57 protein-coding genes (2 of these 57 cut by a window edge) are annotated in these 57,671 nt (G+C 37.1%); 13 read left to right on the top strand and 44 right to left on the bottom strand.

Going from position 1 to position 57,671, the window contains the following annotated elements; translation table 11 throughout:
- The 10 genes from MHH88_RS09310 to MHH88_RS09265 all read right to left on the bottom strand — a co-directional run.
- Positions 1 to 382, bottom strand: the start of a protein-coding gene (locus MHH88_RS09310) for an ATP-binding cassette domain-containing protein (protein WP_339262587.1). 566 nt of this gene lie to the left of the window's left edge; 382 of the gene's 948 nt are visible here — the first part of the coding sequence; its start codon is at positions 380 to 382; its stop codon lies beyond the left edge, outside the window.
- On the bottom strand, positions 372 to 1,427 hold the full coding sequence (locus MHH88_RS09305) for an ABC transporter ATP-binding protein (protein ID WP_339262585.1): 1,056 nt from the start codon (positions 1,425 to 1,427) through the stop codon (positions 372 to 374). The genes MHH88_RS09310 and MHH88_RS09305 overlap by 11 nt, the downstream gene beginning before the upstream one ends.
- 15 nt (positions 1,428 to 1,442) lie before the next feature.
- Complete coding sequence (locus tag MHH88_RS09300) at positions 1,443 to 2,417, bottom strand: ABC transporter permease (RefSeq protein WP_339262583.1); 975 nt, start codon at positions 2,415 to 2,417, stop codon at positions 1,443 to 1,445.
- A complete protein-coding gene (locus MHH88_RS09295; protein ID WP_339262582.1) occupies positions 2,417 to 3,361 on the bottom strand; it encodes an ABC transporter permease in 945 nt (314 codons plus the stop codon). The genes MHH88_RS09300 and MHH88_RS09295 overlap by 1 nt, the downstream gene beginning before the upstream one ends.
- 140 nt (positions 3,362 to 3,501) lie before the next feature.
- A complete protein-coding gene (locus MHH88_RS09290) occupies positions 3,502 to 5,328 on the bottom strand; it encodes a peptide ABC transporter substrate-binding protein (RefSeq protein WP_339262581.1) in 1,827 nt (608 codons plus the stop codon).
- Between the two features lie 20 nt (positions 5,329 to 5,348).
- Complete coding sequence (locus tag MHH88_RS09285; RefSeq protein WP_339262579.1) at positions 5,349 to 6,416, bottom strand: dipeptide epimerase; 1,068 nt, start codon at positions 6,414 to 6,416, stop codon at positions 5,349 to 5,351.
- A 21-nt stretch (positions 6,417 to 6,437) separates the two neighbouring features.
- Positions 6,438 to 7,232 carry a M55 family metallopeptidase gene (locus tag MHH88_RS09280; RefSeq protein WP_339262577.1) on the bottom strand — a complete coding sequence of 265 codons (795 nt, stop codon included), beginning with the start codon at positions 7,230 to 7,232 and terminating at the stop codon, positions 6,438 to 6,440.
- Entirely contained in the window at positions 7,229 to 7,963 is a 735-nt protein-coding gene (locus MHH88_RS09275; protein WP_339262575.1) for a M15 family metallopeptidase, read from the bottom strand. Before MHH88_RS09275 ends, MHH88_RS09280 begins: the two co-directional genes overlap by 4 nt.
- A gap of 311 nt (positions 7,964 to 8,274) precedes the next feature.
- A complete protein-coding gene (locus MHH88_RS09270) occupies positions 8,275 to 9,333 on the bottom strand; it encodes a P1 family peptidase (RefSeq protein WP_339262573.1) in 1,059 nt (352 codons plus the stop codon).
- Between the two features lie 24 nt (positions 9,334 to 9,357).
- The gene (locus MHH88_RS09265) at positions 9,358 to 10,050 is read right to left on the bottom strand and encodes an aspartate/glutamate racemase family protein (protein WP_339262572.1); all 693 of its coding nucleotides are present in this window, start codon (positions 10,048 to 10,050) and stop codon (positions 9,358 to 9,360) included.
- Positions 10,051 to 10,340: 290 nt separating this feature from the next.
- On the opposite strand from MHH88_RS09265, the gene MHH88_RS09260 reads away from it, so the two are divergent.
- Entirely contained in the window at positions 10,341 to 11,738 is a 1,398-nt protein-coding gene (locus tag MHH88_RS09260) for an alanine/glycine:cation symporter family protein (RefSeq protein WP_069508352.1), read from the top strand.
- Between the two features lie 82 nt (positions 11,739 to 11,820).
- Here the strand turns inward: MHH88_RS09260 and MHH88_RS09255 are convergent, their stop codons facing one another.
- From MHH88_RS09255 to MHH88_RS09190, 14 genes are all read right to left on the bottom strand, one after another.
- On the bottom strand, positions 11,821 to 12,351 hold the full coding sequence (locus MHH88_RS09255; protein WP_339262571.1) for a DUF1572 family protein: 531 nt from the start codon (positions 12,349 to 12,351) through the stop codon (positions 11,821 to 11,823).
- A 232-nt stretch (positions 12,352 to 12,583) separates the two neighbouring features.
- Complete coding sequence (locus tag MHH88_RS09250; protein WP_069508349.1) at positions 12,584 to 13,192, bottom strand: SCO family protein; 609 nt, start codon at positions 13,190 to 13,192, stop codon at positions 12,584 to 12,586.
- Positions 13,193 to 13,294: 102 nt separating this feature from the next.
- Positions 13,295 to 13,417 carry a YvrJ family protein gene (locus tag MHH88_RS09245; RefSeq protein WP_080653352.1) on the bottom strand — a complete coding sequence of 41 codons (123 nt, stop codon included), beginning with the start codon at positions 13,415 to 13,417 and terminating at the stop codon, positions 13,295 to 13,297.
- A 76-nt stretch (positions 13,418 to 13,493) separates the two neighbouring features.
- A complete protein-coding gene (locus MHH88_RS09240) occupies positions 13,494 to 13,712 on the bottom strand; it encodes a DUF2922 domain-containing protein (RefSeq protein WP_069508347.1) in 219 nt (72 codons plus the stop codon).
- 16 nt (positions 13,713 to 13,728) lie between these two features.
- A complete protein-coding gene (locus tag MHH88_RS09235; RefSeq protein WP_069508345.1) occupies positions 13,729 to 13,953 on the bottom strand; it encodes a DUF1659 domain-containing protein in 225 nt (74 codons plus the stop codon).
- 253 nt (positions 13,954 to 14,206) lie between these two features.
- The gene (locus MHH88_RS09230; RefSeq protein ID WP_103976871.1) at positions 14,207 to 14,983 is read right to left on the bottom strand and encodes a sulfite exporter TauE/SafE family protein; all 777 of its coding nucleotides are present in this window, start codon (positions 14,981 to 14,983) and stop codon (positions 14,207 to 14,209) included.
- Positions 14,984 to 15,254: 271 nt separating this feature from the next.
- On the bottom strand, positions 15,255 to 15,890 hold the full coding sequence (locus MHH88_RS09225; protein ID WP_069508341.1) for a response regulator transcription factor: 636 nt from the start codon (positions 15,888 to 15,890) through the stop codon (positions 15,255 to 15,257).
- Positions 15,883 to 16,917 carry an ATP-binding protein gene (locus MHH88_RS09220; RefSeq protein WP_069508339.1) on the bottom strand — a complete coding sequence of 345 codons (1,035 nt, stop codon included), beginning with the start codon at positions 16,915 to 16,917 and terminating at the stop codon, positions 15,883 to 15,885. Before MHH88_RS09220 ends, MHH88_RS09225 begins: the two co-directional genes overlap by 8 nt.
- Positions 16,918 to 16,920: 3 nt before the next feature.
- Positions 16,921 to 17,286, bottom strand: a complete 366-nt coding sequence (locus MHH88_RS09215) for a hypothetical protein (protein ID WP_081327835.1) — start codon at positions 17,284 to 17,286, stop codon at positions 16,921 to 16,923.
- A gap of 54 nt (positions 17,287 to 17,340) precedes the next feature.
- Positions 17,341 to 18,735 carry an MBL fold metallo-hydrolase gene (locus MHH88_RS09210; RefSeq protein ID WP_339262567.1) on the bottom strand — a complete coding sequence of 465 codons (1,395 nt, stop codon included), beginning with the start codon at positions 18,733 to 18,735 and terminating at the stop codon, positions 17,341 to 17,343.
- 14 nt (positions 18,736 to 18,749) lie between these two features.
- Positions 18,750 to 19,289: a hypothetical protein gene (locus MHH88_RS09205; protein ID WP_339262566.1), complete on the bottom strand. Its 540-nt coding sequence runs from the start codon at positions 19,287 to 19,289 to the stop codon at positions 18,750 to 18,752.
- Between the two features lie 16 nt (positions 19,290 to 19,305).
- A complete protein-coding gene (locus tag MHH88_RS09200; protein ID WP_339262564.1) occupies positions 19,306 to 20,499 on the bottom strand; it encodes an FAD/NAD(P)-binding oxidoreductase in 1,194 nt (397 codons plus the stop codon).
- Positions 20,500 to 20,926: 427 nt separating this feature from the next.
- Positions 20,927 to 21,808, bottom strand: coding sequence for a cation diffusion facilitator family transporter (locus MHH88_RS09195; RefSeq protein WP_339263031.1), 882 nt, complete (start codon positions 21,806 to 21,808; stop codon positions 20,927 to 20,929).
- A gap of 806 nt (positions 21,809 to 22,614) precedes the next feature.
- Positions 22,615 to 22,953 carry a helix-turn-helix domain-containing protein gene (locus MHH88_RS09190; protein ID WP_024363558.1) on the bottom strand — a complete coding sequence of 113 codons (339 nt, stop codon included), beginning with the start codon at positions 22,951 to 22,953 and terminating at the stop codon, positions 22,615 to 22,617.
- 105 nt (positions 22,954 to 23,058) lie between these two features.
- Here MHH88_RS09190 and MHH88_RS09185 point away from each other — a divergent pair, with 105 nt between their 5' ends.
- The gene (locus MHH88_RS09185) at positions 23,059 to 23,442 is read left to right on the top strand and encodes a RidA family protein (protein WP_069508330.1); all 384 of its coding nucleotides are present in this window, start codon (positions 23,059 to 23,061) and stop codon (positions 23,440 to 23,442) included.
- 151 nt (positions 23,443 to 23,593) lie between these two features.
- Here MHH88_RS09185 and MHH88_RS09180 read toward each other — a convergent pair whose 3' ends face one another.
- Positions 23,594 to 24,295 carry a Type 1 glutamine amidotransferase-like domain-containing protein gene (locus MHH88_RS09180; RefSeq protein ID WP_339262562.1) on the bottom strand — a complete coding sequence of 234 codons (702 nt, stop codon included), beginning with the start codon at positions 24,293 to 24,295 and terminating at the stop codon, positions 23,594 to 23,596.
- A gap of 305 nt (positions 24,296 to 24,600) precedes the next feature.
- Between MHH88_RS09180 and MHH88_RS09175 the strand changes: the two genes are divergently transcribed.
- Both MHH88_RS09175 and MHH88_RS09170 read left to right on the top strand, forming a co-directional pair.
- A complete protein-coding gene (locus MHH88_RS09175) occupies positions 24,601 to 25,497 on the top strand; it encodes a cation diffusion facilitator family transporter (protein WP_339262560.1) in 897 nt (298 codons plus the stop codon).
- Between the two features lie 254 nt (positions 25,498 to 25,751).
- Positions 25,752 to 26,957, top strand: coding sequence for an MFS transporter (locus MHH88_RS09170; RefSeq protein ID WP_339262559.1), 1,206 nt, complete (start codon positions 25,752 to 25,754; stop codon positions 26,955 to 26,957).
- 70 nt (positions 26,958 to 27,027) lie between these two features.
- Here MHH88_RS09170 and MHH88_RS09165 read toward each other — a convergent pair whose 3' ends face one another.
- Positions 27,028 to 27,732 (bottom strand): type II CAAX endopeptidase family protein, encoded by a 705-nt coding sequence (locus MHH88_RS09165; protein ID WP_339262557.1) that lies wholly within the window; start codon positions 27,730 to 27,732, stop codon positions 27,028 to 27,030.
- Between the two features lie 88 nt (positions 27,733 to 27,820).
- On the opposite strand from MHH88_RS09165, the gene MHH88_RS09160 reads away from it, so the two are divergent.
- On the top strand, positions 27,821 to 28,570 hold the full coding sequence (locus MHH88_RS09160; RefSeq protein ID WP_339262556.1) for a MerR family transcriptional regulator: 750 nt from the start codon (positions 27,821 to 27,823) through the stop codon (positions 28,568 to 28,570).
- A gap of 31 nt (positions 28,571 to 28,601) precedes the next feature.
- Here MHH88_RS09160 and MHH88_RS09155 read toward each other — a convergent pair whose 3' ends face one another.
- From MHH88_RS09155 to MHH88_RS09120, 8 genes are all read right to left on the bottom strand, one after another.
- Entirely contained in the window at positions 28,602 to 28,958 is a 357-nt protein-coding gene (locus MHH88_RS09155; protein WP_256093099.1) for a thioredoxin family protein, read from the bottom strand.
- A gap of 77 nt (positions 28,959 to 29,035) precedes the next feature.
- Positions 29,036 to 29,653: an FMN-binding negative transcriptional regulator gene (locus tag MHH88_RS09150; RefSeq protein WP_339262555.1), complete on the bottom strand. Its 618-nt coding sequence runs from the start codon at positions 29,651 to 29,653 to the stop codon at positions 29,036 to 29,038.
- A gap of 121 nt (positions 29,654 to 29,774) precedes the next feature.
- The gene (locus MHH88_RS09145) at positions 29,775 to 30,251 is read right to left on the bottom strand and encodes a hypothetical protein (protein WP_339262554.1); all 477 of its coding nucleotides are present in this window, start codon (positions 30,249 to 30,251) and stop codon (positions 29,775 to 29,777) included.
- Between the two features lie 179 nt (positions 30,252 to 30,430).
- A complete protein-coding gene (locus MHH88_RS09140; protein ID WP_339262553.1) occupies positions 30,431 to 31,339 on the bottom strand; it encodes a glycine betaine ABC transporter substrate-binding protein in 909 nt (302 codons plus the stop codon).
- 501 nt (positions 31,340 to 31,840) lie between these two features.
- Complete coding sequence (locus tag MHH88_RS09135; RefSeq protein WP_339262552.1) at positions 31,841 to 33,145, bottom strand: NtaA/DmoA family FMN-dependent monooxygenase; 1,305 nt, start codon at positions 33,143 to 33,145, stop codon at positions 31,841 to 31,843.
- Complete coding sequence (locus tag MHH88_RS09130; protein WP_339262550.1) at positions 33,142 to 34,350, bottom strand: MFS transporter; 1,209 nt, start codon at positions 34,348 to 34,350, stop codon at positions 33,142 to 33,144. Before MHH88_RS09130 ends, MHH88_RS09135 begins: the two co-directional genes overlap by 4 nt.
- The gene (locus MHH88_RS09125; RefSeq protein WP_339262548.1) at positions 34,347 to 35,408 is read right to left on the bottom strand and encodes a PqqD family peptide modification chaperone; all 1,062 of its coding nucleotides are present in this window, start codon (positions 35,406 to 35,408) and stop codon (positions 34,347 to 34,349) included. Before MHH88_RS09125 ends, MHH88_RS09130 begins: the two co-directional genes overlap by 4 nt.
- Positions 35,409 to 35,436: 28 nt before the next feature.
- Positions 35,437 to 36,792, bottom strand: coding sequence for a PqqD family peptide modification chaperone (locus tag MHH88_RS09120; RefSeq protein ID WP_339262546.1), 1,356 nt, complete (start codon positions 36,790 to 36,792; stop codon positions 35,437 to 35,439).
- 460 nt (positions 36,793 to 37,252) lie between these two features.
- Between MHH88_RS09120 and MHH88_RS09115 the strand changes: the two genes are divergently transcribed.
- The 3 genes from MHH88_RS09115 to MHH88_RS09105 all read left to right on the top strand — a co-directional run bounded on the left by MHH88_RS09115 (position 37,253) and on the right by MHH88_RS09105 (position 39,473).
- Positions 37,253 to 38,518, top strand: a complete 1,266-nt coding sequence (locus MHH88_RS09115) for a helix-turn-helix transcriptional regulator (protein WP_339262544.1) — start codon at positions 37,253 to 37,255, stop codon at positions 38,516 to 38,518.
- On the top strand, positions 38,515 to 38,661 hold the full coding sequence (locus MHH88_RS09110; RefSeq protein WP_176723169.1) for a hypothetical protein: 147 nt from the start codon (positions 38,515 to 38,517) through the stop codon (positions 38,659 to 38,661). Before MHH88_RS09115 ends, MHH88_RS09110 begins: the two co-directional genes overlap by 4 nt.
- Before the next feature lie 383 nt (positions 38,662 to 39,044).
- Positions 39,045 to 39,473 (top strand): DUF2621 domain-containing protein, encoded by a 429-nt coding sequence (locus MHH88_RS09105; protein WP_069511086.1) that lies wholly within the window; start codon positions 39,045 to 39,047, stop codon positions 39,471 to 39,473.
- Between the two features lie 78 nt (positions 39,474 to 39,551).
- On the opposite strand, the gene MHH88_RS09100 is transcribed toward MHH88_RS09105, so the two are convergent.
- The 5 genes from MHH88_RS09100 to MHH88_RS09080 form a co-directional block, all read right to left on the bottom strand.
- A complete protein-coding gene (locus MHH88_RS09100) occupies positions 39,552 to 39,743 on the bottom strand; it encodes a hypothetical protein (RefSeq protein WP_339262542.1) in 192 nt (63 codons plus the stop codon).
- Between the two features lie 150 nt (positions 39,744 to 39,893).
- The gene (locus tag MHH88_RS09095) at positions 39,894 to 40,391 is read right to left on the bottom strand and encodes a cytochrome c biogenesis protein CcdC (RefSeq protein WP_103976901.1); all 498 of its coding nucleotides are present in this window, start codon (positions 40,389 to 40,391) and stop codon (positions 39,894 to 39,896) included.
- A 24-nt stretch (positions 40,392 to 40,415) separates the two neighbouring features.
- Positions 40,416 to 40,784 carry a response regulator gene (locus MHH88_RS09090; RefSeq protein ID WP_339262541.1) on the bottom strand — a complete coding sequence of 123 codons (369 nt, stop codon included), beginning with the start codon at positions 40,782 to 40,784 and terminating at the stop codon, positions 40,416 to 40,418.
- Between the two features lie 51 nt (positions 40,785 to 40,835).
- Positions 40,836 to 41,546, bottom strand: a complete 711-nt coding sequence (locus tag MHH88_RS09085) for a cytochrome c biogenesis protein CcdA (protein ID WP_024363541.1) — start codon at positions 41,544 to 41,546, stop codon at positions 40,836 to 40,838.
- Positions 41,547 to 41,828: 282 nt separating this feature from the next.
- Positions 41,829 to 43,508, bottom strand: a complete 1,680-nt coding sequence (locus MHH88_RS09080; RefSeq protein WP_339262540.1) for an L-lactate permease — start codon at positions 43,506 to 43,508, stop codon at positions 41,829 to 41,831.
- 481 nt (positions 43,509 to 43,989) lie between these two features.
- On the opposite strand from MHH88_RS09080, the gene MHH88_RS09075 reads away from it, so the two are divergent.
- The 4 genes from MHH88_RS09075 (at position 43,990) to MHH88_RS09060 (ending at position 47,840) form a co-directional block, all read left to right on the top strand.
- Complete coding sequence (locus MHH88_RS09075; RefSeq protein WP_024363539.1) at positions 43,990 to 44,721, top strand: FadR/GntR family transcriptional regulator; 732 nt, start codon at positions 43,990 to 43,992, stop codon at positions 44,719 to 44,721.
- Positions 44,722 to 44,954: 233 nt separating this feature from the next.
- On the top strand, positions 44,955 to 45,671 hold the full coding sequence (locus MHH88_RS09070) for a (Fe-S)-binding protein (protein WP_024363538.1): 717 nt from the start codon (positions 44,955 to 44,957) through the stop codon (positions 45,669 to 45,671).
- A 25-nt stretch (positions 45,672 to 45,696) separates the two neighbouring features.
- A complete protein-coding gene (locus tag MHH88_RS09065; protein ID WP_339262537.1) occupies positions 45,697 to 47,124 on the top strand; it encodes a LutB/LldF family L-lactate oxidation iron-sulfur protein in 1,428 nt (475 codons plus the stop codon).
- Entirely contained in the window at positions 47,124 to 47,840 is a 717-nt protein-coding gene (locus MHH88_RS09060) for a lactate utilization protein C (protein ID WP_339262535.1), read from the top strand. Before MHH88_RS09065 ends, MHH88_RS09060 begins: the two co-directional genes overlap by 1 nt.
- A gap of 110 nt (positions 47,841 to 47,950) precedes the next feature.
- On the opposite strand, the gene MHH88_RS09055 is transcribed toward MHH88_RS09060, so the two are convergent.
- Positions 47,951 to 49,249: an MFS transporter gene (locus MHH88_RS09055; RefSeq protein ID WP_339263029.1), complete on the bottom strand. Its 1,299-nt coding sequence runs from the start codon at positions 49,247 to 49,249 to the stop codon at positions 47,951 to 47,953.
- 185 nt (positions 49,250 to 49,434) lie between these two features.
- Between MHH88_RS09055 and MHH88_RS09050 the strand changes: the two genes are divergently transcribed.
- Positions 49,435 to 50,697: a helix-turn-helix transcriptional regulator gene (locus tag MHH88_RS09050; RefSeq protein ID WP_339262534.1), complete on the top strand. Its 1,263-nt coding sequence runs from the start codon at positions 49,435 to 49,437 to the stop codon at positions 50,695 to 50,697.
- A gap of 69 nt (positions 50,698 to 50,766) precedes the next feature.
- On the opposite strand, the gene rarD is transcribed toward MHH88_RS09050, so the two are convergent.
- The 4 genes from rarD to MHH88_RS09030 all read right to left on the bottom strand — a co-directional run.
- A complete protein-coding gene (rarD, locus tag MHH88_RS09045; RefSeq protein ID WP_339262533.1) occupies positions 50,767 to 51,672 on the bottom strand; it encodes an EamA family transporter RarD in 906 nt (301 codons plus the stop codon).
- 163 nt (positions 51,673 to 51,835) lie between these two features.
- Positions 51,836 to 52,360: a hypothetical protein gene (locus MHH88_RS09040; RefSeq protein WP_339262532.1), complete on the bottom strand. Its 525-nt coding sequence runs from the start codon at positions 52,358 to 52,360 to the stop codon at positions 51,836 to 51,838.
- Between the two features lie 294 nt (positions 52,361 to 52,654).
- On the bottom strand, positions 52,655 to 56,383 hold the full coding sequence (locus MHH88_RS09035; protein ID WP_339262530.1) for a S8 family serine peptidase: 3,729 nt from the start codon (positions 56,381 to 56,383) through the stop codon (positions 52,655 to 52,657).
- Positions 56,384 to 56,760: 377 nt separating this feature from the next.
- Positions 56,761 to 57,671, bottom strand: partial view of an S-layer homology domain-containing protein gene (locus MHH88_RS09030; protein ID WP_339262528.1) — the end only. 4,027 nt of this gene lie beyond the right edge of the window; 911 of the gene's 4,938 nt are visible here — the last part of the coding sequence; its start codon lies beyond the right edge, outside the window; its stop codon occupies positions 56,761 to 56,763.

Here is a 57,671-nt window from a genome sequence, read left to right as displayed (position 1 = left end):
GCTCCGCTTCATCTTTAAAGTTTTTCGTATTAATAAGACCTTCCGATATAATATAATCCACCTTTGCCCGTTCATTAAGCGAAGCCATCGGGTCTTGAAAAATCATTTGGATTTTTTGGGTAATTTGTTTGTCCCAATCCTTCGAGATTTTACCGTTAATGTTCTTTCCATGATACAATATTTGACCACTCGTTACTTCGTTGATACGCATTATAGCGCGGCCAATAGTCGTTTTCCCAGAGCCCGACTCGCCTACTAATCCGAATGTTTCTCCTTTATAAATGTGAAAGCTGACATCATCTATTGCCACAAATTTATGTTTACCTTTACCAAAAACAATGTTTAAATTTTTTACTTCTATTAACACTTCTTTATCGCTCATTGGCGTACTGCCTCCCTTCTTCAAAAAAAGCTTGTAACACGGCTGGAGGCTCCACTTTGGGCGCACGGGGATCCAATAGCCAAGTGCGCGCGAAATGTGTATCGCTTACTTGAAAAAATGGTGGACGTACTTCGTAATCAATCTTTAAAGCGAATGGATTGCGTGGGGCAAATGCATCTCCTTTAATTTCTTTAAAAAGATTGGGTGGCGTCCCCTTAATCGAATAAAGCGGTTGCCCTTTTGACCCAAGCTGTGGTAGTGACGAAAGAAGCGCCCATGTATATGGATGCTTTCCATTAAAAAACACTTCATGTGTACGACCAACTTCGAGTATGTCCCCTGCATACATGACCGCGATACGGTCCGCCACTTTTGCTACAACGCCTAAATCATGTGTAATATAAACGATTGTTAAGCTATATTTTTGCTGAAGACGTTTTAGCAGCTGCAAAATTTGTGCTTGAATGGTTACATCCAATGCGGTTGTTGGCTCATCACAAATTAAAATTTGCGGGTTACATGCGAGCGCAATGGCAATCACTATGCGTTGCCGCATGCCTCCTGAAAATTCATGAGGGTATTGCTTATAGCGTTTCTCTACATCATCAATCCCGACGTCTGTTAATAATTTTAATGTTTCAGCATAGGCTGCCTTGCCCTTGTGCCCTTGGTGTAACACCACACATTCCTCAATTTGTTTGCCAATCGTTTTCAATGGATTCAATGAAGTCATCGGATCCTGTGTAACGATCGCGATTCCTTTTCCTCGAATAGTTAACCATTGTTGTTCTGTGTTAAACTGCGCTAAATCCATATCATTGTATATAATTTGACCTTGGGCAATCGAACCATTTTTATCGAGCAAGCCCATAATTGATTTCATTAGCACAGATTTTCCTGAACCTGATTCACCAACAATGGCTAGACTCTCCCCTTTATATAAATCAAGAGAGATTCCCCTAATAGCTGTTAGTACTTGCCCTCGTAGTGTAAATGTAATGACTAAGTTTTCAATCGTTAAAATACGGGATTTTATTTGCTTCACGAAATCATCTCCCTTCTATACATGGTTTTTTGGATCTGCTGCATCAGCAAATGCATTCCCAATAATATAAAATGCTATCGTAATAATACTTAGTACAATACTAGGGAAAATTAACTGATACCTTAAATCAGGTGACATCATGAGGACACGCCCTTCATTAATTAAATTCCCTAATGATGGTTCACTAATTGGTAGCCCCAAACCGATATATGTTAAAAACACTTCTGCGCCAATCGCAAACGGAATCGCTAAACTCATGCGTAGCATAATAACAGAGATTAAGTAAGGTAATAAATTTTTTATTATAATTCGATAGTCTGATGTCCCCAAACATTTTGATGCTAAATTGTATTCCCGATCTCGTAAAATTACGATTTGATTTCGAATAAAGCGCGCCATTTCTACCCAACCCGTAATGCACATGGCAATAATGATGGTCGAAATGCTCGGTCGTAAAATATAAGACATTAAAATAAGGACAATCGTTGTTGGGATATTATCTACAACGTTATAAAGCTGTGTAATCGGCATTTCTAGCTTACGAGAAAAGCCCCAAAGTGTTCCGATTGTAATGCCGACAAATGCTTCCACCAATGCGACCACACAGCCAATCATTAACGATGTCCTTGTGCCAGCCCAAATACGGGACCATAAATCTTGTCCAATCGAGTTTGTACCAAACCAAAACTCAGCATTTGGTGCAATATTACGTGCCTGTAATCCCGTTTGGGCATCGAGATAAATTTCGGTCGGAGATTTTTGTGCTGGCAAATACGGCTGAAACATGGTGAACGCAACTATAATGCAAACCATTACTAATAAGAAAACAGCCACTCGATTTTTTAAAAACGATTTCCAAGTAGAGCGCCAATAGGAGTAATTGGAGTAGGCGGTGTCTTCTGCCTGACCATCAGTCGCTTCCACAAAGTCAAATAGTTGTGCACGAGACTTGTCTGACATATTATTGATTTCCTCTGTATACATGCTCATTAGCGCACACTCTCCCCTTTCCCTAATTTAATCCGTGGGTCCACGAGCGCCATCGCAATATCACCTAAAATTAAGCCAATAATGCCAAGCGATGAAAAAACAAGCACTAAACCTTGTACAATTGTATTATCCTGTCGTTGAATAGCATCCACGAGTAATCCACCCATCCCTGGAATAGAATACAAAGATTCAATATAAATGGAGCCTGTAATCGTAAAAAGAATCGTTGCTGGCAAATATTGTGCCATTGGAATAAAAGCATTGTGCAATACATGACTAAACATTAAGGTACGCTCCTTCACGCCTTTCGCACGTGCAAGCTTAATGTAATCTTTGTTTAATTCATCTACCATGTATCGGCGCATCCACATTGCATAGGAAGCAGTCGGGGCTAATGCCATCGAAGTAAGCGGTAATAGCCAGGTGATTGGCTTATATTCATCAAACAACATCGGCAAACGGAAAATATCTGTAATATACATTTGAATAACTAAGTAATACACTGCCGCTGGTACTGCGACGACAAATACAATGTAGCCAGTCCCTAACCGATCCAGCCAGCGTCCCTTCATTTGTGCCATTAAAATTCCGAGCGGTACACCGATGAGCAGCGATAAGCCAACTGCCCCTAATCCAAATAACAATGAATACATTATTTTATCTGCAATAATTGTCACAACTGGCACATCCGTACGATATGTAACGGATTTGCCTAAATCGCCTTGTAATAAATCCGTATAAAAATTCCCCAATTGCACCAGCAATGGATCACGTAACCCTAAATTCGTTAAATACACTTCTTTTTGAGACGGTGACATTTTCTCTGCCGCTGCCCCTAAGTAGCCTTCTTCCGGCATTAATCGTAGTAATGAGAACACAATTGTGATAATAATAAATAGCGTAACAATGGATTGTAACAAACGCTTTCCTACATACCTAAGCATTTAAGCATCCTCCCTCCATTAAAATGGTTACAAAAAGCAGGAAGGAGATGCCGAATCAGCATTTTCGGTCATCTCCTCGGTATTGAAAAATCACCACTATATGCCTACGGGTTGCACTTGGCAATGATTATTCCATTCTTTTATTTGGCTGCATTTGCTAATGCATCCGCACGTTCTTGCTCCCACTGTGCCAACGCTTTCTTAAAGTCATCATTACTCATTGGCTTTGCTAACACTTGCTGCCCTTTGAACTTCTCTGCTGTTACACCAAATGGTGAGTACTGGGCTTCAAATGGATTTAATTTTGAAGCTACATAGCCGCTACCACCTACAGAATATGGAATAACAAAGGCTTCTTCAATTAAGAACGCTTCTGCTTGAGCAAATAGGTTATAACGCTCGGCTGTATCGATTGTCGTTTTCGCCTTTTCTAATAAATTCAAGTACACAGTTTGACCATTTGCTTCTTTGTAACCTTCAGCTAACTCTGGCTTATTATAAGTACCATCTACACTAAATGGTTCTGTATACGTTGACGGGTCAGCATAATCTGGCCCCCAGTTCGCTTCTAGTAATGCAAATTTACCAGGGCGTCGAACTTCTGATAAGAAACCTGTCGAAGGACCTGCTTCAATGATAATATCCACATAGTCCGCACCTAATAATTTTTCCACTTGTTGTTCAATGACTTGTGTACGATTAGCCCAGTCAGGCATCCCCGCGTTGTATGGCATTAATACCTTTACTGGGAATGTCGCTTTCCCTTCTAACGCCGCCTTCGCTTTGTCCTTATACTGTAAAGCTAAGTCTTTATTAAAAGAATCATTGTTGGTAATCGCCGCGAATGGGTCAAGTTGTGTATAGTCAACTCCTTCAACATCGACAAAGTTTCTCGGTGTGATCGTATTGCTTAGTAAATCTTGAGGATTAAATGGTTCCACCGTTAGCATCGCTGATACACGATCTAGCGCATGGAAAAGCGATTTTCTGAAATCTTTATTATTGACTGCGACCTTCCAGTTTTCAGGTTCATATTCCACAGCAAATTGTGGGTCAAAGTTGAGCGCATAAAAATACGAATAAAAATTATTTTGCGTTTGACGTACTTGCAATTTTTTCTTATCATCTTTCAGCCATTCGTCAATAATGGAAGTGGGAATGGTTGCTGTGTCGATTTCACCTCGTAAAAATAGTTCGGGCGCAACGGTTGCTGCTTCTTTGTTATATTTATACCGAATGCGGTCAATCAGCACGTTGTCTTTATCCCAATATGTGTCATTTTTTACAAGAACACGCTCATTTTGAGGTTCGAATTTGTCTAATAGATAGGCACCGTTATACAAGAAATTTTCACGTGTAGTTCCAAATTGTTCCCCCTTTTCCGTTAAAAATTTTCCATTTACAGGGAAGAAACATACATAATTCAACATCGACAGAAAATAAGGTGTTGGAGCCTCCAACGTATATTCAATCGTATGTTGGTCGATAGCTTTGATGCCCACTTTTGAAAAATCAGTTAGCTCACCGTTATAAAACGCCTCACCATTTTTGACAACCATCGCACTCCAGACGGTCGAAGATTCATTTTTGGCATCTAGCACATACTGCAAACCATCGACAAAGTCTTGTGCCACTAAATCTGCATATTCCTTACCATTGTGGGTAACCCATTTCACATCATCACGAAGCTTAAATGTCCAGACAGTCGCATCTTCATTTGACGACCATTCTTTCGCTAAGCCTGGTTGCACAATCCCATACTTATCATATTCAATGAGGCCATCCACTAAATTGGCAGCTACAGCAAATTCATTTGTTTCAGATGTTTTTAAATAGTTTAATGTTTTAATTTCTCCTGAATAGACGACCCGATATTCGGATTTTTTTTCATCCGAAGAATCATTACTACAGGCTGCACAAAATAAGACGACTAGACATACTAAAAGAAACCATTTCCTTTTCCTCATAAGCATCCCCCTACGTATTTTTATCTTGAAAATCCTATACCATTTGCATCCGTCATTGTGATTCGATCATTGTTAAAAATAGGACCACCTGCAATAGGATCTTTCAAACATAAACTTGGTCCGTCTAAATCTATCATTGTGATATTTTTTTGTGATGCAGCAAAATGTGCAGCCGCACTGACACTAATTTTTGTTTCAAGCATGCAGCCCATCATACAAGCAATGCCATGCGCTTCTGCAATATGGCAAATCTTTTGCGCATGAAAAATGCCACCTGTTTTCATTAACTTAATATTGATGAAATCAGCAGCACGTCGTTCGATAATAGTGAGGGCATCTTTTGCTGAAAAGACACTTTCATCAGCTAGAATATTGGTCAACGTATTGGCTGTTACATATTGCATGCCGGTTAAATCAGCATAGTGCACAGGCTGTTCCACTAATTCGATATTGCTATCCGCATCTTCAAGTGCACGAATAATCCGAACCGCTTCTTTTGGCGTCCACCCTTGATTGGCATCTACACGTAATGTAACGGCTTTGCCTACTGCATCCCGTATAGCCATCACACGTTGGATATCTGTCGCTGGATCCTTGCTAACCTTGACCTTCAATATTTGAAAGCCTCGTTCCACCGCAGATAGGCTATCTTTTATCATATGCGCTACACTATTCACGCTAATTGTAATATCCGTTGTCAATGCCTTACGATAGCCCCCTAATAATTTATACAATGGGGTCTTGTGAAGCTGTGCTAATAAATCATAAAGCGCCATATCTACCGCCGCTTTCGCACTCGTATTTTGATAAATACTGTTGTCCATTCGCTCCATCACAAGGGCTATTTCTTGTATATCCATACCTACTATGGCTGGCTTAATATAATGTTCAATAGCATCTCTAATCGACCCTAAAGTTTCTCCTGTAATAACAGCAGTTGGCGCAGCCTCACCTATGCCAATTTGCCCATGCTCACTATGCACATAAACGGCAATATTTTCAATGCTTTGAACGGTCCTTAATGCCGTTTTAAATGGCACAATAAGCGGAGCTTTCACCGTTGCTACCACAATATCTTTAATCTTCATACATTCACCTACAGTCTATTCTTATGTTAAGAACTGTAAAATCCGAAGTACTTCAAAATAATCATCCGTGACAAATTCAACTGTGTTGTGGGGCTTAAACGTTGCATTTGGATAAAAGGAATTGCGGTAAGCCCGTGTATGGTCACGGTAAATTATTTCCACTACAAATTGCTTAGGTAATGTCACTTGTAAGTTGTTTCGGGAGACCTTCATAGAGGCTCCCACAAGTCGTTTTGTTTCGGCAATTGCCAATCGAGGACTGACACTTATTGTGGCATTGCCTACCCCTTCCTTTGTAGCAAATGTTACAATGTTGGGATTGAAGGTTGCAATTTCTTCTGTTAGTCCAACATCTCCACTAACAAATGAAACGGGCACGCCATGTAAAGCAGCGGCATACGTATTGATAAGAAATTCACTTGCGTATTCGCCATTGATTTTAATATCAGCAGTAACACATAGCGTGTGTGCTAATGGATTACGTTCACTGCCTCCTTTACTGTGATAGCCAATAAAAATAGCACGATCAAAACTACTATCAAGTCCGGCTACCATACACATCGGATCATATGTCCATCCGCGAATGACCTTACAATTAACTGGCAAATTCGAAATATCAAGATTACGAGCTGAATCATGCGCATCCTTTAGTAAAATTTCCGTGGCGCCTCCTAAAATGGCACCTTCAATTGCCGCTTCCACTTCTTTTGTCATCTGCTTTTGAAAAAAATGATAGTCAGGCGCATTCAGTTCCGTTTCACTCCAAGAGGTTGTACCTGTAATACCTTCAATATCTGCACTAATATAGACTTTCATAAATATCGATACTCCTTTATCAAATAGTCATCAATCTGTGCCTCTATTGCACCGTAAAAAGCTTCTTTGGCATTTACCCTTCTTGCCCATGCAATATTGTGAAAATCATAATGCCACCATTCCTCAGCATAATTCGTAAAGCCAACCGCCGTCATACAGTGATACAAAAGACGGCGATGAACACAGGCTTCCTTATTTTCATTAGGATGCTGTTCAAAATAGCGGGTCGCTGATTTTTCACTAAGCTCATCAAATGCTGTCCCAAGATTTAACGCTTTCCCTTTACTATTTCCGAGTGTTACATCAATGGCTCCTCCCGTTAAATGTGGTAGTAGATGCTCTTGTCCCTCCCTTGGAAAAGCGACAAATTTTAATGTCTTGTTATGAATTTCTTCTTTTGTGAAATTTGGATGTTGCGCTTTGAGCTGCGCAGCAAAATGTGTAAATAAAAATCGTTGCACTTGTAGCGGTCGATACCCGTCATAGACAATTAAACTATAGTTTTCAGGTAATAGTAATAAAGCTTGTTGTAATCGCTCATATACTGCTTGGCGCAAGTAAATGGATTGTAAGCTACTAGCAATTTGTTGTTTATAGTACATGGGCTGGGTAAAGATTCTTGGGTGTAGGTGGTCAATGTTTATCAATGGCTCACAACTGTTAAGCACAATAGGATTGGATGGATTTGTCGATGTCTCGTGTGCAATTGGCAGCAATAATTTTTCATGCATTCGCATCACCTTTTATCGTAATAAATGTTAAATTTTTAGATAATTCAGTATTTTCATTGAATAGTAACACACCACTTCATAATTGACTAGATAAAAAAACAATAATTACATAATAATGGTTATTTTCTAATCATTACACAAAATTTGCTATGCAGCGCTTAAAAACTAAGACTTATAGTCGAAACCTTTATTTTTTTATACTTATTTAGCGATTTAAAAAAACCGGAATATATTTTGGAATGTCTTTTTTGAAAGCGTTCAATGTGTAAACAAAAAAGCTATTGAAACATGAATGTTCAATAGCTTGTCTTTCATTTTTTAAATGGATAGGCTTCTACTACGTGTCCGTCTCGACCTGTTGTTGTTTGCGCTTGTGACAGGGAATTTAAAATAGCTTCTTCTGTTGCTTCCGCAGCAGCGGTAAATAAATGATTCATAATAGGATGATCTTCCCGTAGCTGTAAACGTGTCTCCAAATGTTGGGACGAATGATGCGCAATTTGGTGTGCCGTTGTAAAACCGATGACAATATCACCACTTCCATGAGAAAAATGACTACCTGTTCGTCCGAGCCCTATACCACAACGTTTCATAACACGTGTTAATTGGCGACTACTAAGCGGTGCATCCGTTGCCAACACAATAATAATAGAACCATCTGTTGGTGAGAACGCAGCAGCATTGCTATTAGGATTTGGCATATTGTAACGTTCAGCTACAAACTCTGTGCTATGACCAAAATTACTTAGTACTAGACAGCCCACCATATAGCTTATTTTATCTTGTTCTAGAGTCACTATCCGCGATGCAGAACCTATTCCGCCCTTATAACCGAAACAAACCATGCCTTTCCCCGCCCCCACTGCACCTTCTTCAGCGGTATTTTCGGATGCATTACGAATTGCTTGCAGTGCATGCTCTGGTGTGACGGGACAAGCTCGAATCGAATTTAAATAACTGTCATTACATTCCCCAACAACTAGATTAATTGTCCCTGTAGAAAGTCCAATATCCTGATTAGTATGTAACATATATTGCAATGTTCCTTGGGTGACAGCTGGCACCCCAAACGTATTTGTCAGCATAATGGGAGATTCAATAACACCTAGCTCATTGACTTGCACGAGACCTGTCGTTTTGCCGAAACCATTTAGCACATAACTGGCACCCGTAACTTTTTGTTGAAACAAATTGCCACCATGCGGTAAAATCGCCGTCACCCCAGTACATGCATATGCCCCCAGATCATCTAACTTTTCATCAAGTGTGACATGCCCAACTTGAACACCTTGTACATCCGTAATGCAATTTTTTTTACCGACTGGTAATGTGCCAATTACAATACCCAACTCCCGCACTTTTTGTGTCATTTTTTCACCCCTTCTCAATGCTTTTTACTCTTTTAATGCATTATCTACAGCAGCAAGCGCATGAATAATGGTCGTGTCAAAAACAGGGACTTGGACATCCTCTTGTTGTATTAGTAAACCAATCTCCGTACAACCTAAAATAATTCCTTGCGCACCTGATTTCACAAGGCGCTCAATAATTTGTAAATAGGTTTCTTTTGAAGTCGGTTCAATCTTCCCTAAACATAATTCCTCATAAATAATTTGATTGACCATTGTTCGTTCTTCATCTTTTGGCACCATTACGTTTATGCCAAACTGTTCAATTCTATGTTTATAAAAATCTTGCTCCATCGTATATTTTGTGCCAAGCAACGCAATCGTTTGCAGACCAGCCTGTTGAATTTGAACGGCTGTTGCATCGGCAATATGTAAAATTGGAATAGTCAAACGCGCTTCCATAAATTCTATGACCTTATGCATTGTATTCGTACAGATCACAATGAAATCGGCACCTGCTTTTTCTAAAGACCAGGCAGCCTCTCCTAGTATTTCTCCTGCATTTTGCCATTGTTCATTTGCTTGATAGTATTCTATTTCTTGAAAATCAACACTATATAAAATGCATTTTGCCGAATGTAAACCACCCAATTGTTGCTTTACTTGCTCATTTAGAAGGCGATAATACATAGCTGAAGATTCCCAGCTCATACCACCAATTAAGCCAATCGTTTTCACATCTTCCACTCCTATTCCATTGATTGTCATTTTTTAATAAACTGTCCACGATACATTATCATGTATTCAAATTAAAGGTATAAAAGAAAAAGCAAGTTGAATACTAATATGGAAAAGTATTGTGTTCCCATCATGGTGAACCGTATCCATGTTACCTTTTCTATATATTACCACCACACAGCAAATCATTTCGAGAAAAATATCTTTTTATTATTAAGAATATTTAAAAATTTGATATTTTATAAAAAAAGAGTGTAGACTAAAACTTATTAAAAAAAGGAGGAATATAAATGGAGTGGATATCAAATATAGTAGATAATACAAATAATATTCTATGGACGTATCTTTTAATCATATTATTATTAGCTGCTGGATTATATTTTTCATTTGGCTCAAAATTTGTACAAATACGTCTTTTCCCAGAAATGTTTCGTTTAATAACAGAAAAAAGAGATGGTGAGTCGGGGGTTTCTCCGTTCCAAGCTTTCACGATTAGCGCAGCGTCTCGTGTAGGTACAGGTAATATCACAGGTGTTGCACTTGCTATAGGTGTTGGTGGACCTGGTGCCGTATTTTGGATGTGGATTATTGCCATTCTTGGTATGGCAACCGCTTTTATTGAAAGTACACTTGCTCAAGTGTATAAAGTAAAAGACGGCGATACTTTTCGTGGTGGCCCTGCCTATTATATAGAAAAGGCATTAGGTCATAGAAAGTTAGGGATTGTTTTTAGTATCCTTTTAACATTAAGCTTTGGCTTTATTTTTAACGCAGTACAGTCCAATACGATTGCGACTTCAGTAGGTGAAGCATTTAATATTAGACCATTTATTATCGGCATTGTATTAGTATTGTTAACGGCTATGATTATTTTCGGTGGTGTACATAGAATTGTTAAATTCACTCAAGTCATTGTACCTGTAATGGCCGTATTTTATTTACTCGTTGCACTTTATGTCGTTGTAACAAATTTAGGGGAAATCCCAACTGTGTTTAAACTTATTTTCTCTCAAGCGTTTGGCCTTCAAGAAGCTGCGGGCGGAGCCATTGGCGTAGCTATTATGCAAGGTGTTCGTCGAGGCTTATTTTCCAATGAAGCTGGGATGGGGAGTGTGCCGAATGCAGCGGCAACTGCCAATACATCACATCCTGCTAAACAAGGGCTTGTGCAAAGTTTAGGCGTATTTTTTGATACAATTATGATTTGTTCTGCCACTGCATTTATCATTATTTTAGCTGGCTTATATAAAACTGGTGAAAGTAACGGAATCGTTCTTACACAAAATTCTCTAGCAGTGCATGTTGGCGACTGGGCTCCTTATTTTATCGCCATTAGTATTATTTTCTTCGCATTCAGTTCTGTTATTGGTAACTATTATTACGGTGAATCCAATATTGAGTTTATCAATGCTCATAAAAGCTGGATGACTGTTTATCGTCTACTCGTGCTTGCCATGGTAATGTTCGGCTCAGTAGCGCAAGTTCAACTTGTTTGGAACTTAGCGGATTTATTTATGGGACTTATGGCGCTCATCAATATTACGGTAATTATGATACTTGGTAAAATAGCTTTCCGTGTATTAGATGATTTCACACTACAACGAAAAGCAGGAAAAAATCCTGTATTTTACGCAAAATCCATCCCAGGTTTAAAAAATACAGACTGTTGGGAAGATCAACAATCATAAAAAAACGCCATTCCCTCAAGGATTACTTGAAGGAATGGCGCTTTTTTTATTTCGGTGCCTGACACCCAAACAATTTTGAAAATTAGCTCCTTTTTTTCATCGCTTCTGTAAATATCTGCGATTGTCCTCTTGGAATACTCAATGTTTTCCATTCGGCTCCTTTTATTTGCTTCCCGACATAGACAATTTGTCCAATATGTGCAGCATAATGTGCCATCTGTCTTTCTATCGCATCAATCACTGTATGTTGTTGCCCTCTTATGAAGACAGGTGTCATTAAATCCACTTCGTTTAAGCTCAATAGTGAATCCAAAAACACTTGCCAACCCTTTTCCCAAATAGTTAGTAGCTCTTCTTTAGTATCAATACTATCAATAAATTCTTCATCACGATTTCTTGTTGTTTTTTCCCCATCTGTCGTTAAAAAGTCTGTCCATCTTGAAATCATGTTGCCACTTACATGTTTGACAATGACTGCAATACTATTGGACTCTTCGTTGAAAGCCCAGTGCAATTGCTCAATATCTAATTGTGCAATGGCTTTATCACCGTCCGCTTTAATCGTTTTAAATCTTTCTCGTACAGCTTTTAAATAGGTTTCACCTATGCTCATTTCTAACTACCTCCCCCTTGTGCCAGTCACCAAAACAATTCTCAATTCTCAAACCATTTCTCTATGGATACAAATTAATACCCGCGGAAAGCATGGTATTACCCGCGATTTACCACTGAATACCCGCGAAAAATCATGAAATACCCGCGATTTAACCTTAAATACCCGCGAAGTATTGTCATCATGCTACAAAAAAGCTAGTGCTATGTCAATGTAGCACTAGCTTATCATGTTATAAGTTTTCATCTATATACGTTTCTAAATCCGAAACAATTGTATCAATTGGAACATCGTTTGTATCTTTTGCATAACCGTCATATTGCTTTACAAGAATACCGTCTTTATCCACTAAGAAAAATTGAATACCATGGATTACTTGATCTGAATTCGGATCGTCTTTGACAAGTAATTTTGTTGATTTCACTGCATATTGCTCAATATATGACTGTGAATATCCTGTAAGGAGATTCCATTTAGATTCATCAGGTACAGTGTATCTCGCTAAATAATCAGCTAGTACTTCCGGTGTATCCACCTCAGGGTCTACTGAAAAAGCGACAATATTATAATCCTCTATCCCTTTTTTCTTCAGCTTCTCTTGTACTTGTGTCATGTTAAACGTCATTGGTGGACAAACTGAATTACAATTCGTAAATATATACATACCCAACCAAGGTTTCCCTTTTAAACTGTCAAGCGAAACAGTTTCTCCTCGTTGATTAATATGTTCAAAATCTTGCATCTCCAAACTATAATCTGCTTTAAACTTTGCGTTCCCGCATGCACTAAGTACAGTCACTAAAGCCAATAGACATACAAACCCTATTACTTTATTTTTCATCTTTACACACTCCCTACTTACACTACCCTCATCTTATCGAATGATGTAAGCGTTGACAACTACCTGTCGTGACAGCTTTCGTACATCTTTGTGAAGTCAACTTCACTTAAGTGAAACAATGACATCATGAATCGCATCTAGCTTAACTTCTACTCGATGTAATAAGTAAAACGACATGAGGATAGGAAAACCAATATCAGATAACATTGTCAGCCATTGTTCCATACGGCCCCCTCCTTTTGACATGCTGTACTCGTCTTAAAGATGGTCTTTGCAACGACCGCAAAGACCATTTCATCCATTAGTTCATGGCAAACTCTGAAACTTGACGATCAATCATGCGTGCACCTTTTATGCCAATCAAAGCACCAGCTTGTCCACCAAATACATTGCTCATTATGATCGTTTGCATCACTTGTTGAATTTCAGCAGATGTGACATTTGGCTTCGGTGCATCAATGGCAATCGTAGCCGTTTTTCCTAATGCTGTATCAAATTGTAACTCTAAAACTTTTGCCATCAGTCCTACCTCCTTTTTATTGTAATGACGACAATTCTGTTATTTCTTGCTTGCTAATACTGTCTAGTGGCTTTGATGAGAGACTCGCAATCGCTTTCGCTACCGTTACTAACGCTGTGGGTGTATGCGTGTCGTTTAAATTACGGTAGGTTTTAATTGCAAATTTTGGCTTGTTTGTTTCCGTATGTCCCACCAAATACTTTAAGCGAAGTGATGCATCTAAAAAATTGGTTTTTGCCATCGGTAACACCTCCTTTCTACACAATATATACAGCTATTTGTAAAAAGGGGGACATGTTTCGTCGAAATTTTCACATGGAAAACATCAGCGACTGTGATAGCATAGAACAGTTCACTCTTACTTAAAAAACGCTTTTTCTACTGCCATATTTCCTAAATAAAAAAGCCCAGATACTCATTTAATGAGCATCTGGATGCTTATTTATTAAAGCCTGTCATCATCACTACTAAATATCGTTGTAATGTGAGACTGCTTATAAAATATCTAACCATGTTTTAATGGCTGTTCCTAAAATTAAAACTGCTAAAATCGCTTGTAGTGCTTTTGTATTGAGCTTGCCGCCTATTTTTGCGCCAAGTGGAGCTGCAAGTAAACTTGCCACAATCATGATTGCTGCTGGTCCATAGTCGATTTGACCTGTCATAATTTTCCCAACTGTTCCACCAATTGATGAAATAAATGTTATCGCTAAGCTTGTGGCAATCGTCATACGTGTTGGGATTTTCAAGACAACAAGTAAGATTGGTACTAATAAAAATCCACCTGCTGCTCCAACAATTCCTGAACCAATCCCAACGACAAACGCTAAACCCGCTGCTAATGGTTTACTAAATGTAATCTGATCTAACTGCTTATCGTCAATTTGCTTTTTCGGAATAAACATCATGACAGCAGCAATTAAGGCTAAAACACCATATACAATATTTACTGCTGCTTCTGGTAACATGCTGGATCCAAAACTACCAATGAAGCTACCTATTAAAATTGCTGTACCCATATTAAGAATAAGCGATTTGTTTAAATAGCCGCTTTTGCGATATGCCCATACACCTGCAATCGATGCAAAAAACACTTGAATGGCACTAATACCGGATACTTCATGTGCACTGAAAGCTGCTAACCCAAATAATGGTGGAATATATAAAAGCATAGGGTATTTAATAATGGATCCCCCAACGCCTACCATTCCTGATACGAATGATCCGACAAAACCAATTAAAAATATGACAACGATGAATGACAACTCCATCGTCACACCTTCTTTCTACCTTATTTTCTTTAAGTATAGAGTGTGTCCTGCTTTAAAAATATAGGGGGAAGCCCCTATACTTCAGAAGAAAATGCGATTTTGTTGTACGGTCGTAAATTAATCAGAGCAGGAAAACAATTGGGTCAACACCTTCACATATAAAAAGCGATAAAGCAGATTGCTTTATCGCTTATGCACAGTTAATAGATGGTTCTTCACTAATAAAAGCATAGACTTTAGAAAGAAGATTTTATTGGGCAGCCTACGTAAGCTATGTTATATACTTATTTGTAATACCGTATTGAATGAGCTCTGCCTTACTTTTTAAATTTAGTTTTTGCATAATGTTGGCTTTATGGTTTTCTACCGTTTTAGCACTAATAAATAGCTTTTCTGAAATTTGCATATTCGTAAATCCTAAAATGGTTAAACGAACAATTTCCTGCTCACGTGTAGATAAGATATCCGCATTGTTTTTTCCTTTTTTCTTAAATAATTTTTCTAGTTGACCTTTTGGTAAACCCACTTCGTAGTAGCGGCGACCTGTATAGACACTTTGAATCGCTTCATACATTTCGCCACCTTGACTATTTTTTAAAATATAGCCATCTGCTCCTACTTCCATCGCCTGTTGAATATAGGCTATCTCATTATGCATTGTCAGCATAATTATTTTCGTGTCAGGTAAATTTTTTTTAATTTCCTTTGTCGCAGTAAATCCATCCAACCCATTTGGAATCGAAATATCCATTAAAATCACATTCGGCTCAGTTTGGTAGGCAAGCTGAATCGCCTCTTCCCCATCACTTGCCTCTCCTACAACTGTTATATCCGAATAATTCCCTAACAGGAGCGCAATGCCCTTTCTTATTAACACATGGTCATCGACAAGCAATATTTTAATCATGTTGCGGCCTCCATCTTGGAATGACGATATCAATACATGTCCCTTGTCCTACTTTTGACAGAATTGAACAAGTACCACCCAACTGATCGACCCGTTCCTCCATATGCTTTAACCCTAGCCCTGCATTTTGAATCTTGTCCCGTTCAAAGCCAATGCCATTATCTTGAATGGTCATATAGATATGGGTGTTGTCCTTTTTAATATGAATATGCACTTGGGTTGCTTTTGCATATTTAATAATGTTATGCAATGCTTCTTGCGTAATCCGATATAAATTAATCTCAACTGCTGGGTCACATCGATCAAGACCACGTGTCGTTAATTGAATATCCAACCCCGTTATTTGTTTTTTTATCGTATCAATTGTCGCCTGAATGGTCGGCTCTAAACCTAATTGATCTAAACTGTGCGGTCGTAACTGGTGAGAGTATGCGTTAATGTCATTCATGACTTTTTGCAGTTCCGCACGTACTTCAGAAATGTACTCATTCAACTGCACATTATCTTGCACAAAAGATTCAATCGCTTGCAGTGCAATAGATACCGAAAATAATGATTGACCAACTCCATCATGTAGTTCTTGTGCTAAGCGTTTATGTTCTGATTCCTTTGCTTCGATTAATGCTCGAATCATTTTTTTATTAATGGCAGCCTCTTGCGCTTTTTTTAATGTTTCCTGATCACGTAAGACAAGTAAATATTCTGTTTCCCCTGTATTCTCATTAGCATAAATAGCGGCTGTACTCATTTCGACATCAATCTTTCGACCATGATAAATAGGCATTTCTGATAAAAATGAAGGCACTTCATTGTTGGCAATTAAATAACACGTCGGTTCACCCTGTTCCCTTTTACGAGTCATACAATAGGAACAATACGGCACAAAATCACCTTTTTGCCAACCGGTTAAGCGCTGTGCAGCAGGGTTCATCATAATGATTTCCCTGCTTTCCTTCATTATAATAATCCCATCTTGAATATGCTCATAAATTTGCTGTAAATACTCATTTTGTAGCTGGGATTGCATACTTTACACCTCCTTATACATCATTCCTTTTACTTTACACGGTCTTTTCATCATCGTGTAGCTATTTACACTATACCCTTTTTTTCGTAAAAAGCGGCTAGCCAGATTTAAATCCATTTGACTTTCTACTATCAGATGGATAGGGCGATTATCCATTTGTTTATAGAAACGTGGTAAATAGCCGTATGGAATATGCTTACTATTATAAACTAAACAGCCTGTTGTATTGTAATCCCGTACATCAAGTAGTTGATATCCTTCAGCTACTTGACGGTACGGTATATCTTTCACCTGTTTGACAGGGACAAAACGAATATAGTAAGCCCGCACTAAAACAATGGCTAGGACAACAATTAGTAAAATGATCATAGAAACCTCCAAAAAGAGTGCCTCACATGGAAGGCACTCTTTGCACTAATTACTTTATTTTACTTCTTTCACCCATTGACCGTAGCCGCCTGTCATATTAACTAAATTGTGGAAGCCATTTGCTTTTAATACACTTGCGGCAATGGCAGAACGACCACCTGCTTGACATTGAACAATGAGTTTTTTGTTTGGTACTTCATCTAAACGATTTTTTAATGTACCAACCATAATGTGCTGTGCACCTTCAATATGCTCTTCATTATATTCTGTCAGATTACGCACATCTAATACAGCTACATCTTCTGTGTCCATCATCGCTTTTGCCTCAGAAGGTGTAATATTTTCATATGAATCTAGTTCATTCGCTTGCTCAATCATTGCTTCTACATCTGCATAACCTAGTACTTGGTCAATACCGATTGAGCGAAGTGCAATGAGCATGTCTTGCATTTGAGTAGCATTAGCAAGTAAATATAAAGGTTCTTTGTAGTTCACAATCCAGCCCATCCAGTTTGTGAAGGAGTTATTAAATGGCACGTTCATCGTTCCCTTAATATGTCCTTGTGAGAAGGCTTGAGCATCTCGTGTATCCACAACTTGCTGACCAGCTGCAATCAAGCCTTCAATTTCTTCAATAGAAGTGATGACTTTTACCTCTGGTAAATTTTTAATTAACTCAATGCCAATTTTATTAACGGATTTCATCACTGCAAAGTAATAAGGTGGTTCTGGTTGACCATCTAATAAAGCTTTCACAAAGTCCGGCTCATTGTCGAATTGCATTGCCCAGTTGAATTGTTTTTCATAGCCTACTGTTGTCGATGGTACTGCACCAAGTGCTTTCCCACATGCGCTACCTGCACCGTGTGCTGGCCATACTTGTAAGTAGTCTGGTAATTGTTTAAAGCGCTCTACAGATGTATACATTACTTTTGCACCTGCATCAGCAGTCCCTTTAATACCAGCTGCTTTTTCTAATAAGTCTGGTCGGCCAATATCCCCCGCAAATACAAAGTCACCTGTAAATAGTCCAATTGGTTTATCTGCCGCTGCACCATCTGTTAATAGGAATGAAATAGATTCTGGCGTATGACCTGGCGTATGCATCACTTCGAAAGTAAGTTTACCAAGTTCAAATTTGTCACCATCTTTTAATAGTACGTGTTGAATGCCATCTAAGTTTTGATATTTCCAGTTTTCATCGCCTTCATCGGAAATGTACATCGTAGCACCAAAACGATCAGCTAATTCACGAGAACCTGCTACAAAGTCAGCATGGATATGCGTTTCTAATGCTCCAACGATTTTCATATTTTCCTTTTCAGCTACTTGGATGTATGGCTCAATATTGCGCATTGGATCCACAATCACTGCCTCGCCTTTTCGTTGACAACCTACCATGTAAGAAGCATGTGCTAATTTTTCATCATAGAAATAACGTAATAACATAAAATTCTCTCCTTTTAATTGGTTTGTTTATTTAAAATTTGGATTGTTGCTTGTACATATTTCAGTGACTTTTGAACACTCGGGTCTTTTAACCACTTCATAATCGTAAAGAGTTTAATTGGTTCTGTTGTTGCTTCTGCTTGTTGTTGTATATCTTTAACTAGCGAGTACCCTTGTTTTCCTTTTTCTACAATCGGTTCTGTGTAAGATTTAATACTAGCTGTCGCATAATCAATAGTTTGTTGATCTGCTAACACAGCTGTTACAAAATCGACTATATCCTCTAACTGATTGATCATTTGTAAAAGCTTCGGCAATTTTTCTAGTAGGCCCACTAATGCTTCCACCGTTTCAATATTTACGTTATAGCTTCGTACAAGTTCATCATATTTTTGAATGGATTGCTGATCTTGCAATACCGCTTGTCCAAAACTGACGACATTCCCGATGGCTTGTAAGTTTTTTTCATATGTCGGCAATTGGCTTAGCAATGATACGAGCGCTGCTTGAATATCCGGCTGCTTTAGTTGCTCTAGTAACGGATTCGTTTCCATCACACATGCCTCCTTTCTACATCGTTCCTTTTAACATGCCGTCCCAATACATAATTGGTAATAAATCTTTTTTCATCATATACATGCTTGCACGTTCCACTGCTTGGTTAAATGGCATTGATTCAGCAGGCTCTTTTTTATAATCAAACTCTGCTAAAATTAGCTTGTTGTAACCTGTGACGATTGGGCAAGACGAATAACCGTTATATGTGTTGTCCATTGTTTGATTGCGCATACATGCCACAACATTTTCAGCTACCACAGGTGCTTGTTTTCGGATGGCTGCTCCCGTTTTAGATGTTGGCAAGTTTGCACAGTCGCCAATGCCAAAGACGTTTGCATATTTCTTATGTTGCAATGTATACATATCCACATCCACCCAACCGTTGTCATCCGCTAAAGGGCTGTTCGCAATAAATTTCGGTGCATTCATATAAGGTGTGACGTGAATCATGTCATATTTCAATTGCTCTTTTGCACCAGTATTTAAATTTTCGAAAATGGCGATTTTTTCATCCGCTTTAATTTCAATTAAGTTACGTCTGAATCGTGCATCAATTTGTTTGCGTTCCACCACTTTCTCTAACGCTTCACGGTATTTCAGTACATCAAAAATGGCTGGATTAGCAGAACCAAATACAACTTTCATATTTTGACGAACACCCGTTTTTCGGAAGTAATCTTCCGCTAAATGCATAATTTTTTGTGGCGCACCACCGCATTTTACAGGTGAATTTGGGTGTGTAAATAAGGCTGTACCTGATTTTAAATTGCGTATCGTTTCCCAAGTATAATCAACATGCTCAAATGAATAGTTACTGCAAACAGATTTTGTACCAAGCGCTTCTTTTAAGCCTTTAATGGCACCCCAGTTAATTTCAATCCCTGCTGCTACAACTAAGTAATCATATGAAATAGATGTTTGGTCTCCTAGAATGACTTCGTTTTGTTCAGGTTTAAATTCAAGTACGGGTTGTTGGATCCATACTGCGCCTTCTGGAATAAGAGATTCCATAGAACGTTCAGAATCTTCCTTTTTAGCAGCGCCTCCACCAACTAACGTCCATAACGGTTGATAATAATGTTTTGAGGCTGGATCTATTATCGCCACTTCATAATTGAGGCTTGGCGATTTCCTTAATAAGCGGGCAGCAACAGAAATACCAGCTGTTCCCCCACCAACAATGACAATTTTGAAAGAATTTTTCATGCTTCTTCCTTCTTTCTGCATTTTGTGTTTGAAACTTACACTCTCATCATAGTGAAATCTATAGTCAAAAAAAATAGGGGTTTTCCCCTAAACAATAGTTGTTATAAAGGAAAACCCCTAATTTAGTTGTTGATGTAACTTTTCAGGCAGTTCAAACACAATGCACTAGTGAAGTTGATTATGCTGCATCGTTTGAAAACACTCGGCTTACTACAACAATTTATGCATACAAACAGCAGTTAATATTTTGCATAGACGCATAGAAGAGCAAGTAAGGTTTACAATAAGGAGGATAGTACGAGGAAGTTAACTTCTGAAGTGTGCCGGCGCATTTGTCGTAAGCATGCTGATTCGTTTTACGCTATTGAATAATCTACATGGCAATATGCATTAGGTAGATTACCCATCACATAATAATTTTCCCGTTCTAATTGCTCTTTTTTTCAATCTGTATCGTCATATGATGCAATGCAAATTCGTCGTGTAACAGATTTTGTATTTTCCGTAAAACAATTTGTTCATCCGCTTCTTGATGCACCACCACTTGACAAGTTAAAGAAGGGAAATCCATTGTAATTAGCCAAATATGTAAATCGGTAATCTCTTCGACTTCCTCAACAGTCATTAACTTCGCTTTGACATCATCCGTTGGCAAATTTTCTGGAGCACTTTCCATCAAAATATTGAAGGAGTCACGCGTAACACGATAGCCGCTAATAATGATAAGAAGCGCTACAATCATACTTGCAATAGGATCGGCTAAATTCCATTCGAAAAATAAAATAAGCAATGCAGCCGTAATCGCTCCCACCGAACCGAGAATATCACCTAAAACATGCAAAAAAGCACTTTTTACATTCAGATTATCGTTATCCCCCCGTTTAAGGATAAAGGCTGCGCCAATGTTGACCAGTAAACCGAGTGTTGCCACGATTAACATACCCGTACTTGCCACTGCAGGTGGTTCTGAAAATCGACGAAAAGCTTCATAAAAAATATAGAGCGAAATGGCAATCAACGTAAGACCATTTATAAAAGCGGCAAATATTTCAAACCGACGATAGCCATACGTTTTTCGTTTTGTTACGGCTTTTTGACCAATGGATACAGCAATATAGCTTAACCCTAACGCTGCTGCGTCACTTAACATATGGCCTGCATCTGATAATAGCGCTAAACTGTTTGTCATGATGCCACCTATCACTTCGACAATCATAAAGCCCGCTATAAGAAAGAAAGTCCATTTCAAGGCGATTTTGTTTTTACTTCCATCCTGTTGCCCATGATTATTAAAATGTGACAAATTCATCATCCATTCTTTACTTTTTATATATTCTAAGCTGAACCAATAGAGCAGTTGAAGACCCTCACTGTTCCTTGCTATCATTATGCCGCGCAATGGCTTTGCTATACGCTCCTTTATCTAGCAGTTTTGCTCGTCCATTAAAGTATGTTTTTTGAATAATGTTTAGAGCTGTCATTTTATAGACTTTAGACAAAAATACCAGCCACTCACTTTTAAATGAGTGGCTGGTTCTATATTTTATGGTTAGTAGCCCATTATAGAAACACTTTTTATACTACATCTTGTGCTTTTTGATTAAAATTAAATGCGATTAGCATAATAAATATAATGCCCATGACAGTCATAATTGTAGAAACCTTCAAGTTAGAAACTGACATAAACCTTAATCCTGTGCAATAAAATTCATCTAATCCTACATTTGTATCCACCTACATCTTACTATGTTACGATTCTTGTAGATAAAATTTTTTAGCTAGTAAAAAAAGCAGTACTTTTAAGGGAGAATATATCATGAAGAAAATAGTATTTCAATTGTTAATAGTTGTATCATGGATCTATTGTTTGGGGTATATTTTATTCGATTTCCCTACTGATCACTTTGTCATGCGGGCGGTTAAAGGCGTACTGTCTATTGTTTTTTCTTGTAGTCTATTGTTGTTTCTATTCCACATTATTGATAATAAGAAACAGAAAAAAAGAGATGATTAAAGCTTTCAATCTCCGCTATAGAAATGGCAAATTAACTGTAGCTCCTGCATCCATTCATCGCTCATTCATTTAATTTGTGAGGTACGCTTTACAGCAAGACATTAATGCGTATTGTTTTTTTCTCCCCACTCACATAACTGTTCCAAAACAGGTAATAACGTCTCCGCTTTAGCTGTAAGACTGTACTCCACTTTAGGTGGAATCTGTGGATACTCTTTTCGACTGACAATTCCATCTGCTTCTAATTCTTTCAGTTGTGCACTTAATGTTTTAAAGGTGATAGCCCCTATTTTGCGTTTCAAATCATTAAACCGAACCGTTTGATGTTCCGCCAAAATATAAATAATCAGCATTTTCCATTTACCGCCAATTACTGATAATGTATAGCCAAACGGGGTTTCTTGAATAGTTCCCGTGTCTTTGTAATCAGCCAAACCCATATTTACACTATCCTTTCTGATAGTACCTTTCAAAAAAGTGCGTACTATTTTTTTGTTCGCGTTCATTTTATACTGACATTACTTTAAAGTAAAGGAGAGAAAAAAATGAAGAATATTACAATTTACAATCATGACCTTTGGGATCACGGTATTTCACAGGGCTACAGTGTCAACGGCACTATCTACATTTCGGGGCAGTTTTCCCATGATACGGAGGGTACATTCGTTGGCGATGGCGATATCGAAGCACAAGCACAGCAAACGCTTAAAAATCTAGATGGCGTTTTGGAAAAATTCGGTGCAACAAGATCTAACCTTGCTTATATGGAAATCTATTTAACAAATGCGGAAGAACATACTGAACCAGTCCTTCGACTATTCAAGGAATACGTTGGGCAACATCGACCAGCCGGTAGCCTTATCGGGGTGACTTACTTGGCATCACCAGAACAACTAATTGAAATCAGCGCCATCGCACATGCCAACTAAGTAAAGGCATGTTGTGTCAGCGAAAGTAAGCTTCGGACCATTAAGTTAGGAGCCCGCTTATAACACTAACCCCGAGCAAAGCACGCTTTCAAGAAAAGCGGAACTATTCGGGGTTTTATGTTATTGAAAGGAAATTTCCCGTTTTTCATTGCTAAAGAAGACCTAAAAAATTTATTGCAAGCTCTTTCTCTATAACTTTATCATTATCATCATATACTTTATACGCTTTCGCGTTAGGTCTTGAACTTACAATAGTATGGATTTCCTGATCAATGAAATGAATGGCAACACCGTCATCCGTTGCAAAACCAGGTTTAATTTTTTTATTAGTGATAAGCTGTTGATACAAAGGTCTTCTATCCGATTCTCCATCATAATGGGGACAATTACTTCCTTCTAGGAACCCTAAACACGTTAATGGTTCCAACCCATCCCCATAAGAATCCGTCACTCCTTCCTCGAACCAACAAATGGAACCCGCACTAATTCCAGCTAGTATTATTCCTTGCTCCCACGCTTTTTTCAAAATGGTATCCAATCCCCATTCCTTCCATAGTACTAATAAATTCTTTGTATTTCCTCCACCAACATAAATAATATCTTTGTCCAGTAAGAAACTTTCTATATTTCTTGTAGATGGGTTAAATAAGGATAAGTGCGAAGGCTGACAATCCTGTTTTTCAAAGATATGATAAAATCGAGAAATGTAATTTTCTGAATCTCCACTTGCTGTTGCAAGAAAGCAAATTTTTGGATTTTTTTTCATAGATTGCTGAAGAATATATTGATCCAGCAAAGGATTTTCTGGCTCCATAGAAAAGCCACCGCCCCCAAGTGCTATAATTTGTTTCATAAGTCTACGTCCTTTCTTGTTTAATAAGTTATACAACATTTTTTAACTTTTATTACCTATTTTACTAAATGATACTACCGGACGATAGATATCCCCATTGTTTTTTAAGAAAAAAGTGGGATAAACCATGATTGAACCAATGAATAGAATATGTTACACTCAATGAACGCCTATATTGGAGTGAGAAAGATGATACAAATTTCAAGTTTACAAAACCTATATTTTTTTAATCAAAACCTTTGACTTAAAACGAGTCAAAGGTTTTTGTTGCTTTTAGGAAAGAATTTTATTGGAGGTATACATTTATGACTCAAAGCACAAATACTACAATAGTTGCTGGATGGATTAGTTTAATAAGCAACATCGTATTAACTATTTTAAAAATAGTAGTTGGTACTATCTTCCACAGCCCTGTTCTTTTAGCTGATGGCTATCATAATGCAGGTGATGTGATAGCAAGCGGTGCTGCTTTAACATCCATGCGTATTTCTAAACGTCCTGCCGATGAAGATCACCCGTACGGACACGGAAAAGCAGAAGTGATTAGTTCCGCCATTGTAGGAATTATTTTAATGATAGCAGCTCTTTATATTGCTTATGAATCCATTACCGCATTCTTTCAGGAGCCTGAAAAAGCAAGTTTAATTGCCTTTATTACGGCCATTATATCACTTGTTTGGAAGCTTATTTTATACGTATATACGATAAAAATTGGCAAAAGAACAAATAGTAAAGGCTTAATAGCCACTGCTTATGATCATCTAGCTGATGTATATGCATCATTAGCAGCCGTATTAGGAATCGGGCTTGCACTTATTGGGGAAAATTATCATATTTATATCCTTACATACGGAGATCCCATTGCAGGTATCATTGTGACCATTTTAGTTTTCAAACTTGCCTATGGCATGTTATTAGAAGCTATCGACACACTTATGGAAAAAAGTGTGAGTCCTGACACGCTGGCTAGTTTCAAAACATTAATCCTCACTATTCCTGAAGTAAAACGAATAGATCGTCTACGGGCGAGAGAACACGGGCATTATGTATTGGTCGATTTGCGTGTGAGTGTACCTGCTGATTTAACAATCCAAGAAGGACATGATATTATCCGTAAAATAAAGAAAACGATTATGGAGAAACATCCGAATGTAGAAGAAGTTCTGATTCACCTAAATCCTTGGTACGATCATAATCAATAAAGGTAAAATCATTCGCACCTCCTAACGAAGCCTTATTCGTTAGGAGGTGTTTTAAAATCACAAGTTCTATTTACTATACCAAATTTTCCACCGCAAATTGGCATATATCTACAATTGCAGGAGTATGGTAAGCTTGGTAAATGAGCTAAAAATTTTTGTTCATCAAATCGTTAGAAAGATGGTGTTACATCTAATTGGCTAGTGTAAATCATTCAATCGGGGAGTATGTAAATTCTCCCGAAAAGCTGAAAAAAATGTATAAAAGAGTTTTAATCGTAGTTAGTTTATCGCAAATTTTCGGCGGAGCAGGTCTTGCTGCTGGCATTACGGTAGGCGCTCTGTTAGCCCAACAAATGCTTGGCACGGACTCACTTGCCGGATTACCTTCTGCCCTATTTACATTAGGGTCAGCAGGGGCTGCTTTTATTGTGGGAAGACTTTCGCAACGCTATGGTCGCCGTATAGGGCTCACTACAGGTTTTATCACTGGTGGACTTGGCGCCATTGGCGTTGTTATAGCCGCATTAATTAATAGTGTTTTTTTATTATTTGCTGCCTTACTTGTTTACGGTGCAGGAACAGCAACAAATTTACAGGCTCGATATGCAGGTACAGATTTAGCAAACAACAAACAACGTGCAACGGCCATTAGTACTACGATGGTTATGACCACATTCGGGGCCGTAGCAGGACCTAATTTAGTGGATGTCATGGGGAAATTTGCTCTTTCTATCGGTATTCCTTCATTAGCTGGTCCATTTCTATTATCTGCTATTGCATTTATACTAGCAGGTTTAGTTCTGTTCATCATGCTTCGTCCCGACCCGTTATTGTTAGCAACATCTATAGAAGCTCATCAACATCGAATCGTCTCTGGGAAAGCTCTTCACCAGGCGTCTCCTTCAATGAATAAAAAAGGCATCATGGTTGGTGCAGTTGTAATGATTCTTACGCAAATCGTTATGGTAGCCATTATGACAATGACGCCCATCCATATGCAACATCATGGACATAGTTTAAGTGCTGTAGGAATCGTTATTGGTTTCCATGTTGGTGCCATGTACCTTCCTTCTCTTGTAACAGGTATACTTGTTGACAAGATTGGTAGAACAGCCATGAGTATTGCTGCTGGGGTTATTTTACTGTTTGCCGGTTTACTAGCGGCCTATGCACCAAGTGATTCCATGTTTATGCTGATCGTTGCTCTTTCTTTATTAGGTATAGGATGGAATTTCGGCCTAATAAGCGGAACTGCTCAAATTGTTGATGCCACAGAACCTTCAACACGCGCTAAAATCCAAGGCACAATTGATGTTTTTATCGCATTGGCAGGTGCTTCAGGTGGAGCTCTTTCAGGGATGATAGTAGCTAATTCTAGTTACGCCACTTTATCATTAACGGGTGGACTATTATCTTTATTATTAATCCCTGTGATTATCTGGTACCGTCAAGCAAAATAATGATTTAATCGACCAATCCAGGTTCTCATGTTTAATGAGACCTGTTTTTTTGTCGATGTTCACCATCTATTCATCCTAAACTTGTTAGCAAAACCATTATGCCATTCGTTAAACCGTGAATGATAATAGAAGGCCAAATAGAATTCGTGCGCTCATATGCTAAAGCAAAAATAATGCCACTAAAGAAGTTGACGGGCATGACATTATAGGTTGGGATATGAGCAATCATAAAAATAAATGAGCTAAGGAGAATGGCACCAACCAATCCTAAGCGTGTACGTAACCAGCGATATAAAAACCCTCGATAAAAAATCTCTTCATATATTGGTGAAATAACAGCCGCAGAGAGAAAGGCTATTAGTACCGTAAAAAATGTTATGTTTTGCTGTATGGCCTGTGTTTTGCTATTTTCCACCGAAATCCCGATATAACTTGTTAGCACAACGATTAGTAAGGCGCCAATCATTAACAGAAGCGAATAGCATAGTATCATTTTCCATTGCTTCATGGAAATTGATGTTATCCCTACCTCTCGCCAAGAAAGCTTTTTAGGACGTAGCGCTATAAAATAAACACTAAAAACAAGCGTAATCGCAATCGTGAACCCTGTTAATGTTCCAGCATATAGCTCATTACGGAACAACTGAGCGTACACTGGTTTCACTATCCATTTAATAATGCCAATCACAACAATAAACTCTACTAGCAGTAATAAAATAAATTCTTTCCATCCCCAATAATCTTGACTTTTCCAGTTCATTTCTTTTATTTCCATTCTCTATCCTTCTTCCTTTATATGGTGTAATCTAAGTGTATGAGATGACGTAACGTCACCTGCAAACTTTTTTTCAGGAGGAATGAAAATGAAACAATGGACGACAGGAGAGGTAGCGAAACAGCGCAATATTTCCATTCGCACACTTCGGTATTACGATCAAATTAATCTGCTGACACCAAGTTTTAAAGATGATTATGGACGACGATACTATTCGGAAAAAGACTTGTTTAAATTAGAGAAAATCATCATTCTAAAAACGCTGTCACTTCCACTCGATAAAATTCGTGATTTATTAGATAAACTTTCCTATAAACAAATTTTAATTTCACATCACAATTACTTACAAGAACGACTTGCTGAACTGCAAACGAGTATCTCGCATACGACATCATTGATTAATATGGTTGATTTAGAAGAATCATTATCGTGGGAACATGTGACGGAACTCGTTCAACGTTCTCAAAGCACCTCTAAAAAATGGATGGACTATTTCCAAGAGGATGAACAAACATTTTTACAACAAACCATTCCAAACCTTAGTAGCAATGACATAATGACACAGCAATATATTGTATTACTACGACAAATTGAATGGTGTATCAAACATAATATTCAAGCTGAATCGGACAAAGGCTTTCAAATTGGTTCCAAAATAATCGAATTATCAAATGATACGTTTCAAGGCGACACGGCGTTAATGGATAAATTTTGGGAAGTTAGAAAACTCCCTACAGAGAAAACAGGATTATACCCAATTTCAAAAGAGGTACTAGCGTATGTGGAGCGTTGTATTGCTTATGTAACGGCTGACAAGCAGGCAAATAAAAAGCTATAGGAGATAGCGTCCCCTATAGCTTAGGCAAGTCTTACGATAAAGTTAATCCATCTAAAAAAGCTTCAATCTCTTGCTGTGTTTTACGGTCCTTACTAACAAAGCGGCCAACTTCATTGCCTTTATCGTAAGCAAGGAAGCTTGGAATACCAAATACATCTAATGCTACACATAAATCGATGAAATCATCTCGGTCAATTTTCACAAAATGATAATTGCTGTAGTTTTCTTCAATTGTTGGCATAATCGGATCAATAAATCGACAATCTCCACACCAGTCTGCTGAAAAAACGAATATTGTACGGTCACCTTTTTTTAAGTTTTCAAATTGCTCTATTGAGTGTAAATTTTCCATTAAAACAATCCCCTTTTTCACAGTTATTAGTCTCATCATAACATTTATTAAAAATATGGTTAAACAATCATGCCTCGCATGTCCATCTAGCGCAATTAAAAAGATACCTCTCGTTATTTTTTACATCGCATTGCCATTTGTTCTGCTATTTGTTTTGAATTTGGTGTTGCTTCATTATTCAATTGTGCAATAATATTTTCATAGTCTGCTTCGTTACGGTTTTGACTTAATTTATAGGCAGCCTGTATATCACCAATCTTTATTTGAAATCCAACAATACCTTTCATTTCTTTTTCTAATAGCTCTGGTGAAAGGTTTTCCCATAAAACAGGTTGCTCTCTATGCTTCTCATATTTTTCTAACAGCGATGTTAAGTCTTCGCTTACTTCATCTTTACCTAAAAGTGTTGCTTTGCCATAAATATGGACCGCCTGATAATTCCACGTTGGAACATTTTCGTGCGAATACCAGGAAGAAGAAATATACGCATGCGGCCCTTGAAACATCACGAGCACATCCCCACAAGATGCAAATGTTCTCCACTGCGGGTTTCCATATGCCATATGGCCAGTAAGATACATATCATCGCCTTTTTTATGTAACAGTAATGGTAAGTGAGTGGCAATTGGTGTGCCTTGTTTTGTTGTGACAAGTGTAGCAAAAGCGTTCATTTGAATAAATTCTTCAATTTCATGAACATCTGTCACTTTATAGTATTTAGGTATATACATAATCGTCCGCCTTTCCAATTTAGTTAAGTGTTTTTGGTATTTATTAAAGAAGGGATTTCCTAAAATAATCATACGGTTTTCCACTTTAATCTTCCAAAAGTGTAGCTATGTATTCTATTAGTTACACAAAAGCGACACGTATGTACTGTTCGTTCTGTAAGCTTTCAAGGTGATGCCATTCAATTTCTTCAATATTGATACGACGACTTTTTAATTTTCGGTCATATTCTCCTGCCCAAAACCTAATTAAATCAACATTTTGCACCGGTTTTATATGTTCCTTTAAATAGCTTAAAAAATCATCTAAAAATTGCGGACCCCAATTGCCCTCAATACCATATACATAATTTTTTTCATTATAAAGCGCTAAATCATACGGTGGATTATTCCATTCGACAATATGCAATTGACCGAAAGCTGATTCATCTGGCGCATAGACAATACGTGCATCATCATCCATCGAATGCCAAGGCTGTTCTGGCGTATCCTCCGTTATCGGATGTAATTTTTTTAATTCTCTTACAGTGATTTCAGCAATTCCTGTACAATCAACGGTTTGTAATTTGCTATCTGCTACTAGAACGGAATATAACGTCATCTCTTTGACTCCTTCTATTTGCTCAAAACTGGCTTATTTAGTCTTCTACATTATAGTGAGTTGCATAGAATACAATTCATCCTATTTCGACACGCTTGTAATGAATCCCTTTTTACTTCCACTTTAACAAAAAAAAGAATTTCCTAACTATTAGGAAATTCCCCTTGTTATCTCTTAACCTATTGTTTTGGTTGTAAATCCTCAATGGAATCGATGTCCATATATGCAGGAACAACAAATCCATTTTTGGTCCCTGTTAAATTCTCTCCTAAATCAACAAAGTCCTCTTTGTATTTTGCATAAAAGGAGCTATGTGTTGTTGGTAACCAAGCAGCGACAGTTGCATCGACTACTCCTGATGCGATTGCTTGAAACATGATGGCAGGATCAACAGGTGTAATTGTGACAGTGTATCCAAGTTCTTCAAATACTGCCTGTAGTACACTGCTTGAAGCTCTTTCTGAATCCCATGGAGTGGATGCTAATTCGATTTCTTTGCCCTTCCCTTTTGTCATCCCTTTTGTCCATTCATTTACCTTCTCTTCGTTTTGTGCAATCCATTTTTCTGCCGCCTCTTCAAAAGAAGTTGCTTGGGCTTCATACATTACAGCTTCCATATCTTCTGGCTCCCAATAGAATTGATCTAGCAATGTATAGGCATCGGGTAAGTCTTTAGCCAAGTCTTTGCGCACAAGTGTATTAATATTTTCCGTTCCACCTAATGTCCCTTTGGGGTCCTCTAAAAATTTTAAATCGTAGGATGAAAACATCCAATGCGGTGTCCATCCTGTAATAATAATAGGCTCTTCATTTCGAATAGCCTGCTCTAATGAACCTAACATCCCAGGTGTTGAACTTTCCTCCAGTTCCCAACCTTGCAAATTTTGATATTCCGCTATCGTATTTTCCGAAAGCTCCGTCAATCCTGCTCCTGGTTCAATCCCTATAATTTTATAATCCACCTGCTCACCTATGCTTACGTTCTTGCCTGTTGCATCTCCATCATTTTGATTGCTATCACCACATCCTGCTAATAGTAACGAAACAGCTATTCCAAAAGTTAGTCCTACTGTTTTTAACTTGACCATTTTACATCCCCCTAATTTAGAAGAGACTTTCCTTGTCTCTAGACCTTTGACCTTCTATATAAAAATTTGTCGAGGTCAAAGTAACAACTTGATTTTAACAACAAGTTGTTACTTTTGTCAATGAAGGTAAATTTATATTTCCATTTATAGGAATATAAAGCTAGCCCATTTTGGCTTTACTTTGCCCCTTCGATTTAATTATTAAAATGGGCATTGCGTATCTTCTTTCATTAGAAATAACGAAAAAGACGATGATTTAAATCTTTTGTACCCATAGAAAAAACACCCCCAAATTGAAGTTGAGGTATCAAAACCCCAATTCAACTGAAGATGCTTTTTATTTGTCTGTACTGCTGGCGTAAATCCATTCCCTTTTATGGCTGGCTCATACATTGAAGTTGTAGCATAACATGCATCGTTGGTACATTCTTGAACTTTTGTTAAAATAGACTTAGAATCTAATGCTTCAACTTATTCATCAATTATGCCAGTTCGTTATACTTAAAATCGACTACTATTAACCCCTTGTGGCTTATTGTAACGATATTTATGTTTTAAATTAAAAAGTTTTTCTCTATATGTTCCTGGTGAATAATCTTTTTGATATAGTCCTCTATTTTGTAGCTCGGGTACAATATATTTTATAAAATCTTCGAATGTATCTGGTGAATGATATTGTACTAAATTAAAGCCATCGATATTCGTTTGTTCTATAATATGCTGAATTTGATCAGCAACTTCTTTAGGTTTTCCAATAATCACCTTAAACCATTTACCATCGATACGATTTAATGTATTTACTATTTCACCTACTGCAAATCCATTTATATTATCATCTTGACTGAATTTAGATAAGTCAATACCTTGTCCACCGCAATAATGAGCCATATTGCCTTCTAAGCTCCAAAATGATTTATATAAATCCACTTTACTGTTTATCTCTTCGTCTGTTAATCCTGTAACAATACATAAACCCATAAACATTTTTATATTTTTTAAAGATCTGCCGAAAGTAAGCGCCCGCTCACTAATATCATTAATAATATAGGTGATATCATCAATCGTTTTCCCTCCTAAAAAAATGCACTCTGCATTTTTAGCTGCAAAATCCCGACCTCTTTCAGACATGCCAGCCTGATAAATTACAGGAGTTCTTTGAGGAGATGGTTCACATAAATGTGGTCCAATTACATCAAAATACTTACCTTTGTGGTTAATTTTATGAACTTTTGTAGGATCAGCATAATACATATTCTTTTCTATAGATACTGCGTCATCCTCCCAACTCTCTTCCCATAGCTTATAACATACATCTAAATATTCATCTGCTAAATCATATTTTTCATCATGAGTTAACAAATGTTTTATTTCAAAGTTTTTATCAGCACTATCTAGATGGGAAGTTACTATATTCCAAGCCATTCTACCTTCTGTCAGATGATCTAACGTACTCATTCTTCTTGCAAAGCTATAAGGTGGCTCATAGCTCGTAGAAAACGTTACCGCGAAACATAAATTGGTCGTGACATGGGCCATCGCGGATATGGGAATAAGAGGATCATTCGCTGGAATTTGTACTGCTTCTTTTACTGAGGTATCAAATCCTCCTCTATAAACATCATATACACCAACAACATCAGCTAAAAAAAGAGAATCAAATTTCCCTTTTTCTAAAGTTTTAGCTAACTCCGTCCAATAGTTTAAGTTTTTATAATTAATCCTTTTATTACCGGGTATTTTCCAAAGACCATGATTAATATGACCAACACAGTTCATTTCAAAAGCATTCCAAAAAATCTTCTTCATATCGCATTCCTCTGAGTTATTTTATATTTTGAAGCCCGTAATTTAATCATATAAATATTAGATATTACTAAGATAAGACCTGCTATAAGCATAACTTTTTGTATACCTAAATAAACACTTAAATAGCTTCCAATGAGAGTTCCTATAGGAATTGTTCCCCAAGTAAACATCATGAGTGTACCATTGACTTCTGCACGTTCTTCAGAAGGGATAATTAGTGATTGAACAGTAAGTCGTGCAACACTTCCCAAACTTCTAGATAGCAGGCTAAAGAATATTCCTAGAGAGAACAATAAAACAGTGTATTGATTATTGGGTATAGCAAGTAATAGCAAGCCAAAACTTGGTATTAGCGGTCCAAAAATCATCACATTAGTAGAGCCAAATTTTTTAATTAAATAAGGTGAGAGCACGGAGCCGATTAGTGCCCCTATTCCAGAAATGGAAAAGATAATTCCAATAATATATTCGCTTAATTGAAAATCCGCTGATAAATATATCACTATTAATGAACCATAAATCGAAAATGCTAAATTAATAGTAGCAGTCGTTAGCATAATAGCTTTCAGAGATGGAGTAGTTAATATATACTTAAACGTCCTTTTAAAACGCTTGTTAGGTTTTATATAATTCTTCTGACTATTGGGCTTATGTTCGCTTTTTAATAAAATGGTAAGAGGGATATTTAATAGCAACAGCATAATAAGCAAGACGACCGTATGGTTGTATCCGTATAATGAAATTAATGCCCCTCCGATAGTAGGGGCAATGAGGTTAGAAATCGATTTACCAGTTTGTAAAATTCCTGCTCCATTGGATATTCTGTTGGTTGCGTATATATCTGGCATCCAAGCTGTAACAGCTGTTTCAATAAAAACAACAGACAGTCCCAACATTAGAATGAGTAGGTAATATATCCAAATGAATAACGAGTTATAGTCAATGTACATATAAAATACACATAATAAAATGGATTGCGTAATATATATCCAAATAATTAATTTCTTTTTATTATAAGCGTCTACTATTCTTCCTGCTGTATAACTAAAAATTAGATAGCCTATTGAAAATAAAAATAATGATATACCAATAGAAAAATTATCCAAATTAAGTATCTTCAATCCAATTAAAGGAATTAAAATAGAGAATATTTCGAAAGCTATGATGCGAAATGATTCAGCGATAAGTAATATGATATTTTTCATAAAGTAATTTCAGAAAAATTATTAGCAACTATATTACTTGGATGGATTTGTCGGAATAAATCTAAAACATCTTGTTTTGCTATATCATAATCAACATCATAAACTTCAACTAAGTGATCAATAATCTCTTCGTTTGATTTTCCTTCATAAGCTAATTCAAACATATGTTTAGAAATGTCATCTAAAATATGATAAACACTTGTAGAAATATTGTGAATCATTCCAATTTCTGGCCAATAACGGTAATGACGAGAAACCCAAGTATATGAATTTTTTGGAGAGCTATGTAAAAGCTCATACGGCTTTTTAGCATCTTGTAAATAAGTGTAAATAGAGTATCTATTTAATAGATTTTCTAAATATCTTTGTGTTTCAGTATCTTCTATTTCAATTTCCCAACCTTTAAATTGTTGAGCAATTGGAGCAAACATAGCATCAGCTAAGGAAAAAGCGCCAAATAAGAAATCCCCTTCCCAATTATTAGTCATCTTTCTTTGGATAGACTTTTCTAACAACGTAATGGTTTCTTCTATTTGATTTTTAGTTTCTTCATCAATAGCATGTCCACCAGGATTTCTAAATGAATGCGAATATGAGATACCACTCATTAGCGGTAATAAATCCGCATGAATATGGCTACTAAACACTCGGATATCACTTCGTTTCTTAATATCAGAACTCAAAAGACTTGGATAACTTGGGTATTTTTCTTCAAGATATTCTGATATAGCCAGTACATCACAAATGACTACGTTCGTATCAGTATCAATTAAAATCGGTACTCTTGGAAGATGTTCTACTATGCTTCCCTTTATTAAATTAGTGGGATCCATCTTAATTAGCTGAGTTAATTGACAACCGCAACCCGAGGCAGGTTCTTTAGGTAAATCGTATTCATCTTTTTCGTTTATCGGAATAATACCATTTTCCGAGAATTTAATAGGCCAATCCAATCCAGCTATTAATTCCTTGTATGGAACCTTTTTTTCTTTTAAAATAATTGATGCTCTCATTGACCAAGATGAAAATTGCTTATCACCAATAATTAAATATAACATTTAGCATCCCTCCATTAAGTATAGAAAATTAGTTACATGATGCATTAGATAAATTTGAATTAAAGAAGTGTGGTAAGTGACAACCTCCACGACAACTATCTAATAATGAACAGCCATTACATGTAGAGCGAGGTGTAAGAACTTCCGCGACTTTATTAGTCATTATTTTCCAATTCTCTTTAATTGTTGAATTAGTAATATTACCAAAATAAACATTACTGTGAGGACAATGTCTTAATTCACCTGTAAACGAAATACTTCCCCAAGTTAAACCTGCTTCACAGTGTCCAGTAAGTTGTTTTTTACGGAGTTTCATCGTAATGTCATTAGAATCAATCGGCTTGTCATTTAAAGAAGTACACATTCTTTGACCGCAGGGCCACCCTACAACCAAATCGGGTAGTTCTTGCATTAATTCTTCAATCTTCTCCATAAGAGGCAGCATATTAGATATAGGTACCCCATACTTTTCATCATTTTTCCCTGTAGGTACATATCTCATCACACTAAATTTTTTAGAGCCATTATTATATGCATCTTTAATTACACTTAGCGTTTTACTTAAGTTATCTTTAACTAAAGTAAGTTCAGTCACAACTTCTATTTCAGATTCACTGAGCAGTTTAATTGCTTGAATTGCTTTTGTATATGCCATTTTATGACCAGCTAAAAAATTATGAACTGTTTCATCTCCATGTAAAGAAATTAAAACCGTTTGTACGTTATAAGATTTTAATCTTTGGACATATTCAGCATTAAGGAAATGCCCGTTCGTAAATACTACTTGATATAAACCCAATCTGCCGCCATATTCTAATATTTCTTCAATATCCGGATGTAATAAAGTTTCTCCACCACTATAACGAACTGTGAAGCAACCGTTTTCACTACATTCTTCTAAAATCTTAAAGATACTTTCTTTTGATAAGTTCTTTTGTGGGAACGCTTTTATCTTTTGTTTTACTTCTTGGTCACTTAAATCAGGGTCTATTTTCCAAACATTGTAACAAAATCCACAATTCCAATTACATAGCGAAGTAACTTCAATTTCTAAACGTAAAGGAAATTCAAGTAGACCTTCATGTTTCTTTTCGATATCCCATTCCCAAATATTTTCATTTACTTTATCTATATTAAATAGAAATTCTTCAAGATCCTCTTCAAATGATTGCTTATCTATTAAATATTCCTCAACGATATATTCTACTACTTGATGTAAAGTTCGATTGTCTCTCAATAACTTTACAATTAATAGACCAATCTCATTATCGATTCGGTAAATTGTCCCTGTAATATTGTCAAAAAGAATTCCTGCATCTTCACGAAACTTGAGGCTTTTAATTTTATTGATTATTGACTCGAAATTAAGAACTTGATTAGTCACTTATGAATCAAACCTCCTTTTGTTTTTTAAGAAGAATAAAGGAATGGGTTTCCCCATTCCTTCACCTAAATTAGTTACATTGCATAGACGGACCTGTAGCTGATTTTACAGTAGGTTTTACATATACTTTTTTAGTTTTTGTCATAGTAGCCACCTCCCTTAATTCAACGATAACACTAAAAAAAATTACTCTCAATTTATTTAAATTGAGACATTTTATAGAAAAAAATATAAAATATATAATTAATAGAGAAGTAAGTTTCTCAATTTTTTTACGTTTATAAAGCTTCCAGTTATACATTACAATTAAGAAAGGTGTATGTCGCATGTGCATTTCTCAATTAAGGGTTAATCTAGTATTTATGTAAGTATGGAGGTGATGGTCGAAAAAAAGAGTAACAAAACACACTAGAAATTAACATGTGGCTAAATGCATCTATGCGATAGACAAAGGTTTTTTATGGGAATTGGTAAAGCCATTTATAATGAGAGAAAAAAAATAGGTATGAAACAGATCTATTTATGCAAAGATATTTGTACACCATCGTATCTGTCAAAAATTGAAAATGAAACTGTTATTCCAAGCGAAGAAATCTTGCTTTTACTTCTAAAGAAGTTAGGTAGAGAGGATTTACTTTTAATAACCAATGAAGATAGCACTATAGAAAATACGGAGATTCTTAAAAATTATTATAAAGATGCGATTTTAAGCAAAAATAGAGAAACAACACAAGCCATAATTAATAATTTGAAAGAAAATGAAGCACATTATATCCAGACTAATTATTATTTATATTCATTAATTTGCTTAAGATTAGCGATCATGCAACATAACTCTGTAAATCATAATTTATACACACAATTAAATTTATTGCAAAAAGATAAAGAGAAAATGGATGATTACAGTATTTTCTTATTAAATTTAGTAGAAGTGATTTTTTATTACCACCATTCAGAGATTTATAAAGCGATAGAAATAGTCGAAAAAATGTCGAGAGATATGACCCTATTTAAGGACGTAGAAGAATGGGAAATTGCAGATTATTATTATATCCAAGCAATTGTTTATGCAAAAAATAAACAATATGTATTATCATTACAATCTATTAAAAAGACCATTAATTTCTTCTCTCACAATTTATATATTAAAAACTTAATTGATTGTTATATTTTATTAGGTGTTATTTACAAAAATAATAGTAGCTATCAAAAAGCTGCTGACACTTATCAAATTGCATTAGATTATTGCTTGCAAAATAATTACGTAGAAAAAACAGGAATTATTTATCATAATTTAGCGTCCCTGTACAGAAAACAAGAAAATTATGAGCAATCCATTAATTGCTATAAGGAAAGTATTGTATCAAAAAGCGAGCTATTTGATATTACGTTTTCGATGGTAGACTTAATAGAACTTTTTATACGTCTAAAAATGAAAAGTGAAGTGATAAATTGGACATGTAAAGGAATAAATCTAATTGATGACAGCAATTTTAAATCAGAAAATAAGTATTATTATATCTTCAATTTATATTTTCAATTTTATTCTGGGGATAAAAAGTGGGAAAAAACTGGTGAACTTCTATTAAATTATTTAAAGGAAAATGGAGAAGATGAGGAATTCAATAAATATAGTTATATTTTGGCTGAATGTTATTACAAAATAAAAAAATATAAAAAAGCTTGTGATTTATATAGGAAAAATAATTTAGAGGTGATTCTATGAAAAAAATAAAAATGATTTTAGCTATTGTAATGGTGGCAATATTTTTAGGGAGCGGTTTCGCACAAATTAAAACTTATACAGATCAATTACCTGAAATTACAAAAGCTGAAACAGTAAGTTCCTTTCAAAATTTAAAAGTGTAAATATTTTTTCCGCACTGACCTAAAAAGTATGACAAATAAAAACACCTTTCGTTGAAAAAGGGTATTGCACCTTAACAGCTCAACGTGAGGTGTTTTTTTCATAGAAATAAGGTTCAGATATGCTATTAATGGCGCAAAATACTAGTAAGTACTTCATTTGTTAGATTTTAAAAATGTCTTTTCCATCATACCTATCTTCTTTTTACTCTAAAATTTTTTTGGTTTTTCGATGCTTTTACTTATCTAAATATTCATTCATTCATTCGCTTTATTGTTGATTTTTGTTCAATACACTGACTAATTGTAAAAAGAGGCACAATAAGGATGAATTTTTTTGTTTAAGCTTTTATAATAGAGTGAGAGAAGACAAAGAGGTGAACGATTTGTTAGATGGTTGGTTTTTATGGTTTATTTTATTTTGGGTAGTCGTCCTTATTTCGCTAATGGCTATTGGCGGATTTTTCATGTTCCGCAAATTTTTAAAGGCTTTACCAAAGCAGGATGGGAAATCAGATTTAGATTGGCAGGAATTTTACTTAGATAAAACGATTCATCTATGGGGACAACCTGAGAAGGAATTTCTATATGAGTTGGTGAGCCCAGTACCTGAGCTATTTAGACAAGTGGCGAAAGAAAAAATTGCAGGTAAGATTGGCGAACTGGCTTTAGAAGAAAAGGCGACAGCTATAGACAATGATTTAATTATACGCGGCTATATTCAAGCTACGCCTAAACGTGACCACAAATTTTTACGTAAAAAATTAGATCAAATGCAAATTGACGTTTCCCCATATGAGCATCTTTTTGACTAATAGGATGCAAAAAAGCCGCACTGCAATACGTGCGGCTTTTTTTGATATAGAACTTTAATTAGTTTAGCGTTTTATGCTTTATTTAAATAAATGATCAAGCGCTTGGTAATCTTGTTGATAGCGCCCACCGTCTGCCACTTCTGCATGATACAGTGCTTTTAATGCATAGTTTTTTTGCAAATCCATATCCGCCATTAGCGTTTTTAATCGGTCATGCAATTCACGGTTTTCTTTTACGAGCAACTGCATCTGTGGTTTAAAATATTTCATCTAAGTAACTCCTCATTTTTCAACATGCTTCTTAGTATACCACGATGTCGATTAGAAAGCGCTTATTGTAACATATCCCCCGAATACAAATAATCATTGTGTACGTTAAAAAAACTACAACAGCAAATATGCTAGTGTAGTTTCTTTTCTTTACATATTTTTTAAAGGAATCGTTTTCTTGATTTTTATAAATTGAATCAGCATTGCAATTCGCCAAGGCAATAGCATCGCAAATGCTAAAATCCAAAACATACCTGCTAACTCCCCGACATCTATCGAGCTACTTAAAATCATTTTTGCCACAATACGGAAGATTAACAGCCCAACTAAAATAAATACAAACGCTTTTGAACGTTTTAAATAAATATCGTGACCTTTTACTTCAAACTTCGAAGTAGCAATTAAAATGGTCGAGAACACCACACCTACCGCAGCAGCTTCTAAAATCTGCATAGGTGGCACTCGAAATTGTGCAAATAAAAACATTAACGCACCTGATGACATGGCAATAGGTGGAATGATAATTTTCTTCTCATTTGTAGGTTTTTTGGAAGCTCGCATACGTAATACCATCACAAAGCTACCCATTATAATGGCCATTATAGTCGAACCTATAACATAATATTGAGAAGGGATATTGCTTAACATAAAGAATCCTCCTCTGATGTTAAATTAGCAACTTTGACCAATTAACTGGTCTGCTACAGCTCTTAATTTTTCAGGCTCGAAAGGCTTTGTAATAAAATCTTTCGCGCCACTTTCAATTGCTTCTACAATTAATTTTTGTTGTCCTAATGCTGTAATCATAACAATCTTTGCATCTGGAAATTCTGGGATGATCCTTTTTACAGCCGCAATACCTGTCATAACGGGCATCGTTACATCCATTGTTACAAGATCTGGTTGTAACTCTCGATACAGCTCTACAGCTTCTTTACCATTCACTGCATTGCCGACTACCTCATAACCCCATTCAGTAAACATATTACTGATTGTAACACGCATAAATAGCGTATCATCCACTACTAAAACTGTAGGCACGTATTCATCTCCCTCCACGTTAAAGTATGGTATGCCCTTTAGTTTAGCAGATTAGAAGCCAATAAATCCACCGAAAATAGGCTGTAATAATCGCGTGATATATGTTAAACCATCAAAGAATAACAATATCCCCACCGCAATCATAATATAGCCGCCAACTTTTACGATTTTTTGACTGTGTTTGCGAATCCAATTCATACGTGAAATGAAGAATGATAACACAAAGAATGGAATGGCAAAACCTAAATAATAAGCAAACATATAGCTAAACCCTGAAGAAGGATTTGCTCCAGCTAACGTAATAATGGACATTAGAATTGGACCTGTACATGGTGTCCAGCCTGCCGCAAATGCGATACCGATTAATATGGAGCCAATATAACCGGATGGTCGATTTTTGAATTGGAATTTTCGATCTTTCATTAAAAAATCAATTTGCAGTAACCCTACAATCATTAACCCAAAGATAACGATTAAAATGGCGCCAACTTGACGCAATAATGTTTGATAGTTTAGGAAGAATTCCCTTGCTAATGATGCGCCTAGACCAATCATAATAAAAATAATTGAAAATCCTAATAAAAAGAATAGCGTATGCAAAATAGCACGCCTTTGCATCATGCCACGTTCAGATTTTAGCTCATCCAAAGTCATCCCTGTTATGTATGATAAAAATGCTGGATACAGTGGTAGAGTACACGGTGAAATGAAGCTTAAAAAACCTGCTCCAAACGCTAGAAAAACGTTAATATCAGTTTCCATATTTTTCATTCTCTCCTTACAGTTACTGCCTCCATCGTACCAAAAAACAATGGAAATTGCGCCCTTAATGCTTGTGAACGTTTCTTGACGAAAAGTTGTAGAAACTGCGAAATCTTTTTGCTTTGCAAAAGGCACTTCTGAATTATGCGCCCGCTACGTTTTTCTGTCAACGAAATTTGCAATAATACAAGAATTTAAAATAAAACCCCTTTATGTTTGCTAATTAGAAAAAAGGTACTGAGAAAGCGACTCTCAATACCTTTCACTAAAAAATTCACGGTGCTATGGAATCATCCAAGATAAAACATTACTTTGTAAAAAGGTTAATATACAAATAAATAGTAGCAACATCACACTATACTTTAACGCGAAGCGCAGCAATTCTGACTCTCTCCCTACAAGTCCAACTGCTGCGGCGGCGACTGCAATAGATTGTGGTGAAATCATTTTACCCGTTACGCCCCCGGATGCATTCGCTGCAAGTGCAAGCACCGGTTCCATTCCAACAGAATCAGCCGTCACTTGCTGGAGCTTGGCAAACAAGACATTTGAAGATGTATCCGATCCTGTAATAAATACACCGAGCCAACCTAGCACAGGTGAGAAGAATGGGAATAATACACCCGTCTTCGCTAAAACTAAAGCAAGCGTTGTCATCATACCTGCTGTATTTGTCACATAGGCATAGGCAACGACACTACAAATCGTAATAAGCGGGTACTTAATTTCATTTAATGTTTCAAAAAATGTTGTTCCCCAATTGTGCCATGAAACGTTAAAAATAAATTTAGAAACGATGGCAGATAATAAAATAGCTGTACCTGCCGCACCTAGAAGTTCTACCTTATAGAAAGCTGCAATTGCTTCCCCCGTTGCGCCACTCACTACTTGATTATGTAAAAGCGGTACTTCAGCCGTAAATGTCATCGCTTGCCCCACTAAATTTATCCCTTTTAAAATAACATTTGTACCGTCATAATTTCCCGTTAAAGCACTTTTGACTACAGGAATCCCCCAGCAAGAAATAAAAGCCGTCAATATAATAAATGGTGACCAAGACTTTATGATTGTTCCTCCGCTGTACGACTCTTTTTTAGACATTGTATCAGCTGTAATCTCTTGTTCGGAAGCAAAACGATAAATCGTTTTCGGCTGCCAAAACTTCATGAAAACGGCAAGTGCAAAAAGTGATACTAGAGCAGATAAAACATCCGGTAATTCAGGACCGAGAAAATTCGAACTTAAAAATTGTGTGACAGCAAATGAAATACCAGATACTAAAATGGCTGGCATCACTTCCCAAGCTTTTTTAAAACCAGTCATAATAAAAATTAAGAAGAATGGAATAAAGACTGCTAAAAACGGTAATTGACGTCCAACCATTTTTGAAATTTCAAATGCGGCGATACCCGTTGGTCCTTCCATAGCCGTAATTGGTACACCGATGGCACCAAATGCAACTGGGGCTGTATTTGCAATTAAACAAAGACCTGCAGCATATAACGGATTAAAACCAAGACCTACTAATAATGCTGCTGAAATAGCAACCGGTGCGCCAAAACCAGCGGCTCCTTCTAAAAATGCACCAAATGAAAACGCGACGAGTAACGCTTGAATACGGCGGTCTTCGGTTATCGATAAGACAGAATAACGGATAATATTAAAATTCCCTGTTTTAACCGTGATATTGTATAAAAAAACCGATGTAATAATAATCCAACCGATTGGTAGTAGACCATACACAGCCCCTTGTGTGGCGGACATTACCGCTGTCCCTAGCGGCACTTTAAATGCAATGGCAGCCAATAATAAAGAGACAAGCAGAGTTGTTAAACCTGCCATATAGCCTTTCATTTTTTTTATGGCTAACGCCCAGAAAAAATAAAGTATTGGTATAACAGCGACGATTGCCGACCACGTCAAACTATCCCCCACAGCAGTAAAATTTTGTGTAAATGTCAAATTGCATACCCCCAAAATAAAAAGTTCTCCCCAATCATGACAATACGGCATTAACAGATTGTTGATGTTTTCAGTTGCAGTCTAATAGAAGTAAGACACGACCATCACGAGCCTCTTGCTCCTCCAATGCTACTATCTTCGTTTTGTCAAACTTGTAAAAACGTCAATTGAAGTTATCTTGTAACTAAACATTCAACACTTTTTTGCTAAGCTGGTTTACGCCCTCCAAACTTAAATAGATTAGGTCATCTGATGACTATATGTTAAAATTATATGAACTAAATTTTAAAAATTCAATATATTTTTAAAATAAAATTTCCATTTTAGCTACTTTAAGTAGCAATTACTAGCAAAACCGTACAATATTTTAATACTAAACGCCCAAGAAAAGTATTCATGAGAAACAGTGAGTAAATTAGCATTCTTCATGTATAATATACTTATATAGAGCAATTGATTGAGATGAATGAGGTGTAGCTCCTTGGAATTAAAGAAAATTAAACCGAAAAAAATATATGAGGAAGTATCAGAAATGCTCTATGAAAAAATTCGAGCTGGCGACCTGAAACCAGGAGATCGTCTTGACTCTGTCGAACAACTTGCTGAACAATTACAAGTAAGTAGGTCTGCCATAAGAGAAGCCTTATCTGCACTAAAAGCAATGGGCTTAATCGAAATTAAACAAGGTTCCGGCACTTTTGTTAAGAGCACTCCATCCAAACAACTTGACTTCCCACTTTCAACACTCACATTAACAAATAAAAAAGATGTCTCCCATCTATTAAAAGTACGCAAAATTATTGAAGTGGGTGCCGCTGCCAGTGCTGCCATTCATCGGACAGATGAAGATATACAAACAATGTTGCGTATTTTAGATGACATGAAACTAGCACAGGGTGATGGAGAGCTTGGCGAAAAAGCGGACTTTCAATTTCACGCGGCAATCTCTGCTGCCTCTCAAAACCCCCTACTGGCAACAATTTTAGACCAAGTATCCGGTTTAATGATTGAAACAATGAAAGAAACGCGTCGTATTTGGTTGTATTCTAAAAAAACGACAAGCGAAAAATTATATGATGAACATATGCAAATTTTTCTTGCCATTAAACAACAAAACGAAGAGCTAGCAAAGCATGCCATGTCTTCTCATTTAAGCAATGTAGAGGAAGTTTTAATGCACTATTTCGACACAACCGAATCTACAAAGGAATAAAATTCATAAATTGCCAGAGCTGATGTTATCGCAAAAAGTGTTAGATTGATTAAACACAATCTAGCACTTTTCTTTTTTGTCCCTCCCCTATTTTTTGAAAATTTGCAAATAGCACTTCCACCCATCTTATAGGTTGTAGTATGATAAAAACAATCTAACTGTCCACCAAATCATCTGATGACCAGTTGATTAATCAATTGAAATTGCAAATCCATACAAAAGGAGCGAAAAGCATGAAAGTAACATTGTTTGCGACTTGTTTAGTCGATATGTTTCAAGGTGAGGTAGGAAAAGCAGTTGTCGAAGTTTTAGAAAGACTAGGTTGTGACATCGACTTTCCAGAAAATCAAATTTGCTGTGGACAGCCTGCTTATAATAGTGGTTATGTACAGGATTCGAAAAATGCGATGAAAAAAATGATAACTGCTTTTGAACATGCACAGTACGTCGTCTCCCCTTCTGGCTCTTGTGCTTATATGTTTAAAGAATATCCTGAAGTATTTAAAGGGGACCCTATATGGGAAGCGAAAGCACAGGCGTTAGCTGCTAAAACATATGAATTCACGGAATTTATTGTAGACATTCTACAGATTGAAGATGTAGGTGCACATTTAGAAGGTAAAGCGACATTCCACACCTCTTGCCATATGACTAGATTGCTCGGTGTGAAAGAAGCACCAATGAAATTATTAGGAAATGTTAAAGGTTTACAATATGTAGAACTCCCAGGAAAAGACCGCTGTTGTGGTTTTGGCGGCACATTTTCAGTAAAAATGGGGAATATTTCTGGAGAAATGGTCAATGAAAAAGTACAAAACGTGGAAGAAACGGAAGCAGATATTTTAATCGGTGCGGATGCGGGCTGCTTAATCAATATCGGGGGGCGTATTGAGCGACAAGGCAAACCCATTAAAGTGATGCATATTGCGGAAGTACTAAACTGCCGATAAGTGGCTTTTAGAGGAGGATAATCGAATGGCAATGAAAACAAGCGATGATAGGTTTAACAAGCGAGTATCGAAAGAGCTAGAAAATACCTTTATGCGAGGTGCGGTATCCAGTGCACAAGAACGCTTTCAAACGCGCCGATTACAACAAGCAGATGAGCTTGGGCACTGGGAAGAATGGCGTTCACATGGTGAGGAAATTCGTCAGCATGTTCTCGCCAATTTAGATTATTACTTATATCAACTGAGTGAAAATGTAGCAAATCGTGGTGGACATGTATATTTTGCTAAAACAGCCGAAGAAGCTACTAGCTATATTCAACAAATCGCCGAAAAAAAACAAGCGAAAAAAATCGTCAAATCTAAATCCATGGTAACAGAAGAAATCAATTTAAATCCCGCGCTCGAACAACTGGGCTGTGAAGTGATTGAAACAGACCTTGGCGAATATATTTTGCAAGTTGGAGATCATGAACCCCCATCGCATATCGTCGTACCAGCATTGCATAAAAATAAAGAGCAAATTCGCGATATATTTAAAGAAAAACAAGGCTATGAGCAAACAGAAAAACCAGAAGAACTAGCCCTTTATGTTCGTGAAAAACTACGAAATGAGTACTTAACAGCAGATATTGGCATTACTGGCTGTAACTTCGCTATCGCAGAAAGTGGCTCCATCACACTCGTTACAAATGAAGGAAATGCTGATTTAGTAACCGCCTTACCTAAAACACAAATTACTGTGATGGGCATGGAACGAATTGTGCCCACGTTCGAAGAAATGGAAGTCCTCGTTAGTTTATTAACGAGAAGTGCTGTTGGGCAAAAGCTAACAAGCTATATTACGACGTTAACTGGTGTAAAAGATGAAGGCGATACGGATGGGCCAGATGAATTCCACTTAGTTATTGTCGATAATGGCCGTTCAGCTATTTTAGGAGGGGAATTCCAACCAATTTTGCAATGCATTCGCTGTGCAGCTTGTGTTAACGCCTGCCCTGTATACCGTCATGTTGGTGGACATACGTACGGTTCGATTTACTCAGGTCCTGTCGGTGTTGTGTTGTCACCATTGTTAGGTGGTTATGATGATTTCAAGGAATTACCATATGCCTCTACTTTATGCGGTGCTTGCACAGATGCATGTCCTGTCAAAATCCCATTGCATCAACTGATTCATCGCCATCGTCAGGTCATCGTTGAAAATGAAGGGAGAGCCCCGGTGTCTGAAAAGCTTCTTATGAAGGCGTTTGGTTTAGGTGCTTCCTCCCCTACTTTATACAAAATGGCAACGAAAATGGCATCACCAGCCATGTCTCCATTTACAAAGGATAATAAAATTTCAAACGGTCCAGGGCCATTAAAAGCGTGGACAGAAGCAAGAGATTTCCCAGCTCCGAATAAAGAAAATTTCCGAAGCTGGTTTAACAGCCGTACAAAAGGAGGTTCTGAATAATGGCAGGAAGCATTGTAAATAGAGATTCATTTTTATCGAATATTGCCAAGCAACTTGGACGAGCACCAAAAACACAACTAACAAAACCAGTTTGGCAATACCAACCTCAAGACCGTGTGTTAAAAGATGCTACGAAAGATGAACTCGTTGCTGTCTTAGCGAAGCAATGTAAAAATATTAATACTAATCTAATAGTTACTACTACAGAAAATCTTGCAACGGCTTTACAAAAAGTCGTAGATCATTACGGTGGACGCTCTGTCATTACATGGCAAGACGAACGCTTTGAAAGCTATGGCTTATTACCATTAATGCAGACACAATGGCCACAAGCTGAAATCCAACTGTATATATGGGATGAAACGCAGCCAGCGGAAAATATCCGACAAGCAGAAAAAGCAAATATCGGGATTACAATTAGTGAGATGACTTTAGCGGAATCCGGAACAGCCGTCCTATTTAGCGATAAATATAGAGGGCGAACGGTAAGCTTTTTACCTGAAAAGTCGATAATTTTGATGCCAAAAAGTACAATCGTTCCACGCATCACCCAAGCGGCTCGATGGATGAGCCAAAAAGTTCAAAATGGGGAACATATCGCTTCTTGCATTAACTTTATTACGGGTCCAAGTAATTCCGCAGATATTGAAATGATTCCTGTCGTTGGTGTCCACGGTCCGATTAAAGCAACTTATATTGTTATCGAAGATCAATAATGATCGAAACAGGCATGCTAGATGCGCTGCATGCCTGCTTTGCTTTATATTGAATCGATACGATTGTGGTACTCGCCACTAAAACTAATGCAATCACCACTAATAGAATACTACCTATTTGGTATTAGTTTGTTATTCTTTGCTAGCGCTTTGTCATCGTAAAAAGTTGGATGCGCTTCCTTTAAGACTGACGTGCGCAGTAATACAAGGGTCAATACCACTATAATTGCACTTGTCACCAGCAATATACCGGTTGCTGGAAGAGAATCGTATAGTACTCCATAGACAAGCATACCGATTGGCATCATGGACATCGCCATTGTTTCCATTAATCCAAATACACGTCCACGGTATTCCTCGGAAATAAGCTTTTGCATAAACACACCTAGAGGCATATTTACACCCATTTCAAAAATAGCAAATATAAAATACAACCCTATATAAAAGATAACAATCATTGCATATGAAAGATCAGTCACTAATGGGATAATCGCAAAACTTAAGCTACTCGAAAGCAACAATAAACTTATTTTAGAAAAACGAAGTGGCACTTTTATTTCGGCACGTGATGCAAAATAGATGGAAGCCACTAACATGCCACCTGCACCCGCTGCTTCGATAAAACCAAAATGGGTAGATTCAACCTTTAGTAATTCAATGATAATATACGTTCCACCAACGACAATAGCAGAGAAAAATAAATTAATCCACAACGATAGCCACATCACAACTTTAATGACCTTATGTTGTTTAATATAGCTAAAGCCTCCAACAAGTCCTTGCCATATCTTTTCCGTTTTAGCAGTGTCTCCTCGCGTACTATACAAATTAAAATTCATCGTGGCCTCTAAGCAAAAGGCTATCGCATACGCTACCATATGAACAATTAAAAATACTTCCATAGAGAAAAAGCCATACATCATCCCACCGATAACAGGTCCCCCAACAGCCGCTACAGACACCGACATTTGATTAAATGACATTGCACGCTGTAAACGTTCTGGATTAACAAGTGTTGCAATTGCTGAAGTAAAGGTTACGCTCGAAAATGCTGAACAAAGCGTATAGAATACAGTGGTCACATAAATTGCATTCACTGACATTCCAACTGTTTCTGTATATAACAATAAACTTGCCATTGTTAAAATCGTCCCAGCTTGCGCCAATAATATTGTTCGTTTCTTTGAATAATTATCTGCGACATACCCTGCTAATGGCGCAACAAGTGCTCTAGGTAATATGGAACAAATCATATTTGTGGCAAAGCTGGTGGCAGAACCCGTCATCGCTAAAATATACAAACTAATACCAAAAGACAATACATGCGACCCTAGCATTGCAATCATTTTACTGGCTGTAAAAGTCCACAAATGATAGGTCGCCTTTTTATATTTTGCCGCTTCACCCATCAAAAAAACCCCTCCGTATTTAATTAAATTTAAAAGTTTAATTTTATTAAACAAAATATAACACAATTCCCGCTTTTCACGCAACAAAAAGTTTAATATAATTAAACAATCAGTTAGCATCTAGATTCTCTTTTGGTTTTGGCAAAAGGTATAGACTTTACAAAGATTAGTTATTATTGTTAATAATGAAGAAAGGAGGCGAGGCAGTGGACTCTTTAGGCACCCGAATTCGCAAATTACGAAAAGAACGAAAATTAACATTAGAGGCGCTTGCTGCCGATCGTCTAACAAAAGGTATGCTCAGCCAAATAGAAAACGATAAAGCGAAGCCATCAATGGAAAGCTTAGACTATATTGCGGAACGGCTTGGGGTGAAAGCAAGTGAATTACTTGAACAAGTAGCATCCTCAGATATACGTCAGTTGCTGGAGCAAGTAGAAATTATGTTTGCTGAAGTAAAACGAGGAGATGCAAATAACCATCAGCAAATTGTAGATATCATTCAACCTTATATAGAAGATCTCCCTCTTAGCTATGAAGCTGGGCGTTTACTGTATATTTATGCTGATGCCCAATATGAGGCAGGTTTATTGACATGGGAGGCACCGCTACAGCAAGCCCGGCAAATATTTAAAGAGATTAATTTATTAAGCCATTGGTTAAAAACCTATATCCTACAACTTGCCATTTTGTCAGAAAATCGTCGATACAATGAGGCTTATAGCTGTATAGTACAAGTAAAAGAAGAAGTGGCACAAGAAAACTATCAGTTAGATTCCCGAGATACTGCAAAATTGGCTTATTATATTTGCATTTTTCAGCTAGCCATTGGAGAACATGAAGCTGGTAAACAATTAATCAAAGAAACGATAGAACATGCACATCAAAATCAATTGTTTTATCATATTGATGATTTATACCGTATTGGCGCCTATTGTGCGATGATAGATGGTGACTTCAAACAGGCGGATAAAATGATTATGAAGTTGGAGCAATATCGCATGTTTGTTGAACAAGCTGATGTCGACGCCTTTATCTACGTCTTAAAAGCCCATTATTATAACAATTATACACATGATTATAAGCAAGCATTAGTTGAAATCGAACATTTTCATGCACTTACCGGCTCCACAAAATTGGATCAAAACTTTTATTACGCTGAAAAGGGAAAATCATTGTATTTACTTGGTCGTTATGCGGAATCACTTGAGGCATTTAACGACTTTACAGAAATTCCCATTTTCATCTCGCACCCTTATGATTTGCTTAGTATGAATGAATGTTTTTCTTATAAAGCACTTTGCTATGTACAACATGGTGATTTGACGACTGCCTATGAAATTGCCAAAAAAGCTTATATTGACTCGATTGATTTAATCGACCTTCCCTATAAGCGAAAAATTGAGGAAACCTATTTGACGATTAAAGCACAAATCAATTCGAGGTAATAAACGAAGAACGGGACATTGAAAAAAGTGTTAGAATGACCGCTGTCACTCTAACACTTTTACCTTATGTTACGCAGATTTATGATGTGCTTTTCTTATTTCTAAAATTTTCGAACCAGAAAACATTAATAAGGCTACCCAAATAATACTGAATGCCAGCAGCTCTACTGGACTAAACGGTTCTTTATACAAAACGACACCTAAAATTAAGACAATAGTTGGTGCCACATATTGTATAAAGCCCAATAAATAAAGAGGAATATTTTGAGCACCTTTTGCAAATAAAATTAGCGGCACTGCTGTCACAATCCCACTGACAATCATTAGTACATCTGTTTGGATATTGATGTGTAAGAAAGACGCTTGGCTCGTTGTAAATAAATAGATATAATACCCTAGTGCAAACGGCAGGATAAATAGCGTTTCAATGGCAAGTCCCCTTGTTGCATCAAGGGTAATTTTCTTCTTCAATACTCCATAAATAGCAAATGATAACGCAATAAGAATTGCCACCCAAGGTACTGTTCCATAGTTTACCGTTAATAGGATGACCGCAATAAAAGCAATTGCTGTTGCAGCCCATTGTGCACGACTCAAACTCTCTTTAAAGAAGACCACACCAAAAATAACCGACAATAGTGGATTAATATAATAGCCAAGGCTTGTCTCTATCAAATGTTCATGTGTTACTGCCCAAATATATAAGTACCAATTCATTGAAATAACAAAGGAAGCACACGCGAGTTGCCAAAAACTCTTTTGGTGCGTCCATAAATATTTTAAATCAGCTATTAAATCTTTTCGCATACCGAATATAATCACTACTAGTACTGTAAAGACGAAAGACCATATGACACGCCCTAATAATATTTCCATACTCGGCACATGCTCAAGCAGTTTCCAATAAAGTGGGAATGCTCCCCAAATAGCATAGGCCAAAAATGCTGCCCAGACGCCTTTTTTCTCGTTTGACATTGTCTTGAATTCTCCTACTCTTCTTAAATCACTTACGATTTCTCGTATTTCCATATGATGGCATTCATAATATAAAGAATAGACTAATTATAGGACTTTGAGTGGCAACTGTAAATGCACAAATTTACTATGGACGTGTTGTTTATCGCTGAAACACGTGTTGTTACGCTTTATTCTCACTTTCAAGCTCAGAAATATATTTTCGCACCATACTATAACTGATATCAGGATTAATTTGACGTTTTATACGAATATGAATTTCTTTAATGCCTACACCTTGCTCTCGCATATCTCGAATCATTGATTTTAATGGACCTGATAGCGATTCCTTTGAAAGAGCCGTGTATTTACTAAGCTCGATCAACAAGTCGGTATTCTGTCGACGAAGCTCCTTCAGCTCATCAACGACACAATTATACTCGGTAAGCTTTTTTTGTAGCACCGCATTTTGCTGTGTTAGTTTTTGTATGTCTGCTTCAAGCTTTGTATTTTGTTTTTTTAGACTTTTCCGCTCTTGCTCCAAAATAAGTTGCTTCTCATCTATATCCAGATGCATGTCCTTTAATAACTCTTCAAAATGAAGTAATTCCTTAAAGCGACTTTGTGTTAACACCATGAGCGTTTCCGTTGTTTTAACAGCCAGTGTACCATCTTGCATTTTTTCCCATGTTAATGCTGATCGATCCATTTTGCTCATCACTTATATCTCACTCCATTACTAAATTGTTCGTGTAATGGGATTACCTTGTTCAACATCTTTCAGCTTCCTTTGTTATGATAATCATTCTCATTTACCTTATCATAATGACAAAAGTCTTTTTTGTCAAAATAAAAAATACAGGCTTCTTAAATTTAAGGAACACAGCAATCCAGCACAGCCAGTTAGTTTACTAGAGACATACATCTTAGTGTTGCTTTACAGTCCATAATAAAAAGAGAAATTGCGCAGTGCAATTTCTCTTTTTGTTTAAACTAATCGTAATTATAAGTCACCCTCGGTCACTTCATTGTTATTGTTATTGTTATTGCCCTTGCCATTTCCATTGCCGTTACCATTTCCATTTCCATTTCCATTTCCATTTCCATTTCCATTGCCGTTACCTGGCTTTACAACCAACACATCAAATGTTAGTGTATGCTCACCATACGTTACCGTAATCGTCGTATTGCCTTGACCTTTTCCTTTTACGGCACCTGCTTTTACAGTAGCAATTTTATCATTTGCTACTTCGTATGTTGCCAGATTTGTCACATCTTTTTCTGTTGTTTTACCTTCAAAAGTAGTTACTTCCGTAATTTTAACCGCAACTTCTTTACCTATTCTTGTTTCTACCTGCGCTTGGTCAATTTCTAATGTGACAATTGGTGTTTCTACATTAGGTGCTTTCACTGTCACATTTAATGTCACTTCATTCGCACCATATGACATAGTAATTGTCGTTGTACCTTCACCTACTGCCGTTACTACACCATTGACTACAGTTGCAACATTTTCATCTCCAACAACATACGTAGCTTTAGACGTTACGTCTTGCACTGTTGCTTCACCTTCTGCAGGCGTTGACGTTTCTGTTACCGTCAGCTGTGCTGTTTCTCCAGTTGTTAGGTTTAGCTCAGTTGGATTTACAGAAAGTGTCACTACTGGCTCTACTACTTCTTTTTCATAGATTACAGCTTCCCCAACATTGCCCGCAGCGTCATTAATTTTTACTGTTACAGCATTTGTTTCTGCTGTTACTGGGAATGTAAAGCTTCCGTCTTGATTTAGTTCAAAAGCAACTGGCGCTTGTACTTCCCCATTTACCGTCGCAATATAGGAAGCTTTTAATTTATCATTTAAATTGTAATTTAAACCGTATGCACTTAACGCTACATTGTAGTCAATATACTTATCTGTTACCTGACCTGTTGCAACGCCTTGCGCTACTGAACCAGTAATTTCTGGTTTAGTCGATTTGACGAAAATTGGTCCAACATAGTCTGACACTACGCCTGATGCTGCAAGACCAGTAAAGTCAATTGTATACAGACCATCTGGAATCGTTGTGGCAGGTGCTGATCCCCATGGTTTGTATTGCCCACCTACTTTTAGGGTATAAGAACCTTTTCCTAGTGCAGTACCTGCATGTAAATAGCCAATGTAGCCATCTCCATATTCTCCGCCTTCTGGATTCATAATATCCCAAAGTTCAATATAGTTCGTTGTTACATCTCCAGTTAATGTGAATGATAGTACAGCCGAGTCTTTCACTCCATCTCCGTTAAAGGAGAGATCCGTTTCTGTAATAGTCAAGTCTTTGACTTCAGTTGTTGCCTCTGCGCCAAAATCGGCTGCAAATGGCAATGAAATTTCTGTAGCGCCATTGCCGATGTAAATATAACCTAGTAATTCAGAGCCGTTTGGTGCGGAAGCTTGCGAAGCTGTTAACGTAATATTTAAAACTTGCTCACCTACTAGATTAAATGTTGGCTGGTCTACTGTAACAGTTGCATCACCAAATGTTTTTGTCACATCAATTGAAACATTATAGTTGCCACCGTTCCCTTTGATATCTTTTACTAAAACTTGTTTCGTGACAGAAATATCTCTATCTTTAAGTGATTGTGGACCGAAAGTAACAGTACCTTTCAAGTTTTCTGCCACTGCACCCGTTCCATCTAAAATTGCGCTATCAAGTGCATAAGCAAGAATTTCTGGATGAGCTGCTGCATATGCATTGACACGCCCTGCCCCTTGAGAAAATACATCGTATTTTGTCTTATCTAAAACTTTTGCTGTATTCGAAAGCGCTACTTTTACATCGAACGCATTCCAATCAGGATTTGCTTGTTTAACTAACGCCGCAATACCTGCAATATGCGGTGTTGCCATAGAAGTTCCTGTTTTACGAGCATATGCTTCAGCATAATTGGCATTAGGGAAATCTTTTTTATACATTGGAATCGTGGACATAATATTTGTCCCAGGTGCACTTACATCTGGTTTAATATCAAAGTTTGGTGTAGACGGGCCACGTGAACTTGAAGAGTTTACCTCATCACCCGTAGTATTTGTTGAAGCAAATTTACTAAAGCTTACTTTTCCTGTGCCACCTGCTAAAGCAGCGCGAATGGCTGCACCATCCGTTTGGGACATATCAAATGTTGGTAAAAACTCAAATGAATCACCAAGGAATGTGCCTGAAATGTTTGGTGCATTCGTTCCACCAGCAAAGTTATGAATAATTGTTGCAACTGCTCCATTTGCCTTTGCATTGGCAATTTTATCAACGAATGCAATACCACCACGAGAAATCAATGCCACTTTCCCCGTTACATCGATTCCTTCATAGTCTTTTACTTCTCCGTTTCCAGGGACAGCTACTAAATCAAATTCCCCTTGCAGCTGTGTTGCTACATTTTTCCCAAAAGTCGTGCCCATTAACGGAAGTTGTTTTGTTAAGTTGTAATTGCCAACGGTAACTTTGACTTCCCCGTTATACATTGTTTCAGGATTCGTTGTGTTCCCTACAGCAATTCCTAAACGAGCTGTTGCAGGCGTACCCATTGTACCGCGATTTGGGCCAGAGTTCCCTGTTGCAATAACGCCGATTGTTCCAGCTATCATTGCATTATTAATCGCAAATGAACCAGCGTCTGTTTCAGAGTTTGCTCCCCCGCCAAGCGAAAGATTGATAATGTCCATTTTTTCTAATACTGCCGTTTCAATTGCTTTTACAATACCGGATGTAGCACCACTTCCGTAAGCCCCAAGAACACGGTAAGCATAAAGGTCTACTTTTGGTGCAATTCCTTTAATACCGTATTGATTAGCTCCGATTGCTGCAATTGTTCCCGCAACATGTGTACCGTGAGAAGTATAGAATGCGCTTCCTTTTTCATTAAACTCCGGTGTTCCAACTGGACGCTCCGAAGGTAATGTTTCTGATGCATCGTTATCTGCACGAGGCTTTGTGTAAGTTGATGAATATGGAATAAAGTTTTTTCCACCTTTATAAATTCCAGCAAATTCAGGGTGATCGGCGTCAATACCCGTATCTAATACGGCTACCTTAATACCTTGTCCTTCCAATCCTTCGTTCCAAAGCTGTTCAATGCCAAGGAAAGAATTACTTGTATTCATTTGCGCTTCTAGCTGATCTTCCTTAACCAGTTCCGATGATTTCATCGTATCATCTTCTGATGCGTAAACAATGGCATCTGGTTCGATTAATGTAATGCCTTCGATTGTAAGCAATTTGGGAAGATCATTTGCTTTTACAGTTGCTGCGAAGCCATTTAAAACTGTATCGAATGTGTAGCCTTGCGTCATCTGAACATTTTTAACAGCTAACTCTTTTTGTACTTGTACTTGTTGTGCTTTTACATTAGAGCGAGCTTCATTTGCCTGAGCTTTAGAAAATCTTTGGCCTTTAAGTTGGCTTATTCCTTGCTCTAGTGCCACAGGCATTTCAGATAAATGAACAATAACTGCCACCTCTTGATTGCCTGATACATTTTGTAAGCTTTCATGGAGCGTTGGACCATCTTTAGACAAGCTTAGCTGTTCAGCGATAGCAGCCTTTAATTGAATGATACTTTCGCTTTGACCATCCTGCTTGAATGGTTTCGATTCTTCAGCACTAGCACTCGATATTGGAGCCAAGAGAGAAAGCACCATAATGAAAGCTAAAATACTACTTAAAAATGTCGTTAACTTAAACTTTTTCAAATCTCATTTCCCCTTCCTCCTTTAATTGTCACACTTTTCAGTTTAGTGTGATATTTCCAATTTATCACAAATAAACTAATTCGAATATCGTAATATTTGAATATTTTGAAATATTGATAGAAAGTAGCATTTTCAATCAGTTGAATTACATCTATATACCTAGTAATTTATTAAAAATTAGAACTTAAAAAGGATGAATGAATTATAAAATTCACATTCAATTAATCCTATAAAGATAGGAATTTTATATTAGATAGTTTAGTTATTTACAGAAAATTAGGAGAGTAGTGAGGGGAAATCGGGTGAACATTAAAATAGCTGGCGATTATTAAAAACCGCCAGCTAATAGCATCGTAATAGAAGATAATGTAATGTCCTTATTTTGTTTCATTTGTTGCTGCGGCTTGAATTTCATAGAAAGCCCAGTGATTGCTTGGAATATCCTTAAAGATTGGTACTGTGCTATCTGTCAATACTGGACGATTGAAAAGTCGATTAAGGACTTTTACCGCCTGTGCACGCGTTAGTTTCTCTTCAGGTCTAAATTGACCATTCCCTGAGCCAACCATAATACCCATCGAGCTTATGCGTTGGATTTCCTGTGCAGCCCAATGCGTAGATGCCACGTCACTGTATGTTTTGCCATTTGCTGTTATTGCACAATACGGCGTATCTGTAGTTCCTTCTGCACATTGCTTATCAATCCACCTTACAGCAATGACCGCCATTTGGGCTCTCGTTATCATATCGTTCGGACCAAATGAACCATTTTGACGACCTTGCATAATTCCTTCGGTACGAACATACTCTATATCATTTTTTGCCCACGAAGCAGCTGTATCTGCATAAAAAACATTAGACGCTTCTGGTACATTATGATTACTTAGGTTTCTTGCTAGCATTGCTGCCATTTGCGCACGTGTGACATAGGCATTCGGACGGAATGTACCATCTGCGTAGCCTTGAATATAAGAAGCAAATGACTTGTTCACTTCTGTAGGTTCCTTTTCGGGTTGTTCTTCATGCGCTTGTTCTACATTTAGTAATGTAAAAGTAGAAAAATGCTGCACATCAAAAGCAATCGCTGTTTGCCCTTTCGCAAATTCTACAATTCGTCCACGGATGATTTCGACTGAACCATTACTATGCTCTACGTAAACCATTAATTGTTCTCGTTGAGCTGAAGTTAAATTCGCTGGTAATGGTAGTAGCACTGTTACCGGACGATTTTGTAGATTTGTGTCAATCGAGATTGACTGACCAACAAGCTTTACATTAGCGCCATGAC

The organism is Lysinibacillus sp. FSL K6-3209, from assembly GCF_037976175.1.
Classification (GTDB): domain Bacteria; phylum Bacillota; class Bacilli; order Bacillales_A; family Planococcaceae; genus Lysinibacillus; species Lysinibacillus sphaericus_D.
This window is presented reverse-complemented; position numbering and strand designations above follow the sequence as displayed.

What these genes read in the sequence shown, in the direction of transcription:
- MHH88_RS09300 (WP_339262583.1), bottom strand. Translation starts at nt 2,417, where the DNA reads ATGAGCATGTATACAGAGGAAATCAATAATATGTCAGACAAGTCTCGT.
- MHH88_RS09295 (WP_339262582.1), bottom strand. Translation starts at nt 3,361, where the DNA reads ATGCTTAGGTATGTAGGAAAGCGTTTGTTACAATCCATTGTTACGCTA.
- MHH88_RS09290 (WP_339262581.1), bottom strand. Translation starts at nt 5,328, where the DNA reads ATGAGGAAAAGGAAATGGTTTCTTTTAGTATGTCTAGTCGTCTTATTT.
- MHH88_RS09285 (WP_339262579.1), bottom strand. Translation starts at nt 6,416, where the DNA reads ATGAAGATTAAAGATATTGTGGTAGCAACGGTGAAAGCTCCGCTTATT.
- MHH88_RS09280 (WP_339262577.1), bottom strand. Translation starts at nt 7,232, where the DNA reads ATGAAAGTCTATATTAGTGCAGATATTGAAGGTATTACAGGTACAACC.
- MHH88_RS09275 (WP_339262575.1), bottom strand. Translation starts at nt 7,963, where the DNA reads ATGCATGAAAAATTATTGCTGCCAATTGCACACGAGACATCGACAAAT.
- MHH88_RS09270 (WP_339262573.1), bottom strand. Translation starts at nt 9,333, where the DNA reads ATGACACAAAAAGTGCGGGAGTTGGGTATTGTAATTGGCACATTACCA.
- MHH88_RS09260 (WP_069508352.1), top strand. Translation starts at nt 10,341, where the DNA reads ATGGAGTGGATATCAAATATAGTAGATAATACAAATAATATTCTATGG.
- MHH88_RS09255 (WP_339262571.1), bottom strand. Translation starts at nt 12,351, where the DNA reads ATGAGCATAGGTGAAACCTATTTAAAAGCTGTACGAGAAAGATTTAAA.
- MHH88_RS09250 (WP_069508349.1), bottom strand. Translation starts at nt 13,192, where the DNA reads ATGAAAAATAAAGTAATAGGGTTTGTATGTCTATTGGCTTTAGTGACT.
- MHH88_RS09245 (WP_080653352.1), bottom strand. Translation starts at nt 13,417, where the DNA reads ATGGAACAATGGCTGACAATGTTATCTGATATTGGTTTTCCTATCCTC.
- MHH88_RS09240 (WP_069508347.1), bottom strand. Translation starts at nt 13,712, where the DNA reads ATGGCAAAAGTTTTAGAGTTACAATTTGATACAGCATTAGGAAAAACG.
- MHH88_RS09235 (WP_069508345.1), bottom strand. Translation starts at nt 13,953, where the DNA reads ATGGCAAAAACCAATTTTTTAGATGCATCACTTCGCTTAAAGTATTTG.
- MHH88_RS09230 (WP_103976871.1), bottom strand. Translation starts at nt 14,983, where the DNA reads ATGGAGTTGTCATTCATCGTTGTCATATTTTTAATTGGTTTTGTCGGA.
- MHH88_RS09225 (WP_069508341.1), bottom strand. Translation starts at nt 15,890, where the DNA reads ATGATTAAAATATTGCTTGTCGATGACCATGTGTTAATAAGAAAGGGC.
- MHH88_RS09220 (WP_069508339.1), bottom strand. Translation starts at nt 16,917, where the DNA reads ATGCAATCCCAGCTACAAAATGAGTATTTACAGCAAATTTATGAGCAT.
- MHH88_RS09215 (WP_081327835.1), bottom strand. Translation starts at nt 17,286, where the DNA reads ATGATCATTTTACTAATTGTTGTCCTAGCCATTGTTTTAGTGCGGGCT.
- MHH88_RS09210 (WP_339262567.1), bottom strand. Translation starts at nt 18,735, where the DNA reads ATGTTATTACGTTATTTCTATGATGAAAAATTAGCACATGCTTCTTAC.
- MHH88_RS09205 (WP_339262566.1), bottom strand. Translation starts at nt 19,289, where the DNA reads ATGGAAACGAATCCGTTACTAGAGCAACTAAAGCAGCCGGATATTCAA.
- MHH88_RS09200 (WP_339262564.1), bottom strand. Translation starts at nt 20,499, where the DNA reads ATGAAAAATTCTTTCAAAATTGTCATTGTTGGTGGGGGAACAGCTGGT.
- MHH88_RS09195 (WP_339263031.1), bottom strand. Translation starts at nt 21,808, where the DNA reads ATGAATTTGTCACATTTTAATAATCATGGGCAACAGGATGGAAGTAAA.
- MHH88_RS09190 (WP_024363558.1), bottom strand. Translation starts at nt 22,953, where the DNA reads ATGGGTTTGGCTGATTACAAAGACACGGGAACTATTCAAGAAACCCCG.
- MHH88_RS09185 (WP_069508330.1), top strand. Translation starts at nt 23,059, where the DNA reads ATGAAGAATATTACAATTTACAATCATGACCTTTGGGATCACGGTATT.
- MHH88_RS09180 (WP_339262562.1), bottom strand. Translation starts at nt 24,295, where the DNA reads ATGAAACAAATTATAGCACTTGGGGGCGGTGGCTTTTCTATGGAGCCA.
- MHH88_RS09175 (WP_339262560.1), top strand. Translation starts at nt 24,601, where the DNA reads ATGACTCAAAGCACAAATACTACAATAGTTGCTGGATGGATTAGTTTA.
- MHH88_RS09170 (WP_339262559.1), top strand. Translation starts at nt 25,752, where the DNA reads ATGTATAAAAGAGTTTTAATCGTAGTTAGTTTATCGCAAATTTTCGGC.
- MHH88_RS09165 (WP_339262557.1), bottom strand. Translation starts at nt 27,732, where the DNA reads ATGGAAATAAAAGAAATGAACTGGAAAAGTCAAGATTATTGGGGATGG.
- MHH88_RS09160 (WP_339262556.1), top strand. Translation starts at nt 27,821, where the DNA reads ATGAAACAATGGACGACAGGAGAGGTAGCGAAACAGCGCAATATTTCC.
- MHH88_RS09155 (WP_256093099.1), bottom strand. Translation starts at nt 28,958, where the DNA reads ATGAGACTAATAACTGTGAAAAAGGGGATTGTTTTAATGGAAAATTTA.
- MHH88_RS09150 (WP_339262555.1), bottom strand. Translation starts at nt 29,653, where the DNA reads ATGTATATACCTAAATACTATAAAGTGACAGATGTTCATGAAATTGAA.
- MHH88_RS09145 (WP_339262554.1), bottom strand. Translation starts at nt 30,251, where the DNA reads ATGACGTTATATTCCGTTCTAGTAGCAGATAGCAAATTACAAACCGTT.
- MHH88_RS09140 (WP_339262553.1), bottom strand. Translation starts at nt 31,339, where the DNA reads ATGGTCAAGTTAAAAACAGTAGGACTAACTTTTGGAATAGCTGTTTCG.
- MHH88_RS09135 (WP_339262552.1), bottom strand. Translation starts at nt 33,145, where the DNA reads ATGAAGAAGATTTTTTGGAATGCTTTTGAAATGAACTGTGTTGGTCAT.
- MHH88_RS09130 (WP_339262550.1), bottom strand. Translation starts at nt 34,350, where the DNA reads ATGAAAAATATCATATTACTTATCGCTGAATCATTTCGCATCATAGCT.
- MHH88_RS09125 (WP_339262548.1), bottom strand. Translation starts at nt 35,408, where the DNA reads ATGTTATATTTAATTATTGGTGATAAGCAATTTTCATCTTGGTCAATG.
- MHH88_RS09115 (WP_339262544.1), top strand. Translation starts at nt 37,253, where the DNA reads ATGGGAATTGGTAAAGCCATTTATAATGAGAGAAAAAAAATAGGTATG.
- MHH88_RS09110 (WP_176723169.1), top strand. Translation starts at nt 38,515, where the DNA reads ATGAAAAAAATAAAAATGATTTTAGCTATTGTAATGGTGGCAATATTT.
- MHH88_RS09100 (WP_339262542.1), bottom strand. Translation starts at nt 39,743, where the DNA reads ATGAAATATTTTAAACCACAGATGCAGTTGCTCGTAAAAGAAAACCGT.
- MHH88_RS09095 (WP_103976901.1), bottom strand. Translation starts at nt 40,391, where the DNA reads ATGTTAAGCAATATCCCTTCTCAATATTATGTTATAGGTTCGACTATA.
- MHH88_RS09085 (WP_024363541.1), bottom strand. Translation starts at nt 41,546, where the DNA reads ATGGAAACTGATATTAACGTTTTTCTAGCGTTTGGAGCAGGTTTTTTA.
- MHH88_RS09070 (WP_024363538.1), top strand. Translation starts at nt 44,955, where the DNA reads ATGAAAGTAACATTGTTTGCGACTTGTTTAGTCGATATGTTTCAAGGT.
- MHH88_RS09065 (WP_339262537.1), top strand. Translation starts at nt 45,697, where the DNA reads ATGGCAATGAAAACAAGCGATGATAGGTTTAACAAGCGAGTATCGAAA.
- MHH88_RS09060 (WP_339262535.1), top strand. Translation starts at nt 47,124, where the DNA reads ATGGCAGGAAGCATTGTAAATAGAGATTCATTTTTATCGAATATTGCC.
- MHH88_RS09055 (WP_339263029.1), bottom strand. Translation starts at nt 49,249, where the DNA reads ATGGGTGAAGCGGCAAAATATAAAAAGGCGACCTATCATTTGTGGACT.
- MHH88_RS09050 (WP_339262534.1), top strand. Translation starts at nt 49,435, where the DNA reads ATGAAGAAAGGAGGCGAGGCAGTGGACTCTTTAGGCACCCGAATTCGC.
- rarD (WP_339262533.1), bottom strand. Translation starts at nt 51,672, where the DNA reads ATGTCAAACGAGAAAAAAGGCGTCTGGGCAGCATTTTTGGCCTATGCT.
- MHH88_RS09040 (WP_339262532.1), bottom strand. Translation starts at nt 52,360, where the DNA reads ATGGATCGATCAGCATTAACATGGGAAAAAATGCAAGATGGTACACTG.